Here is a 57,131-nt window from a genome sequence, read left to right as displayed (position 1 = left end):
AAGCTGAGCCAGGCGGCTTCGGCGATCTCGCGTGACGGCGTCGGCTCTCCGCTGTGGTCGGCGGTGTAGCAGGTCATGCGGACGAGCCTGCCGTCGGCGAACCCGTCGGCCTGTTCTTCGAGGACGGCGAAGAAGCGGAAGCTCAGCGGGTCGAGTTCGACGCCGAGTTCCTCGCGGATCTCCCGGCACAGGCCGCCGACGTCGCCTTCGCCGGGCTCGCGCTTGCCGCCGGGCAGGTAGAACTTCGCCTTGCCGGCGGTGCGGACGGAGAGCAGGCGCCGGTCGCGGACGTGGATCCAGGCGAGCGAGTCGATGGTTCCGTCGGAGATTTTGTCGGACCCCGGGTGCATGATCGGAGTATGTACGAGGAGGCGCCACCGCCGGGGCCGCTGGCGGGAGTGGCGCGCTGCGTGTGGCGATCGGCGACGGCGGGACCGAAGCGGATCGTCCCGGACGGCTGCCTGGACCTGGTCGTGGGCGACGGCGCGGTGTTCGTGGCGGGCCCGGACACGTCGGCGTGGTCATCGGTGACCAGGCCGGAGGCGGAGCTGCGCGGGGTCCGGTTCACGCCGGGCCGGGCCGCGGCGGTGCTCGGAGTGGCGGCGGACGAGCTGCGCGACCGGCGGGTGCCGTTGGCGGAGTTGTGGGGAAGGTCCGGGGAGGAGCTGGCGGAGCGGCTGCTGGCGGGTGAGATTTCCCCGGCGCGAGCGGTTGCGACGAGGTTGGGCGAGGTCCCGGAGCCGGACCCGGCGGTGGCGGCGTTGATCGAGCAACTCGACGCGGGAGCGGCGCGGGTATCGGACGCGGTGGCGATGCTGGCGGCCCCCGAGCGCCCCAAGGCCACATTGGTTGCGTCAGACGCACCGAAGGCCGCCTTGGTTGCGTCTGACGCACCGAAGGCCACATTGGGGCGCTCGGGGCGACGCGACGCTCGTGAGGTCGATCTGGCTGCCGCTCGCGTCGAAGATCCCTTCGCCATCAGCGAGCGGCGGCTGCGGCGGCGGTTCGTCCAAGCCGTCGGGTACGGGCCCGCCACCTACCTCCGCGTCACCCGCTTCCAACGGGCCGTCGCCCTCGCTCCCCACTCCCCCGGCCTCGCCGCGCTGGCCGCCGCCGCGGGGTATGCCGATCAAGCTCACCTCAGCCGGGACTGCCGGGCCCTCACCGGGCTCACTCCTCGTGCCTACTTCGCTCGTCCCTCCACTGTGGACTCCACGGAGGGTGATCGGCTCCGTTCGGCGTAACCCGTGCGGGCAACCGGAAGTGGCAGGAAAGCCCGGAAAGGTAAGCGGACGGTAAACGACCACCGGGAGCGCTATTCTCCCCTCGAAGCGTGATCAGGCGGGAGGGCGTGTGGCCACCATCAGCGACGTCGCCGCGCGGGCCGGCGTCTCCACGGCGACCGTGTCGCGCGCGCTCAACGGCAAGTCCACTGTGGACCCGACGCTCGCCGCGCGGGTCCAGGAAGCCGCCGCCGAGCTCGGGTACCACCCGAACGGCCTGGCCCGGAACCTGCGCCGGCAGGAAACCGCCGTCCTCGCGCTGATCATCTCCGACGTCGAGAACCCGTTCTTCACCGCCATCGCGCGCGGCGTCGAAGACCTCGCCCAGCGCTCCGGCTACTCCGTCGTGCTCTGCAACTCCGACGAAAACGAAGACAAAGAGCGCCGCTACATCGAAGTCGCCCTGCAGGAGCGCGTCGCCGGAGTGGTGTTGTCGCCCACCGGCCGGTCGACGAACGTCGAAGGCCTGCGCCGCCAGGGGACGCCGCTGGTGGCCGTCGACCGGCCGCTGCCCGCCGACGCGGGTGACCAGGTCCTCGTCGACACCCGGCACGCCGCCGCCGAGGCGACGCGTCACCTCCTGAAGGGCGGCTACCGCCGCATCGGCTGCCTGACCGGCCCGAGCGGCGTCCGTACCGCCGACGACCGCCTGGCCGGCTACCGCGACGTCGTCGGCGAGGAGAACGCCCTCTTCCGGCGCGCGGAGTACCGCGCCGAAGGGGCCCGGCTGGCCGCGCTGGAGCTGCTGGACGAGCCGTCGCCGCCGGACGCGCTCCTCGTCGCGAACAGCACGATGGCCATCGGGGTGCTCGAAGCCCTGTCGGCGCGCGGCCTGCGCTCGGGCCGCGACGTCGGCATCGTCTCGTTCGACGACGCCCCCTGGACGACGCTGATCGATCCGCCGCTCACCGTGGTCGCCCAGCCCGCCTACGAAGTCGGCCGAGTGGCGGCTCAGCTGCTCCTGGCCCGCATCGCCGACAGCAGCCGCGACGCGACCACCACGACACTCGAAGCCCGCCTGATCGAGCGGAAGAGCTCCCGCCGCTGACCCCTGCGGCGCCGGAAGCGGAGATCGCCGCGTGACCCACCGGGAGCGACGTGCCTGAGGGGTCCGGCTCGTGCCAGGCCCCCCAGGCACGCCCCACCCCCTGTGTCCCCCATGCCCGGCGCCAACCCGCCGGATCCTGTGAGCACGGAGCGGAAATCGTTTACTCACACGGAACGTAAGGCCGAAGACGCACACTGTCAAGCCTGGACAACCTCGCCTGTTCCGGGGAGACTAGCCGGAAGTTGCCTACTCAACGTGTTGGATGATGTGCCCTCGGTGTCGATCTCTGGTGAATTCGACCACAGACAGGGCAAGAAACCGCACGAACCCGCACACCCGCGCTGTTTCGGGTTAGTCTGAACCCCATGTCTGTAGCGCTGGAGAACATCCTCGCCAAGGCGGGCCTGAAGGTCGACGCGAACGAGTTCCTCACGCTCGTCGAAGACGCGGCGCGCAGACTGTCCCCACCGAACCCCGATCCGTCGCACTACTTCTCCGCCGATCAGCGGGCCGCGCTCACCGACGTCGGCCTCGATCTGTCCCCGCGGCGCGAAGACGAACCCGACTTCCGCGCCCGGACCGTCGCCGCCCACGCCGTGCTCGCCGAAGGCGCCCTCAGCGTCAACGAAGCCGCGAAGACCCTCGGGGTCGACGACAGCCGGATCCGGCACCGCCTCAAGGAAGGCAGGCTGACCGGGTGGAAGGACGGCGGCTGGCGGCTCCCCGCGTGGCAGTTCGCCGGCTCGGGCGTGCTGCCCGGCCTGGAGGTCGTGCTCAGGGCCCTGCCCGCGGACCTGCCCGCGCTCGTCGTCGCCGCCTTCATGAGCACCCCGCAGTCCGACCTCGTGATCAACGAGCACCCGGCGACACCCCGCCAGTGGCTGCTCTCCGGGGGTGACCCGGACCACGTCGCCCGCCTCATCGCCACGCTCGGCACGCCGTTCTAGGCTGGACCTCCCCGAGCAAGATCACCGACAAGGACGGACCACCCCCGACCCATGGCCCGGCTCCCGCTGCCGCCCGCCCGATCCGTCCTGGTCCGGCAGCTGAACCGCGCGCACGACGTCGTGACGGTCCAGCCCGCGACCAGGCTGGTGCGGATCTTCACCGCGCACGGCAACCACCCCCAGCAGTGGAACTCGTTCCGCTACACCGGCCCGCTCCCGCACGGCCGGTTCGACCAGCAGTCGCCCGGCCGCGGCGGCGCGCCGGTCACCGACCCCGCGAACGGGGTGCTCTACTTCGGCCTCACCGTGCGCACCTCGGTCGCCGAGGTGTTCCAGACCAGCTCGACCGTCGACCGCCGGACGCGCGGGCCGCGGCTGGTCGTCGTCCGGCCCACCCGCGGCCTGCGCCTGCTCGACCTCACCGGCCTGTGGCCGACGCGGGTGGGTGCGTCGCAGGAGATCTCCAGCGGGCCGAAGAAGCTCACGCAGGCCTGGGCCCGCGCGATCCGCGGCGCGTTCAGCGACCTCGACGGCCTCTGGTACCGCTCGTCGATGGACTCCGGCGACCCCGCGATCTGCCTGTGGGACCCGCCGGCGGGCGCGGCCCTGCCGATCGCGCCGGACGTGCTGCTGCCGCTGGACCACCCGGGCCTGGACGTCCCGCTGGGCCGTGTCTGCGAAGAGCTGAACTACACGCTGCTGAACTGAGCTTCGAGCAGCGGGACGACCGCCCGCAGATCACCGGAGTCGACGACGTGCGTGGCGGCCGCGCGGGCCGCGGCGTCGGCGTTGAACGCGATGCTCGTGCCGACCTCGGCGAACAGGGGCAGGTCCGACCGGCTGTCCCCGATCGCGGCGCACCGCGACACCACGACCCCGTGTTCGCGCGCCTGCGCCAGGGCGAAGTCCCGCTTGCCGTACTCGTCGAGGTGCCCCGCGACGACGCCGGTGTAGCGGCCGCCCTCGAGCCCGGGCACCGTGCCGCAGTAGGCGGCGAACCCGAACCGGGCGGCGAGCATCCGGCCGACCGGCGCCCACGCGAGCGTGGACAGCACCGGACGCAGGCCGCGGGCGACGCACCACGCCACCGTCTCGGCGATCCCGCCGACCAGCGGCAGCGCGTCGAGGTGCGCCTGGATCTCCGCTTCGGTGCGCCCGGCCCAGCCGCGCGCGTCGATCGTCGCCACCTCTTCGTTGCTGCTGCGCCCTTCGGCGTAGGCCACCTCGGCGGCGAGCAGCTCGTCCGCGCACCCGAGCCGCTCCGCGACCCACGCCGACGAGCTCGTGCCGGGCACGAGCGTGCCGTCGACGTCGAAGCAGACCAGGCCCCGCGGGGCGGTCACAGGTGCCGCGCCCACCAGTCGAGGATCGCCTCGAAGCGCTGGACCCGGTGCCGCGGGCGGCCGGAGCGGCTCAGCTCGTGGCCTTCGCCGGGGAACAGCAGGAACTCCGCCGGAGCGCCCGCGCGCCGCAACGCCACGAACATCCGCTGCGCCTGCTCCAGCGGGCAGCGCCAGTCCTGCTCCGAATGTACCACCGCGAACGGGATCTCGATCTTCGCCGCGTAGGTGAGCGGCGAACGGTCGCGCTGCACCTCCGGGTCGGCCCCGATGTAGGCGTCGACGAAGAAGTAGCCGATGTCGGAGCTGCCGACCATGGAGTCCCACGCGTTGACCGCGCGCTCGCTCCACGCCGCCTTGAACCGGTCGCCGTGGTGGGCGGCCAGCCAGCTCGTCATGAACCCGCCGTACGAGCCGCCCATGATGCCGACGCGCGAGGCGTCGAGGTCCGGCCGCTCCAGCGCCTTGTCCAGCAGCGCCAGGACGTCGTCGACGTCGACCGTGCCGAAGCCGAACGTGATCGAGTGGCCGTGGGTCTGCCCGTAGCCCGCGGAGCCGCGCGGGTTGCCGAGCACCACCGCGTACCCGGCGGCCGCGTAGACCTGCGCCTCGTCGAACACCGCCCAGTCCTGCTGGGTGAACGGGCCGCCGTGGACGACGCGCAGCACCGGGTGCGGACCCTCGCCCTCGGGCAGCACCAGCCAGCCGTGCACCGGGTAACCGTCCGGCGCGGTCGTCTCCAGCTCGATCATCGGGCGGATGCCCTTGTCCCGCAACGGCTTCGAGTAGTCGGTCAGCACCCGCGGCTCGCCGTCGCCGAGCAGCACGACCTCACCGGAGGTCTCCGGGGTGGCGATCACGGCCGCCAGGACCGAACCGTCGAGGGTGAACGACCGGAGCGCGGTGCGGTCGGCGTAGACCACCGGCAAGTCGGCCAGCGGAGCGTCCGCCGCCTCGACGGGAACCGCGCGCAGCTCGACCGCGCCGCGGTTGCGGACGGCCACCAGGACGTCACCCTCGCGCGGTGCGGGCGGGCCCGCCGAGGCCTCGCAGTCCACCGTCTCGATGTCGGTGAGGCGACGCGGTTTGACCGGCCCGGCGCCGAATTCGGGCGTCGCCGCGTAGAGCCCGGTCATCGCGGCCTCGCGGTGCTCCGCGAAGGACTGTCCGAAGTAGAACAACGTGCCGTCGGCGCCGAACGCCGGGCGCTCGGAGTAGCCGGGGCAGCGCACCAGGACCTCGGGTTCGCCGCCGTCGGCGGAGATCGCGCAGATGTCGCGGGAGTCGCTCTCGGCCGCGCCCCAGTCCGGCGGGGCGGTGAAGACCACGCGGGTGCCGTCCGGCGTCCACACCGGGTGGGCCGCGTCGAACCCGTCGCCGGTCAGCGGCTCGGGCTCACCCGGCTCGTCCTCGAGCGCGTCGACGACGAACAGCCGCTGCATCCGGTCGCGCAGGAACCCGACGTCGTCGATGCGGTAGTCCATGCGCGTGATCCGGCGCGGGGCCTCGGCGGCGGGCTCCGGCGTCTCGTCGCCGTCGTCCGGCGTGCCGTAGCGGCCGGGCTCGGGCACGCGGGCGGTGAACGCGATCCGCCGCGAGTCCGGTGCCCACACCGGCTCGCCGGCCCCGAGGTGCAGCGACGTCACCCGCCGCGCCTCGCCGCCGTCCGTCGGCATGACGTGCAGCTGCGGGCTGCCGTCGGCGCCCTTGCCCTCCCCCGCGCGGAGGAACGCCACCCAGCGCCCGTCCGGGGAGATCGCGGGCGCCGAGTCGCGGGGACCCTGGGTCCACGCGACGTCGCCGCCGTCGAGCGCCACCCGCCGCAGCGCGCTGTGGGCGGCGTTCGTCTTGAGGTCCGGGTTCTTGACCGCCGTCAGCAGCAGGTTCCCGCGCAGCGCGGGACGACCGGGGACGACGAGGGCTTCGATGTCGGCAGGGCGCACGTCCCCGACCGTACCCGAAATCCTTAGCGGTGCGAACGACTTTCGTCGGGACTCACGCGGCGACCTGCTTGCGCTCGTCGCTGCGGGCCTTCGCCAGGCTGGTCACCGTGGTCACGGTCAGCACGACGACGATCACCCCGAGGGAGACCCAGTTGTTGATGTCCAGCCAGTCCGGCACCACGTGGTACTCGTGCAGCGCGTGCAGGAACAGCTTCGCGCCGATGAAGGCGAGGATGACCGCGAGGCCGTAGCTGAGGTAGACGAGCTTGGTCACCAGCCCGCCGAGCAGGAAGTACAGCTGGCGCAGGCCCATCAGCGCGAACGCGTTGGCGGTGAAGACGAGGAACGCCTCCTGCGTGATGCCGAAGATCGCCGGGATCGAGTCGACCGCGAAGAGCAGGTCCGCCGAGCCGATGGCCACGATCACCAGCAGCATCGGCGTGATCATCCGCTTGCCGCCGAGCTTCACCGTGTACTTGTGGCCGTGGTAGTCCTCGGTCACCGGGGCGAACTTGCGGACCTGCCGGGTGACGGCGTTCTCGTGGTACTCCTCTTCCTCGCCCTTGTTGCGCAGCATGCTGATCGCCGTCCAGATCAGCACCGCGCCGAACAGGAAGAACACCCAGACGAACTGCGCGATCAGCGCGGCGCCGATGGCGATGAAGACGCTCCGCATGGCCAGCGCGAGCAGGATGCCGACCAGCAGCACGCGGTGCTGGTGGATGGCGGGCACCTTGAACGACGCCATGATGATCATGAAGATGAACAGGTTGTCGACGCTCAGCGAGTACTCGGTGATGTACCCGGTGAAGAACTCGACGCCCGGGTCGTGCCCGGCGAACAACCACACACCGGCGCCGAAGAGGATCGCGCACGAGACGTAGAAGATCACCCAGCGAGCGGCTTCCCCCGTGGTCACTTCGTGCGGCTTGCGATCGACGATGACCAGGTCCAGCGCGATCAGCGCGAGCAGGCCACCGATCGTGGCGATCCACAGCCACAGGGGGACAGTCATGGAACCAGAACCTCCGGATAGTGCGCAGCAGCAACTAACCGGAGGTCTCTCCCGCCGGTGAAAACACCGGCCGACGGTGCCGGGGGCGCAGGGCCACCGTGCTGACGACACCGCCGCGAAGGAATACTCCCCTCACAGCCGTTCCAGTCTGCCGGTTACCCCCGCCCGAACGCCAGCCGGGATAACCCACGTCACCGGGTTGGTCCTGTAATTTCGGTCACTTCGGTCCACCAGGTGGTCCCAGGCGTGTGATCGACGTGAGCCGGTGAGGACACTCTCAGGAAAGTTCACATACGGTCACTCCGTGCCCCGACTCCCGCTCCCGCGCACCCGCGGAGCCCGCCTCACCGCGCTCGCCGCCGTCGTCGTGGTCCTGGCCGCCGGCGCGGTTTTCTGGATCACGCGGCCCGCCGCGCCCGCGCCGGTGCCCACGCAGGACGCCCTGATCGACCTGCCCGCCGCGCCCGGCTCGGCGGAGCAGGTGAAGATCGACACGACCACCTACCTGCCCGCCGCCGTGCCCGCGCCCGCGGTGCTGCTGGCGCACGGCTTCGGCGGGGACAAGAACAGCGTCGCCGACAACGCGCGGGAGCTCGCGCGGAAGGGCTTCGTCGTGATGACGTGGTCCGCGCGCGGGTTCGGCAAGAGCACCGGCAAGATCGGGCTCAACGACCCGGACGGCGAGGTCGCCGACGCGAGCCGCCTGATCGACCGGCTCGTCGCGCAGCACCAGGTGACGCTCGACGCGAAGGGCGACCCGAAGGTCGCCGTCACCGGTGCCTCCTACGGCGGTGCGCTCTCGCTCCTGCTGGCCGGCACGGACAAGCGCGTCGACGCGATCGCCCCGGTGATCACCTACAACGACCTCGCGCAGGGCCTGGTCCCGAACGCCGCCGCGCCGAAGGCCCCGGCCGCGGGCACCCCGGCCGCCGGCGCCTTCGCGACCGACGGCGTGTTCAAGAAGAGCTGGGCCGGGATCTTCTTCTCGGCGGGCTCCGGCGCCGCCGCGAGCGGTTCGCCGTCGGCCGAAGCGCCGGAAGCCGGGCAGGAGACCGACACCGGTTCCACCGGCGCCGCGGGGACCGCCGCCGGTGCGGCGGCCGCCGTCCCCGCCGCGCCTCCGGGCGGGAACGGGCCACGCGGCGGCCCCGCCGACCCGTGCGGCCGGTTCACCGCCGCGGTCTGCCGCGCCTACACCGAACTCGGCACCACCGGGCAGGCGAGCCAGGCGAGCGTGCAGTTGCTGCGCCGCGTCTCCCCCGCGTCCGTGACGGACAAGATCACCGTGCCGACGCTGCTCGTGCAGGGTGAGAGCGACACGCTCTTCGGCCTCGACCAGTCCGACGCCACCGCCCGGCAGATCACCGCGGCGGGCGGCAAGGTCAAGACGATCTGGTACACCGGCGGCCACGACGGCGGCAAGCCCGGACCGCAGCTGCGCGCGAAGATCGCCGACTTCTTGTGGACCACGGTCGAGGGCGGCGACCCGGGCACCGGGTTCAGCTACGACGTCCAGGGCACGTTGCGCGCCAACGGAACGCCGTCCGTGCGCACCGTCAACGCCGATGCCTACCCCGGGCTGACCGGCCCGGCCACCGAGCGGCGGCTGCTGCCGATGAGCGGCCCGGCCCAGTCCGTGGTGCGGCCCGCCGGGGCGAACCCCTCGGCGGTGAGCGGGATCCCCGGCCTCAACGGCGTCGCGAGCAGCTCGTCGCGGCTGGGCGCGCTGTTCAGCAACGACCCGCCCGGCCAGGCCGCGCAGTTCACCACGGCCCCGGTCGACAGCCAGGTCGTCCTCAGCGGCTCCTCGACCGTGCGGCTGCAGGTCGCCGCGGACCCGGCGCATCCGCAGCCGGACGCGGTCCTCTTCGCGAAGCTCTACGACGTCGGCCAGGACGGCTCGCGGGTGCTGCCCGCGAACGCGATCGCGCCGTTCCGGGTGAGCGGGCTGCCCGCCGACGGGACGCCGGTCGAGGTCACGGTGACGCTGCCCGGCGTCGTCCGGCCGATCGAGGGCGGGCACTCGCTGCGGCTCGTCGTCGGCACCACCGACCAGGCGTTCGCCGCCCCGGCCGCGCCCGCGGTGTTCCGCGTCGCGCTGGCCGGCGGCACCGCGTTGGCCGTGCCGGTCGTGCCCGGGACGTCGGTCGGTTCGCCGGCGCCGGTCGGGCAGCTGGTCGGCATCGGCGTGACGCTGGCGATCGGAATCGCCGCGGTGCTCTTCGCCGCGCTGCGCCGCCGTCGCGCCACCGACGTCGACCCCGAGCTCGCCACCACCCCGCTGGTCATCGAGGGCCTGCGCAAGCAGTACGCGGGTGGGTTCGTCGCGGTGAAGGACCTGTCGTTCCGCGTCGAGCCGGGCCAGGTGCTCGGCCTGCTCGGGCCGAACGGCGCGGGCAAGACGACGACGCTGCGGATGCTGATGGGCCTGATCACGCCGACCGCGGGCAGCATCCGCGTGTTCGGTCACAAGATCACCCCGGGCGCGCCGGTGCTCTCGCGGATCGGCTCGTTCGTCGAGGGGTCCGGGTTCCTGCCGCACCTGTCCGGCCGGGCCAACCTCGAGCTGTACTGGGCGTCGACCGGGCGTCCGGCCGAGAAGGCGCACTTCGCGGAGGCCCTGGAGATCGCCGGGCTCGGCTCGGCCGTCGAACGCCGCGTCCGGACCTACAGCCAGGGCATGCGGCAGCGGCTGGCGATCGCCCAGGCGATGCTCGGCCTGCCGGAGCTGATGGTGCTCGACGAGCCGACCAACGGGCTCGACCCGCCCCAGATCCACCAGATGCGCGAAGTGCTGAAGCGGTACGCCGCGACCGGCCGCACGGTGGTGGTGTCGAGCCACCTGCTGGCCGAGGTCGAGCAGACCTGCACGCACGTCGTGGTGATGCACCGCGGTTCGCTGGTCGCCGCGGGCGAGGTCGGCGAGCTGGCCGCGGCCGGCGGCGAAGCGACGTTCCGGGTCGACGACCCGGCAGCGGCCGCGGCGGCGTTGAAGGCGGACGGCGTCACTTCGGTCGACGTCGAGGGTGACCTCGTGCACGCCAACCTCGACGGGCTGCCGCGCGCCGAGGCCGTGGCGGCGCTGGTCCGCGCCGGGGTGGCGGTCGAGCAGGCCGGACCGCGGCGCCGGTTGGAAGACGCGTTCCTGCAACTGGTCGGAGACGAATCATGAGCGAGGGTGTGCACACCGATCCGCACGCGCTCGACGAGCTGAGCGACGTCGCTTCGGCCGAACACGCGGGTGTCGGAGCGGACGGCGCGGTCGAGGGCTACAGCGCCCGGCGGACGCTCCGGCTCGGCGTCGAGCTGAGGCGCCAGCTCAAGCGGCGGCGGACGCAGTTCCTGCTGGGGTTCGTCGCGATCCTGCCGTTCATCCTGGTGATCGCGTTCGAGCTCGGGCAGTCGAACCCGAACCGGCGCAGCGGCGGGTTCGTCGACCTGGCCACGGCGTCCGCGCCGAACTTCGTCGTGCTGGCGCTGTTCGTGTCCGGGACGTTCCTGCTGCCGATGATCGTGGCGCTGTTCTTCGGCGACACGATCGCGAGCGAAGCGTCGTGGTCGAGCCTGAAGTACCTCTTGGCCGTGCCGGTGCCGAGGCAGCGCGTGCTGCGGCAGAAGGCGATCGTGTCCGGGCTGCTGTCGGCGTTCGCGCTCGTGCTGCTGCCCTTGGTGTCGCTCGGCGTCGGGGTGCTCTGGTACGGGGCGGGCGACGCGATCAGCCCGACCGGCGACGCGGTGTCCTTCGGCGACAGCATCCTGGCCATCGGGCTGTCCACTGTGTACATCATCCTGCAGCTGGCCTGGGTGGCCGGGCTCGCGCTCGCGCTGAGCGTGTCGACCGACGCCCCGCTGGGCGCGGTCGGCGGCGCGGTGCTGGTGGCGATCCTGTCGCAGATCCTCGACCAGATCACGGCGCTGGAGGGGCTCCGGAACTACCTGCCGACGCACTACGCGTTCGCGTGGATGGACCTGATCTCGACCGATGTGGACTGGACGGACCTGGCGAGCGGCCTGCTGTCGGCGGTGATCTACGGGACGGTGTTCTTCCTCTACGCCGGGCGCCGGTTCGCTCAAAAAGACGTCACCAGCTGAGGCGGCCGGCGGGCGTACGCTCCATCGATGACGTCCGTTGTGGAGTGGCACCAGCCGCCCGCGCCGCTGGTGAAGACGTTGAGCGCGGTCTTGCGCCGGGTTCTGCCGAGCCCGCTCGGCCGCGGCGTCGGCGAGTTCATGCTGCTCGCCTTCGCCGGACGCCGGACCGGCCGCCGCTACCGCCTGCCGGTGACCGCCCACCGCGACGCCGACGGGCTGTTCGCCCTGACGCCCGCGGGCTGGAAGGCGAACTTCCGGGGCGGCGCGGACGTCGACGTGACGTTCGCGGGCCGCACGTCGCCGATGCGCGGTGTCCTGGTCGAGGACGACGCCGTGACCGCGCGGACCTACCTGGACCGGATCACCGAGCTGGGCATGCGCCGCGCCGGGCGGCTGATCGGCCTGAAGTTCCCCCTCGGACGGCTGCCGACCCTCGACGAAATCGCCGAGCTGGCGCGCCGGGAACACTTCGGCGTCGTCCGGTTGAGCGGTAAAACCTGAACCTCCGGCCGCGCCGGGGTACGGTCTGGCCGTGCCGATCACCGTGGACAGCCGCACCGACGTCGCCGTGCTCCGGATCGACCACGGCGGGGGCAACACCCTCGACACCGACTCCTGCCGCGAGCTCGTGCTCCGGATGGAAGAGGCCGAACAGGCCCGCGCCGTCGTGCTCACCGGCACCGGCGGGATCTTCTCCGCGGGCGTCGACCTCAAGCGGATCGACGACGGCGGCACGGCGTACGTGTCGGAGTTCCTGCCGCTGCTGTCGGACGCGCTGCTGGCGGTGTTCGGCTGCCCGCGCCCGGTCGTCGCGGCGCTGAACGGGCACGCCATCGCCGGCGGCGCGGTGCTCGCCGCGGCCTGCGACCACCGCGTGCTCACCACCGGGCCCGGCCAGGTCGGCGTCACCGAGCTGCTGGTCGGGGTGCCGTTCCCGCTCGCCGCGCTGGAGATCCTGCGCTGCGCGTACGGCACGGCACCGCTGCCGTCGCTGACTTACTCGGGCTGGACCTGGGGCGGTGAAGACGCCGTCGTCCGCGGGCTCGTCGACGAGCTGGCACCGCCGGATGAGGTGCTCGAGCGGGCCGTCGCCGTCGCGGCCCGGCTCGGCGACCTGCCCGCCGAGCCGTTCGCGCACACCAAGGCCCAGATCCGCCAGCCGTTCCACGAACGGATCGCCGAGTACCGCCACTCGGACGACCCCGAAGTGGAGCGGATGTGGCGCTCGCCCGAGGCGCTCGCCGCCGTCAAGTCCTATGTGGACCGGACGCTGCGTCGTTAGCGAGCATGCACACCGCTTTCGGCGAGGGCCTTGATGCCCTCGACCGTCTTGCGCATGTTGTCCTGGAGCTCGCCCAGCCGCATCGCGACGATCTCCTCCTCGTGCTCGGGCATCGAGCCGATGATCGTCGTCAGGTTGGACGGGCCGGGACCGATCTGGGCCCACTGGCGCAGGATCGTGCCCTCGCCGTCCGGGACCAGCTCGAACCGCCACGACGCCGCCGGGTTCGTCACGTCCATGACGGCCCACGCGAACAGCCGCTCGGGCTCGTAACCGGTGACGGTCGAGACCGTCTCCCACTCCCCGGCGACCGGGTGCGAGTTGCGGCCGCGGAACTGCGCGCCGAGCCCGGGCTCGGCGCCGTCGACCCAGCCGCCGCCCTGGAACTCGTTCGAGAAGCGGGCGGGCAGGTCGACGTCCAGCAGCCAAGACCAGACGTCGGCCGGCCGCGCCTCGATGCGCACCTCGACCTGGGTGGTGGGACAGTCGGAAACCTTCATGGCGGACCCCTCGCTCGATGACGGTACCTACGGCTTGGGACCGTAACGTGGCGCTGATCACGCTCACAACTCGCACAATGCGCGGGGTGGCGCACGCGAGAGGACGCCACCCGGCGGCGCGCCACCCGCCGAAAGTCGGCTACCGGCCGGTTCCGCCCCCGGTCAGCCGATTGCCGACCGCGGCCGGTTCTGTGAAGGTCCCACATGGGTTCCGGAGCCGGGGAGGGTGCTCGATGCGCAGACTGGTCACCGCGTGCGCGGTCTTGCTCGCACTGGTGGGCCTCGCGCCCGCGGCGTCGGCCGAGCCGGACATCAAGGCCGCGCTGCAGCGAATCCCCGGGCTGACGGTCGTGTCGGAGGACCCGGCACCGGCCGGGTTCCGGTTCTTCAAGCTGACCTACACCCAGCCCGCCGACCACCGGCACCCGGAAGCGGGCACGTTCCAGCAGCGGTTCACCCTGCTGCACCGCGACTTCGCGGCGCCGACGGTCGCGTTCACGAGCGGCTACAACGTCAGCGGGTCACCGAACCGTTCGGAGCCGACGCAGATCGTCGACGGCAACCAGCTTTCGATGGAGTACCGCTACTTCACGCCGTCCCGGCCCCAGCCGGAGAACTGGGCGAAGCAGCTGACGATCTGGCAGGCGGCGGCCGACGAGCACCGCGCGGTCCAGGCGTTCAAGGCGATCTACCCGGGCAAGTGGCTGGCGACGGGCGGCAGCAAGGGCGGCATGACGGCGACGTACTTCCGCCGCTTCTTCCCCGAGGACGTCGACGCGACGATCCCGTACGTGGCGCCGAACGACGTCATCGACCCGGCGGACGTGTACAACCGGTTCCTCTCGCGAGTGGGCGACGACCCGGCGTGCCGCGACGCGTTGAAGGCGATCCAGCGGGACGCGCTGAAGAGGCGTGCCGAGCTGGGCGCGATCGCCTCGGCCGACGCGGCCCAGCGCGGGCTGACGTTCTCGATCGTCGGCTCGCTCGACAAGTCTCTGGAAATTTCGGTGATCGACTCGTACTTCGCGTTCTGGCAGTACCAAACGCAGGCGGACTGCGCGAAGGTGCCACCGCCGGGCGCGCCCGCGGCGGACGTCTACGCGTGGTATGAGCAGGTCGAGAGCCTGAACACGTACTCGGACCAGGACCTGGCGCCGTACATCCCGTACTACTACCAGGCGGCGGTCCAGCTGGGTTCGCCCGAGGCGTACGACGGCTACCTGCGCGACCTGCTGCGCTACCCGGGCGCGGACCAGCCGAAGACGTTCGTCCCCAGCACGATTCGCCTGCCGAGGTTCGACTACCTGGCAATGCCGGACATCGACTTCTGGGTGAAGTCCCACGGCACGCGGTTGTTGTTCGTGTACGGGTCGAACGACCCGTGGGGCGCGGAGCCGTTCGAGCTTGGCTTCGGAAGCCGCGATTCGTACCGGTATTACGTCCAGGGCGGCAACCACGGGTCGAAGATCGCCCAGCTGGCCCCGGCGGAGGCCGCAGCGGCGACGGCGACGATCCGGCGTTGGGCGGGGCTTGCTGGATCGTCGGCGTTGACGGCTCGCAGCGCCCCGGCGGGTTTCCCGGACTTCGACGCGGACCTGACGCTTTCGGAGCGGCCGAGGCTGTGAGTTTCGTCGGGCCGGGCGTACTCTCACGGCACCCGACGGTCCGGCCCGAGGAGGCGCCATGCCGCGTCCCGTCCACTTCGAGATCCACGCGGGCGCCCCGGACCGCGCGGTGAAGTTCTACACGACGGTGTTCGGCTGGAAGTTCGAGCGCTGGGGCGAAGAGCCGTACTGGGTGATATCGACGGGCGAAGGCAACGGAATAGACGGCGGCCTGCTCCCCCGCGTCGGCCCGGCACCGGCGGCTTCGACGCCGGTTTGTGGGTATGTGAACACGATCGCGGTGACGGATCTGGACGGGGCGCTGGCGTCGGTGAGTGATGCGGGCGGTTCGTTGACGCTGCCGAAGAATTCGGTCCCGGGCGTCGGGTGGCTGGCTTATTGCACGGACACCGAGGGGAACATCTTCGGCCTGCTCCAGCCGGACTCAGACGCGGCGCCGGAATAGAAAGCGCCGCAGGGCCGAGACGCGACACGGCTCGCGGCCGCGCGGCGGGGCCGAGCCATGGGGCTGTGGCCGGGGCGGGCAGCCCGGGCCACCCGCCCGCGGCCACGCGGGCGCCACTGGGCGACACGGTTGCCGCCGAGCCGGGGCAGCCCACCCGAGCGGCCCGCGGCCACGCCCGCGGGGAGCGAGCGGGCCAGGCGGCTGCGGCCGCGGCAGGGCGGCACGACTCGCGCGCGACCCGGGGCCACCTCGGCATGCCCGGCGAAACGGCTGCCGAGCCGGGGCAGCCCAACCGAGCGGCCCGCGGCCACGCCGGGCGAACCGGCAGCCGCCGAGCTGCGGCAGCCCGACCGGGCCACCCGCCCCGCGACTTCCGGGCCCGCGCCCTGCCGCCACGTCGCCGGACCGGCCCGCCTACTTGATGCCCGCCGCGTCCATCCCCCTCAGCTCCTTCTTCAGGTCCGAGATCTCGTCGCGCAGCCGGGCCGCCAGCTCGAACTGCAGGTCGCGGGCCGCCTGCATCATCTGGTCCGTCATCTGCTGGATCAGGTCCGCGAGCTGCGCGCGCGGCATCGCCGACACGTCCTTGTCCACCAGCATTCCCGAGCTGCGCACCCGGTCGCCCTGCTCCGGCTTCTTGCCTCGCGAGGAGTTGCGGCCCGAGCCGCCCACCGAGACCTGCTCCGTGTCCTCCGCCTCGCTGTACACGCGGTCGAGGATGTCGGCGATCTTCTTCCGCAGCGGCTGCGGGTCGACGCCGCGTTCCTTGTTGTAGGCGACCTGCTTCTCGCGGCGGCGGTCCGTCTCGTCGATCGCGTGCTGCATCGACTCGGTGATCTTGTCCGCGTACATGTGCACTTCGCCCGACACGTTTCGCGCCGCGCGGCCGATCGTCTGGATCAGCGACGTCCCGCTCCGCAGGAAGCCTTCCTTGTCCGCGTCGAGGATCGCCACCAGCGACACCTCCGGCAGGTCGAGGCCCTCGCGGAGCAGGTTGATGCCGACCAGCACGTCGAAGTCGCCCGCCCGCAGCTGCCGCAGCAGCTCGACCCGGCGCAGCGTGTCGACCTCCGAGTGCAGGTAGCGCACCCGGATGCCCAGCTCCAGCAGGTAGTCCGTCAGGTCCTCGGCCATCTTCTTCGTCAGCGTGGTCACCAGGACGCGCTCGTCCTTGTCCGCGCGCTCGCGGATCTCGTGGACCAGGTCGTCGATCTGGCCCTCGGTGGGCTTCACGACCACCTTCGGGTCGACCAGGCCGGTCGGCCGGATGACCTGCTCGACGAACTCGCCGCCCGCCTGGCCCATCTCGTACGGCCCCGGTGTCGCCGACAGGTAGACCGTCTGGCCGATCCGGTCGGAGAACTCCTCCCAGGTCAGCGGCCGGTTGTCGACCGCGCTCGGCAGGCGGAAGCCGTACTCCACCAGGTTGCGCTTCCGCGACATGTCGCCTTCGTACATGCCGCCGATCTGCGGGACCGTCTGGTGCGACTCGTCGATCACCAGCAGGAAGTCGTCCGGGAAGTAGTCGATCAGCGTCGCCGGCGCCGAGCCCGGCCCGCGGCCGTCGATGTGCCGCGAGTAGTTCTCGATGCCGGAGCAGAACCCGACCTGGCGCATCATCTCGATGTCGTAGGCCGTGCGCATCCGCAGCCGCTGCGCCTCCAGCAGCTTGCCCTGCTTCTCCAGCTCCGCCAGGCGTTCTTCGAGCTCCCTTTCGATGCCCTGGATCGCCTTTTCCATCCGCTCCGGGCCCGCGACGTAGTGCGTCGCCGGGAAGATCCGGACCTCGTCGACCTCCTTGACGATGTCCCCGGTCAGCGGGTGCAGGTAGTAGAGCTTCTCGACTTCGTCGCCGAAGAACTCGACGCGGATCGCCAGCTCCTCGTACGCCGGGATGATCTCGACCGTGTCGCCGCGCGCCCGGAACGTGCCGCGCGCGAACGCGATGTCGTTGCGCGTGTACTGCACGTCCACCAGGGCCCGCAGGAAGACGTCCCGGTCGAGCTGCATGCCGACCGAAAGCTTCGACGACCGGTCGAGGTAGGACTGCGGCGTGCCCAGGCCGTAGATGCACGACACACTGGCGACCACGATGACGTCCCGCCGCGACAGCAGGTTCATCGTCGCCGAGTGCCGCAGCCGCTCGACGTCGTCGTTGATCGAGGAGTCCTTCTCGATGTACGTGTCCGTCTGCGCGATGTACGCCTCGGGCTGGTAGTAGTCGTAGTAGCTGACGAAGTACTCGACAGCGTTGTGCGGGAACAGTTCGCGCAGCTCGTTCGCCAGCTGCGCGGCCAGTGTCTTGTTGGGCGCCATCACCAGCGTCGGGCGCTGGACGCGCTCGATCAGCCAGGCGGTGGTCGCCGACTTGCCGGTGCCGGTGGCGCCGAGCAGCACGACGTCCTTCTCGCCCGCCTTGATCCGGCGTTCGAGCTCGTCGATGGCCGCCGGCTGGTCGCCGGCGGGCTGGTACTCACTGACCACCTCGAACCGGCCGCCGGTCCGCGGGATCTCCGAGACGGGCCGGAAGTCGGACTGGGCGAGCACGGGGTGTTCGGTTGCGAAAGCCACGTCAACCAGAGTAGGCCCCACCACCGACAATTTCCGTCGGGCCTGGTCAGCGCGGTCGGAACACCGTCACGGACGTCACTTCGGCACCGTCGACGCAGTAGTGCAGGACGGCGCCGGGAGCGGGGTCGTCGTCCGCGAAGCAGGAGACCAGCACCCGGTCGGGCCCGGCCGCCTGGACCTCGGTGCGCGGGAACTCGGCGAGCACCTCGTGCCCGTGCTCGGCGAGGTGGGCGAGGACGACCTCCCGCGCGGACGGCGGCGGCGGGATCGGCAGCCCGTGGCCTTCGAAGAGGCGGTTCAGCTGGTCGGCGGCCGAGACGGCGCGCGGAAAACCGGCGAAGGCGGCGGCCTGGACAACGATTTCGCCGACCTCGGCGGGCGACAGGCCGGAGGCGAGCCCGGTGCGGAGGTGCACGCTCAGCGGCGGCCCGACCATCCCGGCGGCGACGATCGCGGCGAGCGTCGCGGCCTCCCGCAGCCGGCTGTCGAGCGCCGGGCGTTCGTGGAGGTGGCCGTAGACGGTGCCGACGGCCAGCTCACCCAGCGCCGGGACGGTCGCGAAGAGGGCATCGAGCCGCTTCGCGCCGTCGTCGACCAGCTCGGCGAAGTTCTCCCGGCCGCGCCGGTGCAGTTCGGCCATCGGGTCCGTCATGTCCGCTCCCCTCAGCAACTGCAGTCGCAGCAGGAACAGCAGTCGCAGCAGTCACAGTCGCAGCCGCAGCTCGAGTGGGGTTTCCCGCTCCACGGCCCAGGATAGGGATCGCGGCAGCAGAACTGGCAGGTGCAGCACATGTACGGCGCGATCGCGCAGCCGAGGAAGAAGTTGCGCTTCTTCGGCGGGACGGCGATTTTCGGGTACCAGAGGCCGCCGCCCTTGCCGTTGAGGGGTTCCGGGGCGCCGGAATCGCCGGGACCACCTGGTCCACCTGGGCCTCCAGGACCACCCGGACCGCCAGGACCACCCGGACCACCGGGACCACCTGGCCCGCCGGGACCGCGACCGCCCGGGCCACCGGGACCTCCAGGTCCGGCCGGGCCACGACCGCCGGGGCCGCCAGACCAGCCACCGGGGCCACTCGGACCCCCAGGGTTCCCCGGCCACCCGGGCGCGCCGCCGGGCGGCATTTGGCCGGGCGGCGGAAAGCCCTGCGGCCCCGGCACGTGGTGCGGATTCTGCTGCGGCCGGGGCCCAGGCCCGATCCACCCAGGAGGCGGCTGCTGCCCGGCAAGCCCGCCATGGGACGGACGGCCGTGGCCGAAGGCTCGCCGCACGGCCTGCCGCAGCTCATGGACCAACAACGCATGCACCAGCCCCGACTCCGCGAACTCCACCTCCCGCAAAGCCAGCTCAACCCCGAGCACAGCGTCATCACACAACCGCCGCGCCTCGGCGAACGAAGTCCCGGTGGCCACCAACGGATTCCAGGCCCCCGCAGCCACATCGGAACCAAAATCCTCGACGGCATCCAGCAGATGCGCGACCCGCCCGAACAACCGCCCAGCCTCACCCAACGGAGCCACATTCCCGGGCCGCCCAGCCAACTCCGCGGTCCGAGCAAAGGCCGCTGCCGTAGCCCGTTCCGCCGGTTCGGTCACCACCAGAGCCGAGTCACCGAGCCGAACCGACCCCTCCAACTCCGCCTGCCCCGCAACGGCATCCGTGAGCACGGACGTGTCGAACCCGACCCGCCCGCCGGTCCGCCCGCCCTGCGCCGCCCACCGGGACGCGACCCGCCGCGCCGCCGCGGCCACCGGCCGGCGGCCGAACGCCCCGTCGCCGTCCGCGACGTGATCGTCGACCTTCGCGGAAGCCAGTACCAGCGACACCGCCGCCGCGAGCTGGGCTCCCTCGCCTCGGGCCACCGACGTCGAACGCATCCCGCGCAACGGGCACGGTCCCGCGTCACGGCGCAGGTCCGCACGCGGTGTCTGCGCCTCCACCAGCGCCGAAATGATCAGCCCGTCGTAGTTCGTGACGACCCGCGCAAGCTGGCCGTGCTCGTCGCGCAACGTGAGGCACAGCCCGCACAAGTGCGCCAGCCAGTCCGCGTGCAACCCCGCGGACAGCCGGTGCCGGCACGGCCTGATGATCCCGAACATCCCCGCTCCCCTCGGACAGTCGGCGCACTTTAGCCCGAACGTGCGGCACGGGTGCGGATTTCGCGGTGTCCCGGGCAGGATGAGCGCCATGGCCGCACTGCACCCGCCGAAGGTCGAGATCTTCGACCCTGCCGCGCGCGCGAACATCGACCCGAAGGGCATCCTCCGCGAGGTCGAGGAGTACCGCGAAGAACCGTTCGGCCTGTACCTCGCCCGCCCGACGCCGGGGCGCGCCCAGTTCCACTACCTCGAGTCGTGGCTGCTGCCCGGGCTCGGCCTGCGGCTCACCGACTTCTGGTTCTCCCCCGGCCACGAACGCGACCAGGACTTCTACCTCGACGTCGTCCGCGTCCGCCGCGAAGGCACCCGCTGGGTCGCCACCGACCTCTACGTCGACCTCGTGCTCAAGGACAAGCTCTCGCTGAAGGTCATCGACACCGACGAGCTGCTCGAAGCCCACGCCGCCGGGCTCGTCAGTACCGAAGACGCCACCTTCGCCCTCGAAACCACCTACGCCGCCGTCGACGGGCTCGCCGCGCAGGGTTACGACCTCGCCGCGTGGCTGTCCGCGAAGGACATCACGCTGACCTGGCGGCGACATCCGTAGCCGGTGTCCGTACATCCCCGGACGCGCTCGCGGCCGATCCGCGCGACCGTTCCGGGCATGACGAACCCGACTGTCACCGAGCGGACGCGGCTCACCGCGATCCGCGCCGCATGGCTGTTCGACGGCGCCGGCTCGCGGCTGGTCGCCGATCCCGTCGTGGTGCTCGACGGGCCGGTGATCCGCTCGGTCGACACCGGCGTGGCCCCGCCACCGGACGCGCACGTCGTCGACCTCGGCGCCGCGACCCTGCTGCCCGGGCTGATCGACACCCACGTCCACCTGGCCTTCGACGCGAGCATCGACGCCGTCGGCAACCTCCAGGCGCGTACGGACGACGAAGTGCTGGCCGCGATGGCCGACGCGGGCCGGGCGCAGGTGCGGGCCGGTGTCACGACCGTCCGGGACCTCGGCGACCGCGGCTACCTCTCGCTGGAACTGCGCGACCGGCCCGGCCTGCCGACGATCGTCGCGGCCGGGCCGCCGGTCACCAGCCCGCTCGGGCACTGCCATTTCCTCGGCGGGGAGGCCGAACCGACCGAGGCGGGCGTGCGCCGGGCCGTGCGCGAGCACGTCGACCGCGGGGTCGACGTCGTCAAGATCATGGCCAGCGGCGGCACGATGACGCCGGGCACCCTGCAGGAGCTTCGCCCAGTTCGACGTCGCGGTGCTGCGGGCCGCGGTCGACGAGGCGCACCGGCACGGCCTGCCGGTCACCGCGCATGCGCACGGCACGCAGGCGATCGCCGACGCGCTGGCCGCGGGCGTCGACGGCATGGAGCACGTGTCGTTCTGGTCGGCCGACGGCGTCGACGTGCGGGAGGACCTGATGGCCGCGATCGCCGAGCGGCGGGTCACCGTCGGGGCGACGCTCGGCATGGTGCCGGTTCCGGGCCTCACCCCGCCCGAGGCGATCGTCAGCAGGCTGCCCGCGATGATGGGCAACCTGCGCCGCCTGCACGAGCTGGGGGCGCCGTTCGTGGCGGGCACCGACGCGGGCATCGCCCCGGTGAAGCCGCACGGCGTCCTCACGACCGCCCCGGCGATGCTGCGGGACCTCGGGCTCGGCCCGGCCGAGGCGCTGCGGGCGGTCACGTCGGTGGCCGCCGGGGTGTGCGGGCTCGGGCACCGCAAGGGCCGGCTCGCCCAGGGCTTCGACGCGGACGTCATCGCGGTCGACGGCGACCCGCTGGCCGATCCGGCCGTGCTCCGGCGGGTGGTTTCGGTGTACGCGCGGGGCGTGAAGGTGGCGTGAGCAGGGGCACCGGGACCTATTCTGCTCGGCATGAGCGGTGAGCTGGTCGGACGCGAACGCGAGTCCGGCCTGCTCGCCGCCCGGCTCGACCAGGCCCGCGCCGGCCGGGGCGGGCTGGTCCTGGTCGCCGGGGAGCCGGGCATCGGCAAGACCCGGCTCGTGCAGGAAGCCGCGGCGGGCGCCGAGGCGCTCGGGGTTCCGGTCGCCTGGGGACGGGCCAGCGACGAAGAGGGCAGCCCGCCGTACTGGATCTTCCGCCAGATCGCCAGGGACCTGGGCCGGGCGCTGCCGCCCGCGCTCGCCGAGGGCGGCACGGCGACCGACCGGTTCGAGGCGTTCGAAGCCTTCGCCGCGCAGCTGCTGGCCGCGGCCGAGCCGGACGGGCTGCTGGTGGCGCTCGACGACCTGCAGTGGGCCGACGCGGCGTCGTTGGCTCTCCTGGTCCACACGGTCCGGAGCGCGGCCCGGTCGCGGCTGTTGCTCGTGGCGACCTACCGGGACACCGAAACCGTCGGCCGCGAGGCGCTGACCTCGGCGCTCGCCGCCTTGGCCCACGAAGCGGGACAGACGCGCCTGCGCCTCGTCGGGCTGCCGACGGCGGACGTGCGGCGGCAGCTCGAGCTGGTCACCGGCGAGACCGTGCGGCCGGAGGTCGCCGCCGTGGTCAGCCGCCGGACCGGCGGCAACCCGTTCTTCGTCGGCGAGCTGGCCGGGTTGCTCGACAGCGGCGTGGACGCCCTGCCGGACGGCGTGCTCGACACCGTCCGGGCGCGGCTGGCCCGGCTCACCGCCCGCACCCGCGAGCTGGTCGCCACCGCCGCCGAGCTCGGCAGCGAACCGGACCCGTGCGGGCTGGCCGCGGTGACCGGGCACGCGCTCGACGTCGTCCTGGGTGCCCTCGACGAAGCCGCCGCCGCGGGCCTGGTGGTGTCCCGGCCCGGCTGGCGCTTTCGCCACGACCTCATCCGGGAGGCGGCGCGGGCGGACCTGCCGACGGCGGCCCGCGCCGACGCGCACGCGCGGCTCGCCGGCTGGCTGGCGGGACGGCCCGGCGCGGCCGAGCGGGCCACCGAGATCGCCCACCACCTGCTCGCCTCCGCGCCCGTCGGCGATCGCCGCGAGGCGGCCGAGTGGGCCGAGCGCGCGGGTGACCAGTCGTTCGAACGCCTGGCCTGGGAGCAGGCCGCGGACCTCTACCGGCGGGCGCTCGACGTCGGCGCGCCGCCGGATCCCGGCGACCGCGGACGCCTGCTCCGCCGCCACGCCACCGCGCTGACCCGCGACGGCGACATCCAGTCGGCCAAGGCGATCCTCGCCAAGGCGGCCGAAGCCGCGCGCGAAGCCGGTGACCCGGCGGCGCTCGGCGAAGTCGCCCTCGCGATGGAAGGCCTGTCCGATCCGTGGGGCGACTTCAGCGGCGACCGGCTGGCCGCCGAGGCCCTCGCCCAGCTGCCCGCCGAAGACAGCCCGCTGCGCGCCCGGCTGCTGGCGCTGCGGGCGGGTGAGGCCGGGTTCGCCGGTGGCGAAGACCCCGACCGCGCGTCGGCCGAGGCGCTCGCGATGGCGGAGCGGCTGGGTGACACGCAGGTACTGCGCTCGGCACTGCGTGCCCGGCAGATGGCCCGGTCGGGACCGGACGGGGTGCGCGAACGGCTCGAACTGGCCGGGCGGATGGCCGCGCTCGGACGGTCCGAAGTGGACGACGACACCCTGCTCTGGGGCCTGTTGTGGCGCTTCGACGCGCTCATGATGCTCGGCAGGCTCGACGAGGCCGAAGCGTTGCTGGGCCCGATGCGCCGCCTTTCCGACCGGCTGCGGCGGCCCCTCGCCCGCTGGCACTACCTGCGCGGCGTCGCCGCGGTCGAAGCCACGCGGGGCCGGTTCGACGCGGCGATCGCGACCGTGCGCGACTGCCTCGGCCTGGTCGAGGGGCGCGCCCACGAGTCGGTGGTGGGGGTCTCGGTCTTCGTGCTGCTGACGATCGACGGGCTCACCGGCCGCGAGGACCTCGTCACCGCCGAGCAGTTCGAGGCCTTCGACCGGAACTCACCGGGGTTCGTCCGGCCGGTGTACGGGCTCTACTGGGCCCAGCGCGGCGACATCGAGCGCGCCCGCCGGATCCTCCACCCCGCCAACGGCGAGGCCTTGGCGCAGCCCGCGCTCCTGCCGACACTCGCGACGAGGGCCGAACTGGCGGCGCTGATGGACGAACCGGCCGTCGCGGCGGACATGGCGGCCCGGCTCCGGCCCCACGCCGACCTGTTCGTCACCGGCGGCGCGGGCACCGTCACGAACTTCGGCTCGGTGCGTACCTACCTCGGCCTCGCCCTCGCGACCGGCGGGCACCTCGACGAAGCTGTTCGCGAACTCCGGCTCGGCGTCGCCGCGAACGACACCGCGGGCGCACCGCCGTTCGCCGCGCTCGCCCGCTTCGAGCTGGCCAAGGCGCTGGCCCGGCGCCGCCGCCCCGGCGACCTCGCCGAAGCCGCGGCGCTGGCCGCGACCGCCATCGCGGCCGCCGAGCGGCTCGGCATGGCGCCCCTGCGCCGCCGGGCCACCGAGCTCGCGGCCGGCCTCCGAGGGGACGCGCCCGCCGGGCTCACCCCGCGGGAGACCGAGGTCGCCGCGCACGTCGCCGAAGGGCTGACCAACAAGCAGATCGCGGCCTTGATGCACATTTCCGAACGCACGGCTGAAAGCCACGTCCAGCACATCCTCACCAAGCTCGGGCTGGCCAACCGCACCGGGATCGCGGCGTGGGCCGCCCGGCGCGGTTGATGCCCGGCATCCTCCGGACGGTGGATGCGGGGTCGTCCGCCGGAGGATCGGAGTCCGGACCGTCCTGACGATTCGCCGACCCCCGGCGACGCGGGATTCTCGATGCGTCGGAAACGGATCGGACATAGGGGGACGGCGAAATGCCGGTCATCGAGGTCGAGCACCTCCACAAGCGGTACGGGGAGAAGGTGGCGGTCGACGACGTTTCGTTCACCGTCGAACGCGGGGAGATCTTCGGCATCCTCGGGCCCAACGGCGCGGGCAAGACCACGACCGTCGAATGCCTGGAGGGACTCCGGAACCCTGATGGGGGAAGGCTTTCCGTGCTGGGCCTCGACCCGCGCCACGACCGGGCCGAGCTGCGCCAGCGCGTCGGCGTCCAGCTGCAGGAAGGCCGGCTGCAGGACAAGCTGCGCGTCGGCGAGCTGCTGGACCTCTACGCCGCGTTCTACCGGAAACCCGCAGACACCGGGCGGCTGCTCGAGACGCTCGGGCTGACCGAACACCGGAACACCGCGTACAAGAAGCTCTCCGGCGGGCAGCAGCAGCGGCTGTCGATCGCGCTCGCGCTGGTCGGCAGCCCCGAGGTCGCCGTGCTCGACGAGCTCACCACCGGCCTCGACCCGCAGGCCCGACGCGACACGTGGGACCTGATCGAGGCCGTGCGCGCCCAGGGCGTGACGATCCTGCTGGTCACGCACTTCATGGCCGAAGCCGAACGGCTCTGCGACCGGATCGCGGTGATCGACGCCGGGCGCGTCGTGGCCGTCGACACGCCGTCGGGGCTGGTCGCCAGGGTCACCGACGAGCAGGTCGTGCGGTTCCGGCCGTCGGCGCCGCTCGACCCCGGCGTGCTCGAAGCCCTGCCCGAGGTCCGCCGGGCCGAGCGGCGGGGCGGGCAGCTCGTCGTCAGCGGCCGCGGCAACGTGCTGCACGCGGTGACGTCGCTGCTCGCCCGCCACGGCGTGGTCGCCGGCGACCTGCGCGTCGAGCAGGCCGGCCTCGACGACGCCTTCGTCGCACTGACCGGCCACCGGCCGGACTGAGGGGGAAACCATGGCCGTCCTGACCAAATTGACCGCCGCCGAGGCGAAGGTCTTCCTGCGCGACCCCGGGGCGCCCGCCATCGTGGCCGGCATCCCGCTCGCGCTGCTGCTGGTGTTCGGGCTGATGCCCGACGCGAACCAGCCGGACCCGAAGTACGGCGGGCACAGCCCGCTGGCCACGGTGATCGCGCCGATGGCCGTCACCATCCTGCTGGCGATGCTCGCGCTGACCCAGTTCCCGAACGCGATGGGCACCTACCGCGAAAAGGGCCTGCTGAAACGGCTTTCCGCCAGCCCGGTGCCGCCGAGCCGGCTGCTCGCCGCGCAGCTGCTGGTCAACCTGGCCGCCGCGGTCGTCGTCGTGCTGCTCGTCGCGGTCGTGGGCAAGCTCGCGCTCGGCATCGCGCTGCCGGGCAACCCGGCCGGGTTCCTGGTGTCGATCGTGCTCGGCGCGCTGGCGTTGTTCTCGGTCGGCCTGCTGGTGGCCGCGCTCGCGCCGACCGGCCGCGCGGCGAGCGGCATCGGGGCCGCGCTGCTGTTCCCGATGCTGGCGCTCGGCGGGGTCTGGGTGCCGAAGGAGCAGCTGCCGCCGGTCCTGCAGCACGTCGCCGACGTCCTGCCGCTCGGGGCGACGCTCAACGCGCTGCGGGCCACCTGGGCCGGGGACGCCCCGGAAGCCCTGCAGCTGGGCGCGATGGCGGCGTTCGCCGTCGTGTGCACCGCCGTCGCGGCGCGGGTGTTCCGATGGGAGTGACGACCGCGCCCGCCCCGGCCCGGGTCCGGCCGGTCGCGCCGTTCGCCACCGTGCCGGTGGCGATCGTGACCGCGTTGATGGCGATCCCGTTGCTGCTGACCGCGAACCGCTACGGCTACTTCGGCGACGAGCTGTACTTCCTGGCCGCGGGGCGGCACCTGGCCTGGGGGTACGTCGACCAGCCGCCGCTGCTCCCGCTGCTGGCCCGGCTGATGGACGAGCTCGGCCATTCGCCGTTCGTGCTGCGGATCCCGGCGATGCTGGCGATGCTCGGCGGGGTGGTGCTCACCGCGGCGATCGCCCGCGAGCTGGGCGGCGGCGCCAAGGCGCAGACACTGGCCGCGGCGACCTTCGCCGTCTCGACCAACTTCCTGGCGGGCGGGCACTACCTCGCGACGTCCACAGTGGACCCGTTCCTGTGGACCCTGCTGCTGTGGACGCTGGTCCGGTGGCTGCGCACCCGCGCGGACGGCTTGTTGGTGTGGGCCGGGGTGATCACCGCGGCGGCGCTGTACACCAAGTTCCTCATCGGCGGCTTCTGGCTCGCCGCCGGGATCGCGGTCCTGGCCTGCGGCCCGCGCGAGCTGCTGCGGCGGCCCGCGTTGTGGATCGGCGCCGGCATCGCCGTGGTGGCACTGGTGCCGACACTCCTCTGGCAGGCCACGCACGGCTGGCCGCAGCTGGGCATGGGCGCGGCGATCTCCCAGGAGGTCGGCGGCACCTGGGGCGGCAGGCTGACGTTCCTGCCGACGGCTCTGCTCACCGCCGGGCTCCCGGTCGGCGTCGCCCTGCTCTGCTACGGCTTGTGGCGGCTCCTGCGCGACCGCGAGCTCCCGGTTCCTCGGCTGGACCGTGGTCCTGCTGACCGTGGCGTTCCTGGCCGTCAACGGCCGGTTCTACTACGTCGCCGGGATGTACCCCGTGTGCTGGGCGGTGGCGGCCGTCGCGCTGGAGCGGCGGGAGCCCTCCAGGTGGTGGCGGTGGATCGCGACCTGGCCGGCGTACGTCGTCGCGGCGGTGCTGGTGGTGCCCCTGGCGCTGCCGGTCTGGCCGCGGGCCTGGCTGACCGAGCACCCGTCGCTGCCGACGCCGCTGTTCTCGTTCGCGGAGATCGGCTGGCCCGAAGCCGCCGGGTCCGTCGCCGAGACCTACGCGCGGCTGCCCGGCCGGGCGCACACGGCGGTGGTGACCCAGACGTACTGGCAGGCCGGTGCGCTCGACCGGTTCGGCCGCGACCTCGGCCTGCCCGAACCCGCCAGCGGCAACCGCGGGTACGCGACACTGGTCGTGCCGCCCGCGGAGGCGACCGACGTGCTGTACGTCGGCGAGGACCCGCGGCCGCTGCTCGCGCACTTCGCCGACGTGCGGCCGATCGGCGAGGTGAGCACGGGCGACGCGAAGCCGAGCTACTTCGACCACGTGCCGCTGTGGCTGGCGACCGGCCGGGCCGAACCGTGGCCCACGCTGTGGCCGAAGCTGGTGAACACCCACGCGTGACCAGCGTGCCCGGCGTCACCATCCGCGCGGTGGCGCCGGGGCGGGGGCCGTAAGGTGCGGAAAGGACCGGGCCGGACGAGGAACAGGAGCACGATGGACGCCGTAGCCACGGCCCCCGACCAGGCGAAAGCCGAGCTTCGCGCCGTTCGCCCGGCTGCCGGTCGCCCTGCTCGCCGCCGGCACGGCCGCCGCGCTGCTGCTCACCGCCGGCCGCTACGGCTACTTCGGCGACGAGCTGTACTTCCTCGCCGCCGGCAAGCACCTGGCCTGGGGTTACGCCGACCAGCCGCCGCTCGTGCCCGCGCTGGCCTGGGCGATGAACACCCTCGCGCCCGGCTCGCTGGTGGTGTTCCGGCTGCCCGCGATCGCCGCGACCGCCGCCGGGGTCGTCGTCACCGCGCTCATCGCGCGGGAAGCTCGGCGGGCAGCGCAAGGCGCAGGCCCGCGCCGCCGGCGCGTACGCGATCTGCGGCCAGTTCGTCGGCAGCGGCCACTACCTGGCGACGTCGACGATCGACCCGCTGCTGTGGACGCTGGTGCTGTGGCTGCTCGTGCGCTGGGTCCGCACGCGCGCGGACTCCCTGCTGGTGTGGCTGGGCGTGGTGACGGCCGTGGCGCTCAACGACAAGCTCCTCATCGGCGCGTTCTGGGTGGTGGCCGGGCTCGCGATCCTGGTGTTCGGGCCGCAGGAGCTGTTCGGCCGCCCGAGGCTCTGGCTCGGCGCGCTGATCGCCGCCCTGTCGCTGGTCCCGACGCTGCTGTGGCAGCGCGCGAACGGCTGGCCGCAGCTCGGCATGGGCGAGGCCGTCGGCGCCGAGGTCGACGCCGCGGGCGGCCGCGAGAGCTTCGTCCCGAACCTGCTGGCCGGAGCCGGCTGGGTGATCGGGGCGCTCGGCGTGCTCTACGGCGTCGCCGTGCTGCTGGGCAGCAAGTCATTGCGGCCGTACCGGTTCCTGGGCTGGACGGCGCTGGGCGTCGTCGCGGTCTTCCTCGTCGCGAACGGCCGCTACTACTACGCGGCCGGGATGTTCGGCGTGCTGTGGGCCGCGGCCGCGGTGCACCTCGAGGCGCGGCCGCCCGCGCGGTGGTGGCGGTGGGTGCCGACCTGGCCGGTGTTCGTGGTCTCGGCGGTGTTCAGCCTGCCGTTCACGCTGCCGGTCTGGCCGGTGCACTGGCTCGTCGACCACCCGGGCGCCCCGCGGCCCGCCTACGCGGCCGAGGAGGTCGGCTGGCCGGACGTCGCGGGCGACGTCGCCGCGCTGTACCGCACCGCGCCGCCGGACACGGTCGTCGTCACCGGCGGCTACTGGCAGGCGGGCGCGCTCGACCGGTACGGGCCCGAGCGCGGGCTGCCCGAGGCGTACAGCCCCAGCCGGGGTTTCTGGTACTTCGGCCGTCCTGACGACACCACCGGCGACAACGTGCTCTTCGTCGGCTACGACCCGTCGAAACTGGCGAAGTACTTCGGAAACGCGCGGATCGTCGGGCAGGTCGGCAACCGGCTCGGCGTCCGCAACGCGAGCGCGCACATGCCGGTCTGGCAGCTCACCGGCCGGACGGCGAGCTGGACCGAGATCTGGCCGCGGCTCAAGGACATGAGAGCGTGAGCCTCAAGGTCGACTGGCAGCGGCCGCTGTGGCCACCGGCGTCCGCGACGGCCGACACCGGCTGGCACCCGTGGCTGAACCGGGTCGACCGGTACCTGCCCGGGTCGCTGCTCGTGATCGCGACGCTGGTCACCCTCGGCTTCGGCCACCATGACGGCCGCTGGTGGGTGCACACCGGCATGCTGGTCGGCGGCACCGCGGTCTGGCTGCTCGCGACGGTCAGCCTCCCGAACCCGCGGGTGCGGGAGTACCCCCCGTTCGCCGCCATGAGCTTCGTCGGCGTCCTCACGCTGGCGAGCTTCCTCGAAGCCAGAGACGTCACGTTCCTGATCTTCATGATCTACGCGTTCTTCTCGGCCATGCGGCTGCAACCGACGTGGCTCTCCTTCACCGCGCTCGCCGCGACGTCGCTGCTGATCAACACGCTCGGCAACGGCGGGCCGGTCCACGCCCTGCAGGACAAGCCCGGCATCTGGATCACGATCATCGTCGTGCAGACCGCGGCCATCGGCGGTGGCGGGCTGCTGTCGGCGGCCGTCGCCCGGCAGAACGAGGACCGGCGGCGCATGCTCGACCGCCTCGCCGCGATGTACGAGGAAAACGAAGGCCTGCAGGAGCAACTGCTCCGCCAGGCCCGCGAAGCCGGGGTGCTCGACGAGCGGCAGCGGCTCGCCCAGGAGATCCACGACACCCTGGCCCAGGGCTACACCGGCATCATCCGGCAGCTGGAGGCCGCCGCGCTGGCCAAGGACGAGCCCGCGGAGTGGCAGCGGCACCTGGATTCGGCGACCGCGCTCGCCCGGGAGAACCTCACCGCCGCCCGGCGTTCGGTCCGCGCCTTGCACCCGGAAAACCTCGACACCGCAACGCTTCCCGAGGCGCTCGCCGACGTCGCCGAGCGGTGGAGCGAGCGGACCGGCGTGCCCGCCACGTTCCTCACCACCGGCGAGCCGCGGGCACTGCACCCGGAGGTCGAGGCGACCTTGCTGCGCGTCACCCAGGAAGCGCTGTCCAATGTGGACAAGCACGCGGCCGCGAAGCGGGTCGGGCTGACGCTGTCCTACATGGACGACGAGCTCACCCTGGACGTCCGGGACGACGGCACCGGGTTCGTCCCGGGACCGGGACCCGGCTTCGGCCTGCCCGGGATGCGGCGCCGCGTCCTGCGGCTCGCCGGTACGCTGCACGTCGAGTCCGAGCCCGGCGGCGGCACCGCGATCTCGGCCGTCCTGCCCGCCGTCCCGCCCCCGTCGGAGGCCACCCCGTGACGATCACCGTGCTCATCGCCGACGACCACCCGATCGTCCGCGACGGCCTGCGCGGCATCTTCACCGGCCGCGGCTTCGAGGTCGTCGGCGAGGCCGCGAATGGCACCGAAGCCGTGACGCTGGCCGAGAAACTGCGCCCCGACGTCGTGCTGATGGACCTGCGGATGCCGGGCACCGACGGCGTCGCGGCGATCACCGAGCTGGCCCGGCTGGGCAACCCGGCGCGGGTCCTGGTGCTCACGACGTACGACACGGACTCCGACGTGCTGCCGGCCATCGAGGCGGGCGCGACCGGCTACCTGCTCAAGGACGCCCCGCGCGAGGACCTGTTCCGCGCCGTCGAGGCCGCCGCCCGCGGCGAGGCCGTGCTCTCCCCCGCCGTCGCGAGCCGCTTGATGGGCCGGATGCGGGAGCCCGCGCCGGAGTCGCTGTCCCAGCGCGAGCTCGAGGTGCTGACGCTGGTCGCCCGCGGGTCGACGAACAAGGAAGCCGCGAAGAAGCTGTTCATCAGCGAAGCGACGGTCAAGACGCACCTGATCCACGCGTACGCGAAGCTCGGCGTGAACGACCGCGCGGCCGCCGTCGCGGTGGCGTTCGAACGCGGGCTGCTAGGGTCCTAGGGCGTCCAGCCGGTGGCCGCGGCCCACTTCTCCGCGCGGGCGAACACGCCGTTCACGAACTCCTGCTTCTCGTCCGCGTACGCCGCGACGTTGCCGTCGCCGGCGTGCGCGTCGGCCAGCCGCAGCTTCACGTCGCGGTAGTCGTCGCGCTCCTCGGCGTCGGCGCGCAGGTAGTCGCGGAAGAGCAGGGCGAGCCGCCACGCGGGCGTCTCCGTCGACCGGACGTGCAGGTTCACCGCGCGCTTCGGGTCGGCGCCGACGTGCAGGCGCTTCGGCCACGTCCCGGACCCGTCCTGGGCGTCGTCGCACCAGTCGCCCTCGAGCCGCGGGAACCCGGCGTCGCACAGCAGTTCCTTCAGCGTGTCGGCGTCCTCCAGGGTCGCCACGGTCAGCTGCAGGTCGAGGACGTCCTTGGCGGGCAGGCCGGGAACGGCGGTCGAGCCGATGTGGTCGGCGCGGACGGCGAGCTCCCCGGCGGCGGCCCGGAGGCGGGAAAGCACGCGTTCGGCCTGGGCGGGCCAGGTCAGGTCGTAGTCGGCGATCTTCGGCGACACCGGCGGCCGCGGCTTCCGCAGCCGGACGTTCGCCTCGAACGGCACCAGCCGGTCGGCCCACAGCGCGTCGACGTCGAGGAGCACGGCGTCTTCGGGACCACCGTTGTCGAGCCAGACGTCGGCGACGGCGCGGCGCTGCTCGGTGCTGGCCTGCGCCCGGATCCGCGCCCGCGCGTCCTCCTCGGCCATCCCGCGCGCGGTGACCAGCCGCCGGACGCGGACCTCGACCGGCGCGTCGACGACGACGACCAGGTGGTAGGCGGTGGCGAGACCGTTTTCGACGAGCAGCGGAATGTCGTGCACGATGACGGCGTCCGCCGCGGCGGCGGCCATCAGCTCCCCGGTCCGGGCCCCGACCAGGGGGTGCACGATCGCGTTGAGCCGGCGCCGGGACTCGTCGTCGGCGAAGGCCTTCGCGGCGAGCACGGGCCGATCGAGCGAGCCGTCGGCGGCGAGGATTTCGGCGCCGAACTCCTCGACCAGCCGGGAAAGGCCCTCGGTACCGGGCGCGACGACCTCGCGGGCGATCCGGTCGGAGTCGATCAGCACGGCACCGTGTTCGGCGAGCCGGTTCGCCACGGTCGACTTGCCTGCCCCGATTCCACCCGTCAACCCCACACGCAACATGGCGATCACCCTAGTCAGGCCGGCCGGGAAGCGACGCCCGAGGTCGCGGCGGCCACGACACCCGCCGACCGTCGTAGTCCGGGCACACGAACGGGCGAACCACAAGCCGAACGTGACGCGTGACTCAACCGATATCCGGACACGCCGCGTTGGTTACCCACCTCCGTCGGCCCGGTTGCGTACGGTGCGCGCGAAAGGGTCGCCCACACGGAGGAACGATGGCGGACAGCAAGCACGTCGGGAGGCACCGGCTCGGCACGCCGGGGCTGGTGCACTGCGTTCTCCATCGCCCGGTGGCCGACGCGCTGGCGGACTACCGCCGGACGTGGCTGAGCGCCCTGCTGGTCCCGGCCAAGCACAGTTTCGCGGGGCTGAGGCGCAAGGCCCGCGCGGCGGCCCTCGAGCGCATCTGGGTCCCGGCGGTCACGACAACGGCCCGCCCGGCCACGGCCCGCGCGGCCTGACCCGCCCGGCCCGCGAGCCGCGAGGGCTCCGCCGCCTGCAGCGGGGTGGGCTGGCTTGTTCGCCTGATCAACTTCCGCCCTGCGCTGCCCGCAGCAAAGTCGCTGGGCCCGGCTCGCCCAGCCAGCCCGGCCCACCTGACCGGCCCGGCCGATCGGCCACCCGGCCCGCGAGGGCTCCGCTGCCCGCAGCGGGGTGGGCTGGCTTGTTCGCCTGACCAGCTACCGGCCCTGCGCTGCCCGCGGCAAGTCGCCCGGCCCGGCCCGCCCAGCCAGCCTGGCCCCCTGACCGGCCTGCCCAACAGCCCGGCCCGCCTAGTCGCCCGAGCAGCCTCGCCACCGGCCCGCCCGACTCACCTGGCCCGCGCGCCGCGCAGGCCACGCGACCGCTCGTGAGTGTTCAGGGCGGTTCTAACCGCCCTAAACACTCACGAGGGCTGAGTCGCGCGGCCCGTCTCCACGGTGTCGACCACCAGCTCCGAGGTCAGCGTCCGGTGCACCGGGCACTTGTCCGCGATCAGCATCAGCTTCGCCCGCTGCTCCTCGTCCAGCTCACCCTCGAGCTCGATCTCGCGCGTGATCCGGCTGAGCATCCCCCGCTCGGTCTCGCAGCTGGCGCAGTCCTCCGCGTGGATGCGGTCGTGGCGCAGGCGGATCGTCGCCTTCCGCAGCGGGATTCCCTTGCGGTCCGCGTACATCCGCAGGGTGATCGCCGTGCACGAACCCAGGGCGGCCAGCAGCAGCTCGTACGGGTTCGGGCCCGTGTCGTCGCCGCCCACCGACGCCGGCTCGTCGACCCTCAGCGTGTGCGCCGCCGTGGTCACCTGCTGCGTGTACTTGCCGTCGCCGCTTTCGGTGACGATGACCGTGCCGGGCTCGGGGTGGTCCATCCGCTTCAGTCCTCCCAGGGGGATTCCTCGATCGTGGTGACGAAGTCCTGCCGGACGAAGCCTGGCACGAACCGGGCCAGGACATCGGCTTTGACGTTCCCGAATGTCGTGTCGGGACGGTCACGGATGCCTTCGGTGAACGCCGCCAGGATGCGCCGCTTGAAGTCCGGGCGCGGGTGCGCCGCGACGATCGCCGCGCGGGCCTCGGCGGGCAGGTCGTGGTAGCCGATGCCCAGCACGTCGTACTCCACTCCCGCGGTGACCAGTGCGACCTCGGGTTCCATGTGCTCGGGGATGCCCGGTGTCGTGTGGAGTGCGATGGCCGTCCAGGCGATCCGGGCCTTCTCCGGGTCGACGTCGTGGCCGAGCAGGAACGCGCGGGCCTCGTCCGCGCCGTCGAGCTCGAACCGGCGGTCCGTGCGGTGGCCCTCGACGAGCCCGAGGTCGTGGAACAACGCCGCCACGTAGAGCAGCTCGGCGTCGAACTCGAGGCCGCGGCGACGGCCCTGGAGCGCGCCGAAGAGGTAGACGCGGGACGAGTGGTCGTACAGCAGCGGGCCGACGGTGTCGCGCACGAGCTCGGCGGCTTCGCGGGCGAGCGCGGTGTCGGGAACGGCGATGTCGGCGATGGAGGTGGTCATCGGAAAGCCCTTTCGTTCGTCGGTGCTTCCGACGATGCCCGCACTCGCGGTGCTCGGACCTGCGCCCACGGGACGGGAATGCCGCACATCCGGACATCCGGCGCATTCCCAAGAGCCGCCGGATATCGTATCTTCTGCTGCGAAGGGGGGTGCGCCGTGGCCACCAGGCACCTGTCGGTCCGCCCCGCCGAACAGGGAAACCGCGAGCGGTTCCTCGACGCGGCCTTGACCGTGCTGCTCGACCGCGGGGTCCCGGGCCTGACCGTGCGCGGGGTGGCGGAGGCCGCCGGCGCGTCCACGATCTCGGTGTACGCCCGCTTCGGCGGCCGCGCGGGCCTGCTCGACGCGCTGTACGAGCGGACGTTCGACTCCCTGCGCGAGATGCTGGAGAGCCTGCCGCCGTCGACTTCGGACGGTGTCGGCGACCTGCTGCACCTGGCACTCCAGTACCGGGAGTTCGCCCGCGAGAGCCCGACCCGCTACGCGCTGATGTTCGAACGCCCGGTGCCGGGCTTCGACCCCGACCCGGCGCTGCGCTCGGCCGTGCTGCGGACGGTGTTCCGCCTGTTCATCGACCGGGTCGCCCGGGTCTGCCCGCCGGAGACGGACGCCCGCGCCGCGGCGTACCAGCTGTGGACGACCATGCACGGCCTGATCGGCGCGGAGCTGATGCTCGCGTCGCGGACGCCGCTGCCGGACTGGTTCATCCCGCCCACCGACGAGGCCAACGAAGAGATGTACCGCCAGGGCGTCGGCGCGATGATGACCGGCCTCGGCCTGCGCAACCCCTGAGCCCGGGTGGGCTGAAGGGGACGTTCATCGCATCTGACGCGGTGAAGGGTCCTTTCCTCGCATCACATGCGACGAAAGGACCCTTCAGCCCACCCGGCCGGACCCCGGAAAGCCGGGAGCCCCCGGTCCACTGGGGACCGGGGGCTCCTGGTTCAGCTTCAGAGCGCTAAAGCTCACGCACCGCCGGAGAGCTTCTCGCGGAGCGCCGCGAGCTGCTCGTCGGAGGCGAGGGTGCCGCCGCTGCTCTTCGTGTCGGCCGGGGCCGAACCCGAGGTGTAGCTCTCCGCGCCGCCTTCGATGCCGGTCGCCGCGTCGGCCGCGGCCTCCGCGTCGGCCTCGACGGCCTTCTGGACCTGCTTCATGTGGGCCTCGTAACGAGTGTGCGCCTCGGCGTACTGGCGCTCCCACTCCTCACGCTGCTTGTCGAAGCCTTCCTGCCACTCCTGCGTGTCCGGGTCGAAGCCTTCGGGGTAGATGTAGTTGCCCTCGGCGTCGTACTCGGCGGCCATGCCGTACTGGGTCGGGTCGAACTCGGTGTCCGGCGTGACACCCTCGTTCGCCTGCTTCAGCGACAGCGAGATGCGACGGCGCTCGAGGTCGATGTCGATGACCTTGACCATGACGTCGCCGTTGACCTGGACGACCTGCTCCGGGATCTCCACGTGGCGCTCGGCCAGCTCGGAGATGTGGACCAGGCCCTCGATGCCCTCTTCGACGCGCACGAACGCACCGAACGGGACGAGCTTGGTGACCTTGCCCGGCACGATCTGGCCGATCGCGTGGGTGCGGGCGAACTGGCGCCACGGGTCTTCCTGGGTCGCCTTCAGCGACAGCGAGACGCGCTCGCGGTCCATGTCGACGTCCAGGACCTCGACCGTGACCTCCTGGCCGACCTCGACGACCTCGGACGGGTGGTCGATGTGCTTCCAGGACAGCTCCGAGACGTGCACCAGGCCGTCGACGCCACCCAGGTCCACGAAGGCACCGAAGTTGACGATGGACGACACGACGCCCTTGCGGACCTGACCCTTGGCGAGCGCGTTGAGGAACTCGCTGCGCACCTCGGACTGGGTCTGCTCGAGGTAGGCGCGGCGGGACAGGACCACGTTGTTGCGGTTCTTGTCCAGCTCGATGATCTTCGCCTCGAGCTCGCGGCCGACGTACGGCTGCAGGTCGCGCACGCGGCGCATCTCGACCAGGGACGCGGGGAGGAAGCCGCGCAGGCCGATGTCCAGGATGAGGCCGCCCTTGACGACCTCGATGACGGTGCCCTTGACGGGCTCGTCCTTCTCCTTGAGCTCCTCGATCGTGCCCCAGGCGCGCTCGTACTGCGCGCGCTTCTTGGACAGGATCAGACGGCCTTCCTTGTCCTCCTTCTGGAGAACCAGGGCTTCGACCTCATCGCCGACGGTGACAACCTCAGCCGGGTCGACATCGTGCTTGATGGAGAGCTCACGCGAGGGGATGACACCCTCGGTCTTGTAGCCGATGTCGAGCAGGACCTCGTCGCGGTCGACCTTGACGATGGTGCCTTCGACGATGTCGCCATCGTTGAAGTACTTGATCGTCTTGTCGATCGCCGCGAGGAAGTCTTCCTCCGACCCGATGTCGTTGATGGCGACCTGCTGGGGCCCGGTGGGGGCGGTCGGGGCGGTGGCGGTGTCGGTGGTCATTAGGCGGGTTGCTCCGGTGGATGGGAATCGAGGGTTGGCAGTTGTCGGCGCGATGGGCGGCATACGACGACCCTGCGAGCAAACGTCCATCCAGTGAACGACCGCGGCATGACCCCGCATACGGTGCGCGACCCGAGTCCCAACCAGAAGCTGAGCGGAAGGCAGCGCGAACCCACTGCGCTAACACTTATCGTACGCGGCGGCCGCTAGGGGGCACAATCAGGGTCCCCCTCGATCGCTAAGGTCCTCGCGGAAGCAAACACGCAGCGGACCGGAGACCACCATCATGCCACCGGAGGAGCCGCCCGCGCCGGGGCGCCACGACGCGGCCGAGCACCGGCTGGGCACCGCGGCCGTCGCCTACCGCGAGGTCGGGGGCGCCGAAGCGGCCGCCGCGAACCTCGCCTGGTGGGACGCCGACGCCGACGACTACCAGGCCGAACACGGCGGGTTCCTCGGCGACGCCGACTTCGTCTGGTGCCCGGAGGGCGTCCGGGAGGCCGACGCGCGGCTGCTCGGCGACGTGCGCGGCAAGCGCGTGCTGGAGGTCGGCTGCGGGCAGGCCGCGTGTTCGCGCTGGCTGGCGGCCGAGGGAGCCGACGCCGTCGCAACCGACCTGTCGGCCGGGATGCTGCGCCACGCCCGCGACGGCAACGCGCGCACCGGCCTCGACGTGCCGCTCGTCCAGGCGAACGCCGAGCACCTGCCGCTGGCGACGGGCAGCTTCGACGCGGCCTGCTCGGCCTTCGGCGCGATCCCGTTCGTAGCGTCGGTCGACGCGGTCTTCGCCGAGGTGCACCGGGTGCTGCGGCCGGGCGCGCCGTGGGTGTTCTCGGTGACCCACCCGATGCGGTGGATCTTCCCGGACGACCCCGGCCCGCTCGGGCTCACCGTCACCCAGCCCTACTTCGACCGGACCCCGTACGTCGAGGTCGACGACGAGGGCACCGCGACCTACGTCGAGTACCACCACACCCTCGGCGACTACGTGCGCGCGCTGGCCGCGGCCGGGTTCACCCTCACCGACCTGGTCGAGCCGGAGTGGCCGGCGGGGCACACGCGGGTCTGGGGCCAGTGGAGCCCGCTGCGCGGCAAGCTCTTCCCCGGCACCGCGATCTTCCGCACGCACCGCTCGTGAACCCCCTCGAAGCCCAGCAGAACGCGCGGTTCGCCGCGCTCGACCCGCAACTCCCGCCGATCGCGCCGCCGCCGTCGGCGAGCGAGCCGCTGGTCGTGACGGCCGGTGGCCGGAAGGCGGGCGGGCTGCTGACCCGTGTCGTGCACGCGCCGGGGTCGTGGCCGGCGCTGTGGGGGCCGCTGGAGATGTGGGACCTGACCGCGGTGCCCGGCGACAGCGGCCCGGCGGGTCTCGCGGCGCTGCTCGACGCGTGGCGCGAGCGAATGCGCGGGACGCCGTCGGGCGCGGACTCCGGCTGCTCGCTGGCCTGGCCGAGCCGCGACGCCGAGGCGTCCGCGGTGCTGCTGGCGCACGGGTTCGCGCCGCTGACCTGCCTGGCCGTGCGGTCACCGGAGCCGCCGGAGAACGCGGGTCCGGCCCGCGTGAGCGTCCGCCGCGCCGAAGAAAGCGACCTCGAGGCCCTGACCGAGCTGCGGCTGGCGGAGTGGCGGTACACGTCGCTGGTCGGCACGGCGGTGGCGCGGCCGGGCGCCCGGGCGCTGCTGCGCGCGGAGGTCACCCGCTCCCTGCGGTTCAGCGGCCTGATCTGGCTGGCCGAGGACGACGGCGTGCCCGCCGGCCTGGCCTCCTGCGCGCTGGTCTCGCCCGCGCCCGGCGACAGCCTCCACGGCAGGCTGCACCCGGGCCGCTGGGGCTACGTCGACACGCTGTCGGTCGCGCCCGAAGCCCGCGGCGGCGGCGTGGGCCGGGCCCTGATGGCCGTGGCCCATCGCGAGCTGGTCCGGCCGGGCGTGCGCGGTACGTTCCTCTTCTACCACCCGGCGAACCCGCTTTCGCCGGTGTTCTGGCACCGGCAGGGCTATCGTCCACTGTGGACCATGTGGATCCGGCGCCCCGCCTGGTCCTGACCGCACTCACCAGGGGAACGCATGGACATCGCCGAGCCGCTGCTCGCCGCCCACCGGGCGCGCTTCGCCGAGGTCGACGCGCTGCTGCCGCCCGCCGCGCCGCCCGCCGAGGGCGAGCGGCTGGACGCGGCGACCGCGGACGGCACCCGCGTCACCGGGGTAGTGCAGCGGCACCGGTTCGCCCCGGACGACGTCCCGCTGCTGTGGTCGGCCGCCGACACGTGGCAGCTCTTCCCGTACTTCGGCGACACCGGCACCGAGGGCGTCGACCTGCTGCTGCGCGCGCTCAAGGGCCGCCTGGAGACCGAGCCGACGGGCGAGGACTCGGCGTGCGTGGTCTTCTGGCCCAGCCGCGACGCCGAGGCGATCCGCGCGTTCCTCGACCACGGCCTGGTCCCGCTGGGCGCGCTCGGGATCCGGACCGCTCCCCCGCCCGCCGCCGGGCCCGCGGCCGCCGTCCGCCGCGCCGGGCCCGCCGACTTCGCCGCGGCGCTGGAGCTGGCCACCGCGACGTTCGACTACACCGGCCTGGTCGCCGCGCCCCGCCGGGCGAACACCGCCGACCTGCTCGCCCCGTCCCTGCGCGCGGCGCTGGCCGAGGACGAGCCACCGGTCTGGCTGGCCGAGGAGGACGGCGAGATCCGCGCACTCGCGCACTGCGCGTGGGTCGACGCGACGCCGGGCAGCGAGGCGGCCGAGCTGCTCCCGCCGGGGCGCTGGGGGTACGTGAACAACGTCGTGACGGCGCCGGGCGAGCGCGGCGGCGGGTTCGGCCGGGCGCTGATGGCCCACGTGCACCGGGAGCTGCAGCGGGGCGGCGCCACCGGCAGCTACCTCTACTACAACCCGACCAACCCGCTGTCCTCGGTGTTCTGGCACCGGCAGGGCTATCGTCCACTGTGGACGAGCTGGGAGGTGCGCCCGGCCGCGGCGCTCCGGTGAGTCACCCACGGGTGTGACGTGCGTCCGGTGATCTTGCCGCGCGGGCCCGTGGGGGCTAGTTTTTGAACTGACTGGTCAGTTCAAAAATGGCAGGAGCAGACGTGCAGGTCCGAGCCGATCGGGTGTCCCTCGAAGGACACCACGGCACCTTGTTACCGCCCACTTCGCTGACCGTCGGCGAGGGCGACCTGGCGATCGTGCACGGCGAACCCGGCGTCGGCGTCACGGCCTTCGGGCTGGCGCTGGCCGGGCGCCTGAAGCCGACCACCGGCACCGTGCACGCCGAGGGCGTCGACGCCGGGCTGCCCGAGCTCGTCGCGGTCGTCGACGCGCCCGGGGTCAGCGAGCCGGACGAAGCACTCGCCCTGCGCGTGGTCGTCGGCGAAGAGCTGGCCTTGGCGCACCGGCCGGCGGGCAAGGAGGACGTCGCCCGCTGGCTCGCCGAGCACGACGCCGCGCCCTTCGCGGGCACCCGCTTCGAAAACCTCGCCCCCGCGATGCGCACGCGGCTGCTCACCGAGCTGGCCGCGGAACGCAAGGGGGTGCGCCTGCTCGTCCTCGACACCCCCGACCGGCACACCAGCGACGTCGACAGCTGGGCCGGCCTGGCGCGCGAACAGGCCGAACGCGGCCTCGCCGTCGTCGTGCTGACCGCGACGACACCCGTTTCGGCACTGCCCTTCACCCCGGCGCGCCTCGGCGCGGCCGAGCAGCCGGAGCCGCGGCACCACGCCCCCGAACCCACCGAAGAGCTCCCCGCGAGCACTGACGGAGTCCCCGAATGAACGCCTTCCGGATCGCCCGCAACGAGCTGCGGCGCCTCTCCACCGGCACGATGCCGAAGCTCGCGCTGGCCGCGCTCGTGCTGGTGCCGCTGCTCTACGCGTCCTTCTACCTCTACGCGAACTACGACCCGTACGGCCGCCTCGACAAGCTGCCCGCCGCCGTCTACACCGCCGACACCGGCGCGAAGGACTCCGGCGGCCAGCAGCGCAACGTCGGCCGCGAGGTGACCGACGAGCTCGTCAAGTCCGGTACCTTCCAGTGGCACGAGGTGTCCGAGCAGGAGGCGCGCGAGGGCGTCCGCAACGCCAAGTACTCGTTCGCGATCGGCATCCCGAGCGGGTTCTCGCAGGCGCTGCTGTCGGTCGGCAACTTCCAGCCGCAGCAGGCGACGATCACGCTGACCACCAACGACGCCAACAACTACCTGTCCGGCACCATCGCCAAGCAGGTCGCCGAGCAGGTGCGCAAGACGATCGCGGAGAAGGTCGGCAGCGAGGCCGCGGACCGGTTCCTGGTCGGGTTCTCGACGATCTACGCCAAGATCCAGGAGGCCTCGACGGGCGCGTCGCAGCTCGCCGACGGCGCCACGCAGCTCAAGTCGGGCCAGCAGCAGCTCGCCGACGGCGCCGCGAAGCTCGCGGACGGCTCGTCGACGCTGGCGACCGGTCTCGGCACGCTCAAGAGCGCCACGGCTTCGCTGCCGTCGCAGACGCAGCAGCTCGCGGACGGCGCATCGCAGGTGGCGGCCGGGAACCAGAAGGTCGCCGACGCGGCCTCGCTCGCCGCGACGGCGTCGTCCGACATCCAGGGCAAGCTCGACGGCTACCGCACCCAGCTCGTCACGGACCTGCGCGACGCGGGCGTGCCGGAGGCCCAGGTCCAGGCGATCGTCGCCAAGGCCGACCAGCTCCGCTCCCCCGTCGACCAGGCCAACGGCAAGATCCAGCAGGCCAACGGCGACCTCGCGAAGCTGGCCGACGGCGCGCGCCAGGTGTCCGGCGGCGCGGCCAAGCTCGCGGCGGCGTCCCCGCAGCTGGCGAGCGGCATCGCGCAGGCGTCTGACGGTGCCTCGCAGCTACGCGACGGAGCGGCCCAGCTCAGCGACGGCGAGAAGACCGCGGTCAACGGGACGAACCAGCTCGCGGACGGCGCGGTGAAGCTGCGCGACGGGCTTTCGGCCGGGCTCAAGGAGATCCCGAACCCGGACGACCCGACGCGTTCGGCCACGGCCAACACGATCGCGGACCCGGTGGCGGTGAACGCCAACGGCGAGGCGTCGGCGGGGACGTACGGCGCCGGGCTCGCGCCGTTCTTCATCTCGCTGGCGACGTGGATCGGCGCGTTCGTGCTGTTCCTGCTGCTGCGGCCGTTGTCGACGCGCGCGCTGACCGCGGGCGCGGCCCCGTTCCGCGTCGCGGTGGGCGGCTGGCTGTCGTCGGCGCTGCTGGGCATCGCGCAGGTGATCGTGCTGTTCGGCGCGGTGACGTGGCTGGTCGGCATCCACATCGCGCACCCGCTGGGCGCGATCGGGTTCGCGGTGCTGGTGTCGCTGACGTTCACGGCGGTGGTGCACGCGCTCAACGCGTTCTTCGGCGCGGTCGGCAAGTTCCTCGGGCTGGTGCTGCTGGTGCTGCAGCTGGTCAGCGCGGGCGGCACTTTCCCGTGGCAGACGATCCCGGACGCGCTGTACCCGCTGCACGTGGTGCTGCCGATGGGCTACGCGATCGACGGCTTCCGCCACCTGTTCTACAGCGGGGCCACGGTCCAGATCCTCGGCGACATCGGCGTGCTGCTGGCCTACCTGGTGGGCGGGATCCTGGTGTCGACGCTGGCGGCCCGGAAGCGTCGCGTGTGGACGGTGTCCGCCCTCAAGCCCGAGCTGAGCCTGTGAGCGGCGCGACGAAGCAGAAGCTCTTCGAGGCGACACTGGAGCTTCTCGAAGAGCCGCGGCTTGGTGGGGCTGACGGTCGACGACATCGCGGCGGCGGCGGGCGTGGCCAAGGGCACGGTGTACTACAACTTCGGCTCGAAGGACGGCCTGGTCGACGCGTTGCTGCGGTACGGCGTGGACCTGCTGGCGGTCCGATTACGGTCCGCGGTCTCCGAGGCGGACCCGCTCGAGGTGATCGAGGCCCAGGTCGACACGACGCTCGAGTTCATCGCCCGGTACCCGGGGTTTTCGCAGATCCTGGTGAGCGAGCTGTGGCGGACGCCCGGCCAGTGGCACGGCACGCTTTCCTTGCTGCGCGAGGAGATCATCTCGATCGTGAAGGCCCAGCTGACGCGGCTCGACGAGGCGGGGCGGCTGCCGGAGGGGGTCGAGATCCCGACCGCGGCGGCCGGGTTGTTCGGGACGATGTTGGTGGTGGCGCTGGACTGGCAGGTGTTCGGGCCGCAGCGCACGCGGGCCGAGGTGCGGGAAGCGGTGATGGTGCTCATCCGCGGCCTCGGGCGCCGCTGACTTCCGGCTGACCGCGGGGGCGCCCCGATTCAGGCGCGGTATTCGAGCCTTGCCCGGACCGCGGCCGCGTACGTGTCGACCGCCGTGGCCGCCGCCGTCAGCTCGCACGGGCCGTCGATCAGCAACCTCTTCGCCGGTACGTACGCCTGCTCCAGCTCCGGGTCGCCCACCAAGCCGTGCTCGCGGGCCAGCTGGTTGTCCGCCGCCAGGCGGGCTCGCAGCTCCTCGCGGCGGGCCACCAGACCGTCGAGGACCGCTCGCTGGCGGCGGCCGTCCTCCACCGCCGGGGCCACCGCGTGCTCGTGACTGTCGATGTGGCGCTCCACCCACTCCGCGTCTCCGTCGACCTCCGCCGACCGGAGCTGCTTCAACGCGCCACGCAGGCGGTGCGCCCGGGCCGGGAGCATCGCGACGCCGGTGAACCGCGTCGCCACGCGCAGCTGGTACGCCTCGATCTCGGCCAGCTCCTCCACGGCCTGGGTGAGCACCTCGAGGCGGCCCGCCAGGTCGTCCGGTGCCGGGCGGGCGCCGACCGTGCTCGCCCGCACCGCCGCCACTCCCGGCGACGACTCCTCGCGGAACCCGAGCAGCAGCCGGATGCCGAGCTCGGCCGCGCGGCCCGCCAGCGGGGCCAGGACCTCGCCGACGAGCCGGTCGGGTTCGGCGGAGTCGTCGATCGCGTCGACCACCAGGGTGCGGCCCGCGACGCCGGTCGTGAGCCGGTCGGCGATGCGGTGACGGACCGCGTCCGCCGTGCGGCCCGTCGCGTCGACCGCCAAGTCGACACTGCCCGCCGGCGGCATCGGACCCAGCGTGGGCGGCAGGCCCGCCACGCCGAGGGAACGTTCGCGGTCGGCGAGGACGATGCCGAGCCGCAGCGCCGCCGCGACCGGCGAGCCCGCCTCGCCCGTGTCGACCACCCAGACCGTGCCCGGCTCGGCTTTCGCGAACCAGTCGGCGACGCGCTGCACGAACGAGACGTCGACGGCTTCGCCGACGGGGCGGGAGAAACTCGCGTCGACCGCGGGGCTGCCCGACGTCCAGATGCTCAGCTGGGGCAGGTGGCCGAGCATCGTCTCGACCGGCACCATCCACGTGCCGGTGTCCTTGCCGACGACCACGCCGACGACGTGCCCGGTCGCCTCGTCGAGCACGGCCGTGCCGCCGAAGCCGGGGCCCAGCGGCTCGGCTTCGGCCGTGCGGAACAACCGGACCCACTCGCCACCCAGCCCGCCGGGCTGCTCGGGGCCGCCGAGGCGCGCGTGCGTCCAGCGGCCGACCGAGCCGGGCGGGAAGCCGAAGGCGCGCACGAGCTGGTGCTCCCCCAACGGCATGCGGTGCAGCGGCGCGCGGAAAACGCGGGATTCGGGGCGCTCCAGGCGCAGCAGGGCGAGATCGCCGCGGCCGCCGCCGTCCGACGGAACCCAGCACCCCTCGACGACGGTCGCCGAGCCGGGCAACGCCTCGGCCAATCCGACGAAGTCGACGCTCAGCGCGGACCGCGGTCCCCCGGCGGCTTCGACGACGTGCGCGCTGGTGAGGACGTGGTACTCGTCCAGCACCGTGCCCGCGCCGCACACCCGGCCGAGTTCGTCGTGCAGCCGGACTCGCCAGCGTCGTCGCTCACGCTCGAACCCCATTCGGCGGACCCTACGCCGTGATCGCTCCCGCCGGGGCGGCGACCTCCCTACCCAGCGGTAATACCTCACCCGAACGGAGTCCTCCGTTCGTCGCAATGCCACGGGATCGGTGTCCGCGTGAGTGTTTTCAGACCCGGCCGAAGACCCAGCTGCCGGGCGCCGCCGGGTCGTCGCCCGCCCAGAACTCGAACCAGTGGCGGGCGAACTCCTCGCGGGACAGGCTTCCGTCGCCGTCGAGGTCCAGGTGCGCGAACACCTCGTCCGTCGAGGTTCCCGTGCCGCTCCAGGCTTCGATCATCTGGTGGTACTCGGCCGCGGAGATGGCGCCGTCGCCGTTTTCGTCCACCGCCTCGAACATCGCGTCGGCCGTCCCCGTGACGGCGCCGGGCATCTTCGGCAGCTCGTCGACAACGCGCAGGACCTCGTCGAGGCTGACCCGGCCGCCGTTTCCGGCGGCGTCGTCGAGGGTGCCCCACCAGCCCATCATGATGGCGGCGAGCCGTTCGCCCTCCGGTGTGCTGGTGTCCGTGCCGCGCAGGGCGAGCCATCTCGACGTGAGCGCCCGGAAATCGGACTCCGTCAACAGCCCGTCGCGGTCGGCGTCCATCGCCCCGAAGATGCCGGAGATCTTGCGTCGCTGGAAGTCAGTGGCCATGGACGCCAGCCTCGTCCCGGCGACCGGTACCCCACGACGGCCGCCCGGGTGCTCCCGCGCCACGACCCGGTGATCCGGGCCGTGGCGCAGCGTGAACTCAGTGCGCGGCTTCGTTCCAGGACCGGCCGTAGCCGACCGAAACCTCCAGCGGCACCGCCAGGTCGTAGGCCGAGCCCATGCCGTGGCGCACCAGCTTCTCCAGCTGCTCCCGCTCGCCGTCGGCGACCTCGAGCACGAGCTCGTCGTGGACCTGCAGCAGGATCCGGCTCTTCAGCTTCGCCGCGACCAGCTCGCGGTGGACGTTCAGCATCGCCACCTTGATGATGTCGGCCGCGCTGCCCTGGATCGGGGCGTTGAGCGCCATCCGCTCGGCCATCTCGCGGCGCTGGCGGTTGTCGCTGTTGAGGTCCGGCAGGTACCGGCGGCGGCCGAAGATCGTCTCCGTGTACCCGCACTTCGCCGCTTCGCCGACCACGGAGTGGAGGTAGTCGCGTACGCCGCCGAAGCGGGCGAAGTACGCCTCCATCTGCGACTTGGCGTCCTCGGTCGAAATCCGCAGCTGCTGCGAAAGCCCGTACGCCGACAACCCGTACGCGAGGCCGTACGACATCGCCTTGACGCGGTAGCGCAGCTCCGGCGTGATCTCCTCCGGCGGCAGCGAGAACGCGCGCGACGCGACGAACGTGTGCAGGTCCTCGCCGCTGTTGAACGCCTCGATGAGGCCCTCGTCCTGCGACAGGTGCGCCATGATCCGCATCTCGATCTGGCTGTAGTCCGCGGTCATCAGCTCGCTGTAGCCCTCGCCGACGACGAAGGCGTCGCGGATGCGGCGGCCTTCCTCGGTGCGGACCGGGATGTTCTGCAGGTTCGGCTCGGTCGACGACAGCCGCCCGGTGGCCGCGATCGTCTGCAGCAGCGTCGTGTGGATGCGGCCGTCGTCGGCGACGGACTTGATCAGCCCCTCGACCGTGGTGCGCAGCTTCGTCGCGTCCCGGTGCTCCAGCATGTGCTGCAGGAACGGGTGCTCGGTCTTCTCGAACAGGCCCTGCAGCGCTTCGGCGTCAGTGGTGTAGCCCGTCTTGGTGCGCTTGGTCTTCGGCATGCCGAGCTCGTCGAACAGCACGACCTGCAGCTGCTTCGGCGAGCCGAGGTTGATCTGCTTGCCGATCACCGCGTACGCCTCTTCGGCGGCCTGCGTGACGCGCGAAAGGTAGTGCGCCTCCAGCGAAGTCAGCTGCTCGAGGTCGACGGCGACGCCGGCGATCTCCACCTCGGTGATGACCTCCAGGAGCGGCAGTTCCAGCTCGGCGAGCAGCTTCGCGCCGCCGATCTGCTCCAGCTCCTTCTCGAGCGCGCCGGCCAGCTCGAAGATCGCGCGGGCCTTGACCAGCTCCTCCTGGATCTCCTTCTGCTCCAGGCCTTCGGCGCCGCCGTCGAGCAGGGACAGCTGGCCGTCGCCGCCGTCGGTCTCGGACCGCAGCTCGCGGTGCAGGTAGCGCAGCGCGAGGTCGTCCAGCTCGAAGGTGCGCTGCCCGGGGCGGACCAGGTACGCGGCCAGCGCGGTGTCCATGGCCAGCCCGGACAGCACCCAGCCGCGGGAGCGGATCGCGTGCAGCGGGACCTTGAGGTCGTGGCCGGTCTTGCGGATCTCCGGGTCGGCGAGCCACGCGGCGAGCGCGGCGTCGTCCGCCTCGTCCATCGCCGTCACGTCGACATACGCGCCTTCGCCGTCCGCCGTCGCGAAGGCGACCGCGCGCAGGTCGGACCGGACCGACGCGCCGACCGTGCGGAAGGCCAGCGCCACCGGCGCGCCCTTCCCCGCGTGCGCCGAGAGCCACGCCCCGAGCGCGCCGGGCGCGACCGCGGACCCCGAGACCTCGAAGCCTTCGTCGGCCTCCGGCTCGGCGCTCTGCAGCGTCGCGAACAGGCGATCACGCAGGACGCGGAACTCCAGCTCGTCGAACAGCGCGTGCACCGCCTCGCGGTCCCACGGGCGCAGCTCGAGCCCCGACGGCGCGACGTCCAGCTCGACGTCGCGGATCAGCTCGGTGAGCTGCCGGTTCAGGGTGACGGCGCTCAGGTGGGCCCGCAGCGCGTCGCCGACCTTGCCCTTCACCTCGTCGACCCGGTCGATCAGGTCGTCGAGCGAGCCGAACTGCCGGATCCACTTCGCGGCCGTCTTCTCGCCGACGCCGGGGATGCTCGGCAGGTTGTCGGACGGGTCGCCACGCAGCGCCGCGAAGTCCGGGTACTGGCGCGGGGTGAGGCCGTACTTCTCCTCGACGGCGTCCGGGGTGAACCGGGTCATCTCCGAGACGCCGCGCTTCGGGTAGAGCACCGTGACCTGCTCGGTGACCAGCTGCAGCGCGTCGCGGTCGCCCGTACAGATGAGGACGTCGAAGCCGTCGGCCGTCGCCTGGGTCGTGAGCGTGGCGATGATGTCGTCGGCTTCGAAGTTCTCCTTCGTCAGCGACGGGATGCCGAGCACGTTCAGCACGTCCTTGACCAGGTCGACCTGGCCGCGGAACTCGTCGGGCGTCGTGCTGCGGTTGGCCTTGTAGTCCGCGTACGTCTCCGAGCGGAACGTCTTGCGCGAGAGGTCGAACGCCACCGCCAGGTGGGTCGGCGCTTCGTCGCGCAGGAGGTTGATGAGCATCGAGGTGAACCCGAAGACGGCGTTGGTGACCTGCCCGGTCTTCGTCTTGAAGTTCTCGGCGGGCAAGGCGAAGAACGCGCGGTAGGCCATCGAATGGCCGTCGATCAGCAGCAGCTTCGGCCGCTCCGCGGTGGCGGTGGTTCCTGTGGCGTTGGCAACGGTCGTCTTCTCACTCGGGCTCACGGGGCCGAGTCTAGGCTGAGGGTCCGACACTCTTACGTGTCGCATAGGAAGAGGAGCGTTGCGTGACCGAAGGTGCCGTCCCCATCGACGTGGACCGGCTGTCCGGCATCGACCCGGCGGCCGCCGACCAGCAGCTGAACGACAAGGTCGGGATGCAGCTCATCGAAGCGACGGCCGAACGCGTGATCGGCACGATCCCGGTCGAGGGCAACCTCCAGCCGTACGGGCTGCTGCACGGCGGCGCGAACGCCGTGCTCGCCGAGGCGCTGGGCTCGACGGTCGCCGCGCTCAACGCCGGCCCCGGCCGCGCGGCGATGGGGCTGGAGCTGTCCTGCACCCACCACCGCGCCGTGCGCACGGGCAAGGTGACCGGGGTGGCGACCCCGCTGCACGTCGGCCGCGGCACCATCACCGCGGAGATCGTGCTGACCGACGACGAGGGCAGGCGCACCTGCACCGCCCGGCTCACCTGCGTGGTCCGGGACCGCCCGCCGGGCTCCTGAGCCGGTGGACCTCGACATCGCCCAGGTGCGGGCGTTCGTGGTGACCGCGCGGGAGCGCCACTTCGGGCGCGCCGCCCAGTCGCTGTTCCTCACCCAGCAGGCGCTGTCGAAACGGATCCGGAAGCTCGAAGACGCTCTCGCGACGCCGCTGTTCCTGCGCACGCCCCGTTCGGTCGAGCTGACCGCCGACGGCGAGCGCTTCCTCCCGCACGCGCGAGAGCTGCTGCGGGTGGCCGACGCCGCGGTGGCCGCGATGGGCGCCGACGACCGGCCGCTGCGCCTCGACGTCGTCGACTACCGGCTCGCCCCGATCTCGCTGCTGCGCCGCCTCGCCGCGCGGGAACCGGCGCTGAAGATCGACCGGGTCGCCGGCGGCGCGTTCGCCAACGCCGTCGGGCCGCTGCTGTCCGGGGAGCTCGACGCCGCCATCGGCAGGGTCAACGGGTCCGGCGCGCCGCTGCCGGACGAGCTGGAACACCGCGTCGTCCGGCTCGAACCGCTGGTCGCGTTGCTCGCCCCGGAACACCCGCTGGCCGCGGCGGACGTCATCCGGCTCGCCGACCTGCGCGCCGAGGGCATCTGGCTGCCCGGCCTGCGCGGCCCCGCCGAATGGCTGTCCTACCTGCGAGAACTGTGCGAGCGGTTCGACGTGCCGATCGACGACTCCGGCGTCAGCTACGACCTGCGGCACACGCTGGAGCAGACGCGGTACGGCACCCAGCGCGTCACGCTCGCGGGCGCCGACATGGAACTCGCGCCGGACCTGAACCTGAAGGTGCTGCCGTTCGAGCCGTCGCCGCTGTTCCCGTGGTCGCTGGTCTGGCGGCGCGGCAAGGCACATCCGGCGTTGCGGCGGCTGCTGGCGCTGGCCGGGCGCACCAGCCGCGAGGAGGACTGGTGCGCCTACGACCCGGCGCACGCCTGGCTGCCCGACGACGACCTCAGCCTCGCAGCCGTCGCGCGAACCACTCGCTGAACGCGGCGTCGACGCGGACCGCGTCCGGCGTCCCCGGGGGCAGTTCGTGCGCCATGCTCTCGACCGTCACCAGCTCGGCCCGGTCGCCGAGCCGCGCGGCCAGCGCCGCCGCCGGTTCCCGGATCGCGATGTCGTCGTCGGAGCCGACGACCAGCAGCAGCGGTGCCGTCAACTCCGCGGCCCGGGCCACGAAGTCCAGCCGCGCCGCCGCCGCGCGCGACCGCTCGCTCCACGAGTACGTGACAGCGAAGCGGCGCTCGTTGGCCGCGATCAGCGGGGCCAGCTGGACGACCGGGCTGACCACCGCGCCTGCCGCGATCGGGGCGTCGCCGCGAGCGAGCACCTCCAGCGCCACCGCCGCGCCCGCCGACCCGCCGAACACGCCGAGCGGGCCGTCCGCGCCCAGCCGCTCGCGCAGTTCGGCGACCGCCGCCGGGAACTCATCCGCCGCCTGCGCGGTGACCGGGGCGTAGATGTTGAGGACGGCGTCCTCGCTCGCGCGGCGGAAGACCTCGTCGTAACCGCCCTCGGGCAACCGTGTCCCGCTGAGCGGGAGCCCGAAATACACCCGCCACGCGGTCAGCTCGGCCATCGGCAGCGCGGCGGCCATCGCCCGCTCACTGGCCGGGGCGTCCATCAGGTGCCACCCGGCCACGACTCCCGCCGACGCCGCCTCTTCGCCGGGCGGCACCGCCACGAACGGCACGCCCGCCGCGACGCCCTCGACCACTTCGCGCTCCGCGATCCGCATCCTGCTCTCCCTGTCTCTCGGCTGCTCCCAGCCAACCGCCGGGGAGCCGGGCGGGTCCAACAGCCGTTCCGGCGGCCACGACAACCGATGGTTGTGGCACCGGTTCCCCGGGAGACGGACTTTCGGGCAGACCTGCGCGACCCGGCCGCGGACGAGCACGCACCGCGGGCACCGACACGCCGTACCCGGGGGTGGTCCGTCCGGCCGCCGAAACCGGACGTAAGGTGCATCCCTACGGCGGTGCCCCGCCCGCCGTGCGCGCGCCAGGGTGAACCCCGGAAACCGCCCACACACCCGCCGGTGAAATGGGCCATGACATACCGGGGAAACACACCTGTCACCCATTCGCAGAACGAGCGCCGATACTTAGCATCGCTGCGTGACCAGCGCGGCCGTCCGAGCGAAACGTCGTTCGCCTTTTCGTGCAATTCGTGTCGGTTGCGATCGTCACGATGTGGACACAGAGTAGTGAGGCCGCCTGTGCACATGACGGGCGAGAGGGATATCTTCCTGCCCTAACCTAGCCCCTGTGTCGGGGGCAACGCCTACCGGCGGCTGGTTGGTCATGGGAGGTAGTCGGTGTCAGGAGTGCGTTTTGGACGGGTTCTCGCCCTCGCAGCGGCGACGTCGCTCGCGCTGGCGGGCTGCGCCGGTGGCGGCTCGTCCAGCAACAGTGGTGACGGCAGCACGCTGAAGATCGGGTTCATGGGCGACCTGACCGGGGAGAACTCCGGGATCGTGATCCCGCCCAACAACGGCGCCAAGCTCGCCATCGACGAGTACAACGCCACGAACCCCAAGGTCAAGCTCGAGCTGAAGAACTACGACAGCCAGGGCAAGCCGGAGCAGGCCACCTCGCTGGTCCAGACCGCGATCGGGACGGACAAGATCACGGCCCTGATCGGCCCCGCGTTCTCCGGTGAGTCGAAGGCCGTCGGCGGTGTCCTCGAGCAGGGCAAGATCCCGAGCGTGTCGCCGTCGGCGACCAACCCGGGTCTGGCGAACAACGGCTGGAAGTACTGGCACCGCGTCGTCGCGAACGACAACGACCAGGGCCCGGCCATCGCGAACTTCCTCATCACGGCGAAGTCGCCGAAGAACGCGTACGTCATCTCGGACGACCAGGAGTACAGCGTCGGCCTGGCGGACGCCTTCGAGAAGACCTTCAAGGACAAGGGCATCACGACCGAGCGCGACAAGTTCGCCAAGGACGCGTCGGACTACTCGTCCACGGTCCAGAAGGTCAAGGCCGCGAACCCGGACGTCATCGCGTTCGGTGGCTACTACGCCCAGGGCGGCCGGCTGCTCAAGCAGCTCCGCGACGGTGGCGTGAAGGCGATCTTCGCGACCGGTGACGGTTCGCTCGACCCGCAGCTGGTCTCCGGTGCGGGTGCCGCGGCCGCCGAAGGCGCCGTCATCGGCTGCCCGTGCAACATCCCCGACGCGGGCGCGCAGAACGAGTTCGCCACGAAGTACAAGGCCAAGTTCAACGTCGACCCGGCGATCTACGCGACCGAGGGCTACGACGCCGCGACCGCCATCATCAACGCGGTCAAGGCCGGCAACACCACCGGCGAGAAGATCAACGAATTCCTCAAGACCGAGGACTTCAAGGGCGCGTCGAAGCAGGTCAAGTTCAAGGAGAACGGCGAGCCGCAGACCAACGCGATCTACGTGTACCAGGTCGTCGGCGGGGTCATCAAGAACCTCGGCGCGTCGACCGAGGCCAAGATCAACGGCTGACGGAGCTAGACACACCTAACGGGAGCGGGGGCGCTGTGGACGACCACAGCACCTCCGCTCCCCGCCAATGTGGCGACCATCCTCGCCCCGTCAGGTAAGGCAACTACGTCATGTTCCAAGATCTGCAGAGCCAGTTTCTGGGCAGCACCATCGGCGGCCTGGTAGCCGGCTCCATCTACGCCCTCATCGCCCTCGGCTACACGATGGTCTACGGCGTGCTGCGGCTGATCAACTTCGCTCACTCCGAAATCTTCATGATCGGGACGATGACGTCCCTGTTCATCCTCGTCACGATCGCGCCCTCGGCGCCGTTCACGATCTTCTCGATGATCGGCATCCTGCTCCTGCTGATCGTGGCGTCCGCGCTGGTCTCCGGCGGGTCGGCGATCGCGCTCGAACAGCTCGCCTACCGGCCGCTGCGCAAGAAGGGCGCGACCCGGCTCGCGGCCCTGATCTCGGCGATCGGCGCCTCGCTGTTCCTGCAGGAGGCCTTCGGCCTCAGGATCATCCCCTGGCTGTTCGACAAGCCGGGCCGCGTCCAGCAGTCCGCGCCGCGGTTCGTCCCGCACGAGGAGCTGTTCCGGATCGGCAACGGCGTCGTGCGCACCGACCACGTCTTCGTCATCGTCGGCGCGGTCATCGTGATGGTCGTGCTGGACCAGCTGGTCAGCCGGACCCGGATCGGCCGCGGTATCCGCGCCACGGCGCAGGACCCCGAAGCCGCCGTGCTGATGGGTGTCAGCATCGACCGGATCGTCCGCATCACGTTCCTGCTCGGCGGGGCCATGGCCGGTGTCGCGGCCGCCCTGTTCGTCATGGAGTACGAGAACACCGACTACCGCATCGGCTTCCTGCTCGGCATCAAGGCGTTCACCGCCGCGGTGCTCGGCGGCATCGGCAACCTGCGCGGCGCCCTGCTCGGCGGCATCGTGCTCGGCCTGGTCGAGAACTGGAAGCTCGATCTTCCTCGGCTCGGCCTGGAAGGACGTCACCGCGTTCGTCGTCCTGGTGCTGGTCCTGATGTTCCGGCCCACCGGCATCCTCGGTGAATCGCTGCAGCGGGCACGCGCATGAAGGGCGAAGAAGTGGCTACCAGCAACGGAAAGCCCGCACGCGGTGGGTTCCACCCCATCGACGGGATGCGGGACTGGTGGGCGGACGCCCCGCAGTGGCAGCGTTACGGCCTCTACCTCGCCCTGATCGTGTTCGCGCTGATCCTGCCCGCCCCGTGGATCGGGGCGTTCATGTCGCCGGACTCGGACTGGACGACGGTGCTGATCTTCCCGGTCGGCACGTACATCCTGCTCGCCGTCGGCCTCAACATCGTCGTCGGTCACGCCGGCCTGCTCGACCTCGGTTTCGTCGCGTTCTTCGCGATCGGCGCCTACACCTGGGCCTCGATCGGGACGACGTACGGCTGGTCGTTCTGGCCGACGGTGGTGCTCGGCATCTTCCTGGCCTCGGTGTCAGGCGTCATCCTCGGCGCCCCGACCCTGCGGCTCCGGGGTGACTACCTGGCGATCGTCACCCTGGGCTTCGGGGAGATCGTCCGGATCACCGCGAACAACACCGACGCCATCGGCGGGGCCCGCGGCATCACCAACGTGCCGCACCCGGAGCCGATCTTCGGGGTCGAGTTCTTCCTCGACCCGGCGCCGTACTACTACCTGATGCTGTTCGCGATCGTGCTGGTCATCACCTTCTCGGTGCGGCTGGCCAAGAGCCGCGTCGGACGGGCGTGGGCGGCGATCCGCGAGGACGAGGACGCGGCTGAGCTCATGGGCGTGCCGACGTTCAAGTTCAAGCTGCTCGCCTTCGCGATCGGCGCGATGATCGGTGGTTTCGCCGGCACGATCTACGCCAGCAAGGCCGTGTTCATCGAGCCGAACAACTTCCCGTTCATCCTGTCCGCGACCATCCTGGCCGCGGTCGTGCTCGGCGGCTCCGGCAACCTGCCCGGCGTCATCATCGGCGCGTTCGTGATCGCGTGGCTGCCCGAGCGGTTCCGGTTCCTGTCCGAGTACCGCATCCTCATCTTCGGCTTCGTGCTGGTCCTGATGATGGCCCTGCGGCCGGAAGGCCTGCTGCCGTCCCGGCAGCGCAAGGCCGAACTACGGGAAGGAACCGGCGGCATGGGCACCATGGGCGCCGAGGTGGCCGGTCCGGACTCCGAGGCATCGGCGGAGGTCGCCAAGTGAACACCATGCTCGAGATCGACAACGTGACCATGCGCTTCGGCGGCGTGACCGCCCTGCGCGAAGTCAACATCAGCATCAACCAGGGTGAGATCTTCGCCCTGATCGGGCCGAACGGCGCGGGCAAAACGACGGTGTTCAACGTGATCACCGGCGTCTACCACCCGACCGAGGGCCAGGTCCGCTTCGACGGCGACCGCATCGACGGGATGAAGCGCTTCAAGGTCACCAAGCGCGGCATCGCCCGGACGTTCCAGAACATCCGGCTGTTCCACAACATGACGGCGCTGGAGAACGTCATGGTCGGCGTCGACGCGCACCACAAGACGGGCGCGATCGGCGCGGTGCTCGGCCTGCCGTGGCACCGCAAGGAAGAGAAGCACGGCCGTGAGATGGCCCGTGAGCTGCTCGACTTCGTCGGCATCGGCCGGGTCGAGCACAACGTCGCGAAGAACCTCTCCTACGGCGACCAGCGCCGGCTGGAGATCGCGCGGGCGCTGGCCACGGACCCGAAGCTGCTGCTGCTCGACGAGCCGGCCGCGGGCATGAACCCGGCGGAGAAGAACGCCCTGCAGGCGCTGATCCGCAAGATCCGGGACGACGGCCGCACGGTGCTGCTCATCGAGCACGACATGGGCCTGGTCATGCACATCAGCGACCGGCTGGCGGTGCTCGACTTCGGGCAGAAGATCGCGGAAGGGCTCCCCCACGAGGTGCAGAACAACCAGAAGGTGATCGAGGCGTACCTGGGGGTGTCCGAAGATGCTTCTTGAGGTCGAGGACATCAACGTCCACTACGGCAAGATCGCGGCCCTGAAGGGCATGAGCATCCAGGTCGACGAGGGCGAGATCGTGTCGCTGATCGGGGCCAACGGCGCCGGCAAGACCACGACGCTCAAGACGATCTCCGGGCTGCGGCCGCTGACCAGCGGCCGGATCCTGTTCAACGGCCAGGACATCTCGAGGACCCCGGGGCACAAGCGCGTGCTGCTCGGGATCGGCCAGTCGCCGGAAGGCCGGGGCGTGTTCCCCGGCATGACGGTGCAGGAGAACCTCCTGATGGGTGCCTACACCCGCAAGGACGACCTCAAGGCCGACCTCGACGAGGTCTACGAACTGTTCCCCCGGCTCGCGGAGCGGAAGTCGCAGTTCGGCGGCACCATGTCCGGCGGTGAGCAGCAGATGATCGCCATCGGCCGCGCGCTGATGACGAAGCCGAAGGTGCTGCTGCTCGACGAGCCGTCGATGGGCCTGGCGCCGATGCTGATCGCGCAGATCTTCGACATCATCCGCGAGATCAACAAGCGCGGGACGACGGTGCTGCTGGTGGAGCAGAACGCCCAGCAGGCGCTGAAGCTGTCGGACCGGGCGTACGTGCTCGAAACGGGCCGCGTGGTGCAGAGTGCCCGCGGCGCCGACCTGCTGAACGACCCGAAGGTGCGGGCCGCCTACCTCGGTGGCGACCTCGGCGTCTGAGTTGCTGTGTTGGAAGGGGCCCGGCTGCTTTCGGCCGGGCCCCTTCTCATAGCTTGATGTCGGTGCCGGTCAGGTTCTTCATGTCGGTGATCGTGGGCCCGCCGAATGCCCGGAGCGTGACCGGCTTGCGGTCCTTGGGGATGTCCCAGTAGAGGTCGAACTCGACGCGCACGCCGTGGCCGAGGTCGAACTGGCCGGGCTGGCGCTTGATCAGCATGGCCTGCTCTTCGGGCGGGTGAGCCGCGCCCTGGTCGTCGACGAGCAGCTGGCGTTTGGTGTCGAACAGGACGCTCGAGGTGCCGGTGTTGGTGACGACCAGCCGCAGCCGCACGAACTGCCCCTTGGCGGGGAACTCGGTGTGGCTCCCGGTGATGCTGGGCAGCCCGGCGGCGAGGCCGATGAGGTCGAACTCGGTGTCGCCGTTCTTGGCGGGCGCGACCTTGAGGGCGGTCTCGTCGGGCCGCACCTGCCGCGGCGGCAGCTCGTAGGTGGTGGGCGCGGGGGTGCTCGGCTGCGCGGCATCGCAGCCGGTCAGCAGCATGACGGCGACGACGGCCGGAAGCAGTTTCACCCGGGTGATTCTGCCCGCCGGCCGCCGTGTCCGGCTAGCTCCCGATGCTCTCGACGACGGCCTCGGCGACGGCCTTCATGGTGGTCCGGCGGTCCATGGCGGTGCGCTGGATCCAGCGGAAGGCGTCGGGCTCGGTGAGGCCCTGACGGCTCATGAGCAGGCCTTTGGCGCGGTCGATGACCTTCCGGGTCTCGAGCCGATCGGTGAGCCCGGCGACCTCGGCCTCGAGGGCCTGCAGCTCGGAGAACCGGCTGACGGCGAGCTCGATGGCGGGCACCAGGTCCCGCTT

50 protein-coding genes and 5 pseudogenes (2 of these 55 running past the window's edge) are annotated in these 57,131 nt (G+C 72.1%); 36 read left to right on the top strand and 19 right to left on the bottom strand.

What is annotated here, in order from left to right; translation table 11 throughout:
- Positions 1-350, bottom strand: partial view of an NUDIX hydrolase gene (locus QP939_RS32260; protein ID WP_285449983.1) — the 5' portion only. It extends 76 nt beyond the left edge of the window; the window shows 350 of its 426 coding nt (coding positions 1-350); it begins with the start codon at positions 348-350; its stop codon lies beyond the left edge, outside the window.
- Positions 351-359: 9 nt separating this feature from the next.
- On the opposite strand from QP939_RS32260, the gene QP939_RS32255 reads away from it, so the two are divergent.
- From QP939_RS32255 to QP939_RS32240, 4 genes are all read left to right on the top strand, one after another.
- The gene (locus tag QP939_RS32255) at positions 360-1,244 is read left to right on the top strand and encodes a helix-turn-helix domain-containing protein (protein WP_285449982.1); all 885 of its coding nucleotides are present in this window, start codon (positions 360-362) and stop codon (positions 1,242-1,244) included.
- Positions 1,245-1,353: 109 nt separating this feature from the next.
- Entirely contained in the window at positions 1,354-2,331 is a 978-nt protein-coding gene (locus tag QP939_RS32250; RefSeq protein WP_285449981.1) for a LacI family DNA-binding transcriptional regulator, read from the top strand.
- A 365-nt stretch (positions 2,332-2,696) separates the two neighbouring features.
- Positions 2,697-3,278, top strand: coding sequence for a MerR family transcriptional regulator (locus QP939_RS32245; protein ID WP_285449980.1), 582 nt, complete (start codon positions 2,697-2,699; stop codon positions 3,276-3,278).
- Between the two features lie 51 nt (positions 3,279-3,329).
- On the top strand, positions 3,330-3,986 hold the full coding sequence (locus QP939_RS32240; RefSeq protein ID WP_285449979.1) for an RES family NAD+ phosphorylase: 657 nt from the start codon (positions 3,330-3,332) through the stop codon (positions 3,984-3,986).
- Here the strand turns inward: QP939_RS32240 and QP939_RS32235 are convergent.
- The 3 genes from QP939_RS32235 to QP939_RS32225 are packed head-to-tail and all read right to left on the bottom strand — an operon-like array spanning position 3,968 to position 7,576.
- A complete protein-coding gene (locus QP939_RS32235) occupies positions 3,968-4,636 on the bottom strand; it encodes an HAD family hydrolase (protein WP_285449978.1) in 669 nt (222 codons plus the stop codon). The genes QP939_RS32240 and QP939_RS32235 overlap by 19 nt on opposite strands.
- Positions 4,618-6,561 (bottom strand): S9 family peptidase, encoded by a 1,944-nt coding sequence (locus QP939_RS32230; protein ID WP_285449977.1) that lies wholly within the window; start codon positions 6,559-6,561, stop codon positions 4,618-4,620. Before QP939_RS32230 ends, QP939_RS32235 begins: the two co-directional genes overlap by 19 nt.
- A 52-nt stretch (positions 6,562-6,613) precedes the next feature.
- Positions 6,614-7,576, bottom strand: coding sequence for a TerC family protein (locus tag QP939_RS32225; RefSeq protein WP_285449975.1), 963 nt, complete (start codon positions 7,574-7,576; stop codon positions 6,614-6,616).
- Between the two features lie 304 nt (positions 7,577-7,880).
- On the opposite strand from QP939_RS32225, the gene QP939_RS32220 reads away from it, so the two are divergent.
- Genes QP939_RS32220 through QP939_RS32205 form a run of 4 tightly spaced genes read left to right on the top strand, consistent with a single transcriptional unit; the run spans position 7,881 to position 12,950 of the window.
- On the top strand, positions 7,881-10,748 hold the full coding sequence (locus QP939_RS32220) for an alpha/beta fold hydrolase (protein WP_285449974.1): 2,868 nt from the start codon (positions 7,881-7,883) through the stop codon (positions 10,746-10,748).
- A complete protein-coding gene (locus QP939_RS32215; RefSeq protein WP_285449973.1) occupies positions 10,745-11,668 on the top strand; it encodes an ABC transporter permease in 924 nt (307 codons plus the stop codon). Before QP939_RS32220 ends, QP939_RS32215 begins: the two co-directional genes overlap by 4 nt.
- A 27-nt stretch (positions 11,669-11,695) precedes the next feature.
- Positions 11,696-12,169, top strand: a complete 474-nt coding sequence (locus QP939_RS32210; RefSeq protein WP_285449972.1) for a hypothetical protein — start codon at positions 11,696-11,698, stop codon at positions 12,167-12,169.
- Between the two features lie 31 nt (positions 12,170-12,200).
- Complete coding sequence (locus tag QP939_RS32205) at positions 12,201-12,950, top strand: enoyl-CoA hydratase/isomerase family protein (RefSeq protein ID WP_285449971.1); 750 nt, start codon at positions 12,201-12,203, stop codon at positions 12,948-12,950.
- Here QP939_RS32205 and QP939_RS32200 read toward each other — a convergent pair.
- Entirely contained in the window at positions 12,947-13,450 is a 504-nt protein-coding gene (locus tag QP939_RS32200) for an SRPBCC family protein (protein ID WP_285449970.1), read from the bottom strand. The two genes, QP939_RS32205 and QP939_RS32200, sit on opposite strands and share 4 nt — an antisense overlap.
- 233 nt (positions 13,451-13,683) lie before the next feature.
- Between QP939_RS32200 and QP939_RS32195 the strand changes: the two genes are divergently transcribed.
- Positions 13,684-15,075: a S28 family serine protease gene (locus QP939_RS32195; RefSeq protein ID WP_285449969.1), complete on the top strand. Its 1,392-nt coding sequence runs from the start codon at positions 13,684-13,686 to the stop codon at positions 15,073-15,075.
- Positions 15,076-15,133: 58 nt separating this feature from the next.
- Positions 15,134-15,520: a VOC family protein gene (locus tag QP939_RS32190; protein ID WP_285449968.1), complete on the top strand. Its 387-nt coding sequence runs from the start codon at positions 15,134-15,136 to the stop codon at positions 15,518-15,520.
- Positions 15,521-15,934: 414 nt separating this feature from the next.
- On the opposite strand, the gene uvrB is transcribed toward QP939_RS32190, so the two are convergent.
- Genes uvrB through QP939_RS32175 form a run of 3 tightly spaced genes read right to left on the bottom strand, consistent with a single transcriptional unit; the run spans position 15,935 to position 20,191 of the window.
- Positions 15,935-18,091 (bottom strand): excinuclease ABC subunit UvrB, encoded by a 2,157-nt coding sequence (uvrB, locus tag QP939_RS32185; RefSeq protein WP_285449967.1) that lies wholly within the window; start codon positions 18,089-18,091, stop codon positions 15,935-15,937.
- 46 nt (positions 18,092-18,137) lie between these two features.
- Positions 18,138-18,743: a carboxymuconolactone decarboxylase family protein gene (locus QP939_RS32180; protein ID WP_285449966.1), complete on the bottom strand. Its 606-nt coding sequence runs from the start codon at positions 18,741-18,743 to the stop codon at positions 18,138-18,140.
- An 11-nt stretch (positions 18,744-18,754) separates the two neighbouring features.
- Positions 18,755-20,191 (bottom strand): DUF5685 family protein, encoded by a 1,437-nt coding sequence (locus tag QP939_RS32175; RefSeq protein ID WP_285449965.1) that lies wholly within the window; start codon positions 20,189-20,191, stop codon positions 18,755-18,757.
- A gap of 88 nt (positions 20,192-20,279) precedes the next feature.
- On the opposite strand from QP939_RS32175, the gene QP939_RS32170 reads away from it, so the two are divergent.
- The 8 genes and pseudogenes from QP939_RS32170 (at position 20,280) to QP939_RS51950 (ending at position 28,125) form a co-directional block, all read left to right on the top strand.
- Positions 20,280-20,798, top strand: a complete 519-nt coding sequence (locus tag QP939_RS32170; protein ID WP_285449964.1) for a ribonuclease FAU-1 family protein — start codon at positions 20,280-20,282, stop codon at positions 20,796-20,798.
- A 57-nt stretch (positions 20,799-20,855) separates the two neighbouring features.
- Positions 20,856-21,359 (top strand): annotated as a pseudogene (locus QP939_RS32165) (amidohydrolase family protein); the annotation flags it as partial.
- Positions 21,360-21,462: 103 nt separating this feature from the next.
- Positions 21,463-22,050, top strand: coding sequence for an amidohydrolase family protein (locus tag QP939_RS32160; protein WP_285449962.1), 588 nt, complete (start codon positions 21,463-21,465; stop codon positions 22,048-22,050).
- Positions 22,051-22,080: 30 nt separating this feature from the next.
- On the top strand, positions 22,081-24,828 hold the full coding sequence (locus QP939_RS32155) for an ATP-binding protein (RefSeq protein ID WP_285449961.1): 2,748 nt from the start codon (positions 22,081-22,083) through the stop codon (positions 24,826-24,828).
- A gap of 140 nt (positions 24,829-24,968) precedes the next feature.
- On the top strand, positions 24,969-25,874 hold the full coding sequence (locus QP939_RS32150; protein WP_285449960.1) for an ABC transporter ATP-binding protein: 906 nt from the start codon (positions 24,969-24,971) through the stop codon (positions 25,872-25,874).
- 10 nt (positions 25,875-25,884) lie between these two features.
- Positions 25,885-26,628: an ABC transporter permease gene (locus QP939_RS32145; protein WP_285449959.1), complete on the top strand. Its 744-nt coding sequence runs from the start codon at positions 25,885-25,887 to the stop codon at positions 26,626-26,628.
- Positions 26,619-27,224 (top strand): annotated as a pseudogene (locus QP939_RS51955) (glycosyltransferase family 39 protein); the annotation flags it as partial. The gene QP939_RS32145 and the pseudogene QP939_RS51955, both read left to right, overlap by 10 nt.
- A gap of 256 nt (positions 27,225-27,480) precedes the next feature.
- A complete protein-coding gene (locus QP939_RS51950) occupies positions 27,481-28,125 on the top strand; it encodes a hypothetical protein (protein ID WP_352252909.1) in 645 nt (214 codons plus the stop codon).
- Positions 28,126-28,398: 273 nt separating this feature from the next.
- Here QP939_RS51950 and QP939_RS32135 read toward each other — a convergent pair whose 3' ends face one another.
- The gene (locus QP939_RS32135; RefSeq protein WP_285460047.1) at positions 28,399-28,530 is read right to left on the bottom strand and encodes a hypothetical protein; all 132 of its coding nucleotides are present in this window, start codon (positions 28,528-28,530) and stop codon (positions 28,399-28,401) included.
- Here QP939_RS32135 and QP939_RS32130 point away from each other — a divergent pair.
- The 3 genes and pseudogenes from QP939_RS32130 to QP939_RS32120 all read left to right on the top strand — a co-directional run bounded on the left by QP939_RS32130 (position 28,469) and on the right by QP939_RS32120 (position 31,620).
- Positions 28,469-29,732: pseudogene (locus QP939_RS32130) on the top strand (glycosyltransferase family 39 protein). The gene QP939_RS32135 and the pseudogene QP939_RS32130 sit on opposite strands and share 62 nt — an antisense overlap.
- The gene (locus QP939_RS32125) at positions 29,729-31,000 is read left to right on the top strand and encodes a sensor histidine kinase (RefSeq protein WP_285449958.1); all 1,272 of its coding nucleotides are present in this window, start codon (positions 29,729-29,731) and stop codon (positions 30,998-31,000) included. Before QP939_RS32130 ends, QP939_RS32125 begins: the two are co-directional and overlap by 4 nt.
- On the top strand, positions 30,997-31,620 hold the full coding sequence (locus QP939_RS32120; protein WP_285449956.1) for a response regulator: 624 nt from the start codon (positions 30,997-30,999) through the stop codon (positions 31,618-31,620). Before QP939_RS32125 ends, QP939_RS32120 begins: the two co-directional genes overlap by 4 nt.
- Here QP939_RS32120 and coaE read toward each other — a convergent pair.
- Entirely contained in the window at positions 31,617-32,801 is a 1,185-nt protein-coding gene (coaE, locus tag QP939_RS32115) for a dephospho-CoA kinase (RefSeq protein ID WP_285449955.1), read from the bottom strand. The genes QP939_RS32120 and coaE overlap by 4 nt on opposite strands.
- Positions 32,802-33,019: 218 nt before the next feature.
- Between coaE and QP939_RS32110 the strand changes: the two genes are divergently transcribed.
- Complete coding sequence (locus QP939_RS32110) at positions 33,020-33,265, top strand: hypothetical protein (protein WP_285449954.1); 246 nt, start codon at positions 33,020-33,022, stop codon at positions 33,263-33,265.
- Between the two features lie 425 nt (positions 33,266-33,690).
- Here the strand turns inward: QP939_RS32110 and QP939_RS32105 are convergent, their stop codons facing one another.
- Together QP939_RS32105 and QP939_RS32100 are read right to left on the bottom strand one after the other, a co-directional pair.
- Complete coding sequence (locus QP939_RS32105; RefSeq protein ID WP_285449953.1) at positions 33,691-34,152, bottom strand: OsmC family protein; 462 nt, start codon at positions 34,150-34,152, stop codon at positions 33,691-33,693.
- 5 nt (positions 34,153-34,157) lie between these two features.
- Positions 34,158-34,793, bottom strand: a complete 636-nt coding sequence (locus QP939_RS32100; protein ID WP_285449952.1) for an HD domain-containing protein — start codon at positions 34,791-34,793, stop codon at positions 34,158-34,160.
- 156 nt (positions 34,794-34,949) lie between these two features.
- Here QP939_RS32100 and QP939_RS32095 point away from each other — a divergent pair, with 156 nt between their 5' ends.
- Positions 34,950-35,585, top strand: a complete 636-nt coding sequence (locus QP939_RS32095; RefSeq protein ID WP_285449951.1) for a TetR/AcrR family transcriptional regulator — start codon at positions 34,950-34,952, stop codon at positions 35,583-35,585.
- Positions 35,586-35,758: 173 nt separating this feature from the next.
- On the opposite strand, the gene rpsA is transcribed toward QP939_RS32095, so the two are convergent.
- Positions 35,759-37,258 (bottom strand): 30S ribosomal protein S1, encoded by a 1,500-nt coding sequence (gene rpsA / locus QP939_RS32090; protein ID WP_086860859.1) that lies wholly within the window; start codon positions 37,256-37,258, stop codon positions 35,759-35,761.
- A gap of 286 nt (positions 37,259-37,544) precedes the next feature.
- Between rpsA and QP939_RS32085 the strand changes: the two genes are divergently transcribed.
- The 6 genes and pseudogenes from QP939_RS32085 to QP939_RS32060 all read left to right on the top strand — a co-directional run bounded on the left by QP939_RS32085 (position 37,545) and on the right by QP939_RS32060 (position 43,493).
- Positions 37,545-38,396: a class I SAM-dependent methyltransferase gene (locus QP939_RS32085; protein ID WP_285449950.1), complete on the top strand. Its 852-nt coding sequence runs from the start codon at positions 37,545-37,547 to the stop codon at positions 38,394-38,396.
- On the top strand, positions 38,393-39,304 hold the full coding sequence (locus tag QP939_RS32080; protein WP_285449949.1) for a GNAT family N-acetyltransferase: 912 nt from the start codon (positions 38,393-38,395) through the stop codon (positions 39,302-39,304). The genes QP939_RS32085 and QP939_RS32080 overlap by 4 nt, the downstream gene beginning before the upstream one ends.
- Positions 39,305-39,325: 21 nt before the next feature.
- Positions 39,326-40,246, top strand: coding sequence for a GNAT family N-acetyltransferase (locus QP939_RS32075; protein WP_285449948.1), 921 nt, complete (start codon positions 39,326-39,328; stop codon positions 40,244-40,246).
- A 101-nt stretch (positions 40,247-40,347) separates the two neighbouring features.
- Positions 40,348-41,031: an ABC transporter ATP-binding protein gene (locus QP939_RS32070; RefSeq protein WP_285449947.1), complete on the top strand. Its 684-nt coding sequence runs from the start codon at positions 40,348-40,350 to the stop codon at positions 41,029-41,031.
- On the top strand, positions 41,028-42,923 hold the full coding sequence (locus QP939_RS32065) for a YhgE/Pip family protein (RefSeq protein WP_285449946.1): 1,896 nt from the start codon (positions 41,028-41,030) through the stop codon (positions 42,921-42,923). Before QP939_RS32070 ends, QP939_RS32065 begins: the two co-directional genes overlap by 4 nt.
- Positions 42,920-43,493: pseudogene (locus tag QP939_RS32060) on the top strand (TetR/AcrR family transcriptional regulator). The gene QP939_RS32065 and the pseudogene QP939_RS32060 overlap by 4 nt, the downstream one beginning before the upstream one ends.
- A 29-nt stretch (positions 43,494-43,522) precedes the next feature.
- On the opposite strand, the gene QP939_RS32055 reads toward QP939_RS32060, so the two are convergent.
- The 3 genes from QP939_RS32055 to polA all read right to left on the bottom strand — a co-directional run bounded on the left by QP939_RS32055 (position 43,523) and on the right by polA (position 48,627).
- A complete protein-coding gene (locus tag QP939_RS32055) occupies positions 43,523-45,133 on the bottom strand; it encodes a trypsin-like peptidase domain-containing protein (protein WP_285449945.1) in 1,611 nt (536 codons plus the stop codon).
- A gap of 127 nt (positions 45,134-45,260) precedes the next feature.
- Positions 45,261-45,788, bottom strand: a complete 528-nt coding sequence (locus QP939_RS32050; protein ID WP_285449943.1) for an EF-hand domain-containing protein — start codon at positions 45,786-45,788, stop codon at positions 45,261-45,263.
- A 97-nt stretch (positions 45,789-45,885) separates the two neighbouring features.
- Positions 45,886-48,627 (bottom strand): DNA polymerase I, encoded by a 2,742-nt coding sequence (polA, locus tag QP939_RS32045; RefSeq protein WP_285449942.1) that lies wholly within the window; start codon positions 48,625-48,627, stop codon positions 45,886-45,888.
- A gap of 62 nt (positions 48,628-48,689) precedes the next feature.
- On the opposite strand from polA, the gene QP939_RS32040 reads away from it, so the two are divergent.
- Entirely contained in the window at positions 48,690-49,130 is a 441-nt protein-coding gene (locus QP939_RS32040) for a hotdog fold thioesterase (protein ID WP_285449941.1), read from the top strand.
- 4 nt (positions 49,131-49,134) lie between these two features.
- Positions 49,135-50,106 carry a LysR family transcriptional regulator gene (locus QP939_RS32035; protein ID WP_285449940.1) on the top strand — a complete coding sequence of 324 codons (972 nt, stop codon included), beginning with the start codon at positions 49,135-49,137 and terminating at the stop codon, positions 50,104-50,106.
- Here QP939_RS32035 and QP939_RS32030 read toward each other — a convergent pair.
- Positions 50,072-50,857, bottom strand: a complete 786-nt coding sequence (locus QP939_RS32030) for an alpha/beta hydrolase family protein (protein ID WP_285449939.1) — start codon at positions 50,855-50,857, stop codon at positions 50,072-50,074. The two genes, QP939_RS32035 and QP939_RS32030, sit on opposite strands and share 35 nt — an antisense overlap.
- Positions 50,858-51,445: 588 nt before the next feature.
- Here QP939_RS32030 and QP939_RS32025 point away from each other — a divergent pair.
- From QP939_RS32025 to QP939_RS32005, 5 genes and pseudogenes are all read left to right on the top strand, one after another.
- A complete protein-coding gene (locus tag QP939_RS32025; RefSeq protein ID WP_285449938.1) occupies positions 51,446-52,600 on the top strand; it encodes a branched-chain amino acid ABC transporter substrate-binding protein in 1,155 nt (384 codons plus the stop codon).
- 110 nt (positions 52,601-52,710) lie between these two features.
- Positions 52,711-53,674 (top strand): annotated as a pseudogene (locus QP939_RS32020) (branched-chain amino acid ABC transporter permease).
- Positions 53,671-54,798: a branched-chain amino acid ABC transporter permease gene (locus QP939_RS32015; RefSeq protein ID WP_352247805.1), complete on the top strand. Its 1,128-nt coding sequence runs from the start codon at positions 53,671-53,673 to the stop codon at positions 54,796-54,798. Before QP939_RS32020 ends, QP939_RS32015 begins: the two are co-directional and overlap by 4 nt.
- A 5-nt stretch (positions 54,799-54,803) precedes the next feature.
- A complete protein-coding gene (locus tag QP939_RS32010; RefSeq protein WP_285459897.1) occupies positions 54,804-55,568 on the top strand; it encodes an ABC transporter ATP-binding protein in 765 nt (254 codons plus the stop codon).
- A complete protein-coding gene (locus QP939_RS32005) occupies positions 55,558-56,271 on the top strand; it encodes an ABC transporter ATP-binding protein (protein ID WP_285449936.1) in 714 nt (237 codons plus the stop codon). Before QP939_RS32010 ends, QP939_RS32005 begins: the two co-directional genes overlap by 11 nt.
- 46 nt (positions 56,272-56,317) lie before the next feature.
- On the opposite strand, the gene QP939_RS32000 is transcribed toward QP939_RS32005, so the two are convergent.
- Positions 56,318-56,842: a hypothetical protein gene (locus QP939_RS32000; RefSeq protein WP_414641740.1), complete on the bottom strand. Its 525-nt coding sequence runs from the start codon at positions 56,840-56,842 to the stop codon at positions 56,318-56,320.
- A 34-nt stretch (positions 56,843-56,876) separates the two neighbouring features.
- Positions 56,877-57,131, bottom strand: partial view of an ANTAR domain-containing response regulator gene (locus QP939_RS31995; RefSeq protein WP_020646628.1) — the end only. It continues 360 nt past the right edge of the window; 255 of the gene's 615 nt are visible here — the last part of the coding sequence; the start codon falls outside the window, past its right edge — the gene reads right to left on this strand; the stop codon is at positions 56,877-56,879.

The organism is Amycolatopsis nalaikhensis, from assembly GCF_030264295.1.
GTDB lineage: Bacteria > Actinomycetota > Actinomycetes > Mycobacteriales > Pseudonocardiaceae > Amycolatopsis > Amycolatopsis nalaikhensis.
The sequence above is the reverse complement of the archived record's forward strand: the minus strand, read 5'-3'. Positions and strand labels throughout refer to the sequence as shown.

Bases quoted from the DNA above. Each gene is read 5' to 3' on its own strand.
- QP939_RS32240 (WP_285449979.1), top strand. From the start codon at position 3,330: ATGGCCCGGCTCCCGCTGCCGCCCGCCCGATCCGTCCTGGTCCGGCAG.
- QP939_RS32195 (WP_285449969.1), top strand. From the start codon at position 13,684: ATGCGCAGACTGGTCACCGCGTGCGCGGTCTTGCTCGCACTGGTGGGC.
- QP939_RS32075 (WP_285449948.1), top strand. From the start codon at position 39,326: ATGGACATCGCCGAGCCGCTGCTCGCCGCCCACCGGGCGCGCTTCGCC.
- QP939_RS32005 (WP_285449936.1), top strand. From the start codon at position 55,558: ATGCTTCTTGAGGTCGAGGACATCAACGTCCACTACGGCAAGATCGCG.
- QP939_RS32110 (WP_285449954.1), top strand. From the start codon at position 33,020: ATGGCGGACAGCAAGCACGTCGGGAGGCACCGGCTCGGCACGCCGGGG.
- QP939_RS32135 (WP_285460047.1), bottom strand. From the start codon at position 28,530: ATGAGCGCGGTGACGACGACCCCGGCGGCGGTCGCGGCGATCGCGGGC.
- QP939_RS32085 (WP_285449950.1), top strand. From the start codon at position 37,545: ATGCCACCGGAGGAGCCGCCCGCGCCGGGGCGCCACGACGCGGCCGAG.
- QP939_RS32190 (WP_285449968.1), top strand. From the start codon at position 15,134: ATGCCGCGTCCCGTCCACTTCGAGATCCACGCGGGCGCCCCGGACCGC.
- QP939_RS32010 (WP_285459897.1), top strand. From the start codon at position 54,804: ATGCTCGAGATCGACAACGTGACCATGCGCTTCGGCGGCGTGACCGCC.
- QP939_RS32175 (WP_285449965.1), bottom strand. From the start codon at position 20,191: ATGTTCGGGATCATCAGGCCGTGCCGGCACCGGCTGTCCGCGGGGTTG.
- QP939_RS32155 (WP_285449961.1), top strand. From the start codon at position 22,081: ATGAGCGGTGAGCTGGTCGGACGCGAACGCGAGTCCGGCCTGCTCGCC.
- QP939_RS32200 (WP_285449970.1), bottom strand. From the start codon at position 13,450: ATGAAGGTTTCCGACTGTCCCACCACCCAGGTCGAGGTGCGCATCGAG.
- QP939_RS32225 (WP_285449975.1), bottom strand. From the start codon at position 7,576: ATGACTGTCCCCCTGTGGCTGTGGATCGCCACGATCGGTGGCCTGCTC.
- QP939_RS32210 (WP_285449972.1), top strand. From the start codon at position 11,696: ATGACGTCCGTTGTGGAGTGGCACCAGCCGCCCGCGCCGCTGGTGAAG.
- QP939_RS32170 (WP_285449964.1), top strand. From the start codon at position 20,280: ATGGCCGCACTGCACCCGCCGAAGGTCGAGATCTTCGACCCTGCCGCG.
- QP939_RS32030 (WP_285449939.1), bottom strand. From the start codon at position 50,857: ATGCGGATCGCGGAGCGCGAAGTGGTCGAGGGCGTCGCGGCGGGCGTG.
- QP939_RS32245 (WP_285449980.1), top strand. From the start codon at position 2,697: ATGTCTGTAGCGCTGGAGAACATCCTCGCCAAGGCGGGCCTGAAGGTC.
- QP939_RS32100 (WP_285449952.1), bottom strand. From the start codon at position 34,793: ATGACCACCTCCATCGCCGACATCGCCGTTCCCGACACCGCGCTCGCC.
- QP939_RS32015 (WP_352247805.1), top strand. From the start codon at position 53,671: ATGAAGGGCGAAGAAGTGGCTACCAGCAACGGAAAGCCCGCACGCGGT.
- coaE (WP_285449955.1), bottom strand. From the start codon at position 32,801: ATGTTGCGTGTGGGGTTGACGGGTGGAATCGGGGCAGGCAAGTCGACC.
- QP939_RS32050 (WP_285449943.1), bottom strand. From the start codon at position 45,788: ATGGCCACTGACTTCCAGCGACGCAAGATCTCCGGCATCTTCGGGGCG.
- QP939_RS32180 (WP_285449966.1), bottom strand. From the start codon at position 18,743: ATGACGGACCCGATGGCCGAACTGCACCGGCGCGGCCGGGAGAACTTC.
- QP939_RS32055 (WP_285449945.1), bottom strand. From the start codon at position 45,133: ATGGGGTTCGAGCGTGAGCGACGACGCTGGCGAGTCCGGCTGCACGAC.
- QP939_RS32145 (WP_285449959.1), top strand. From the start codon at position 25,885: ATGGCCGTCCTGACCAAATTGACCGCCGCCGAGGCGAAGGTCTTCCTG.
- QP939_RS32150 (WP_285449960.1), top strand. From the start codon at position 24,969: ATGCCGGTCATCGAGGTCGAGCACCTCCACAAGCGGTACGGGGAGAAG.
- QP939_RS32065 (WP_285449946.1), top strand. From the start codon at position 41,028: ATGAACGCCTTCCGGATCGCCCGCAACGAGCTGCGGCGCCTCTCCACC.
- QP939_RS32255 (WP_285449982.1), top strand. From the start codon at position 360: ATGTACGAGGAGGCGCCACCGCCGGGGCCGCTGGCGGGAGTGGCGCGC.
- rpsA (WP_086860859.1), bottom strand. From the start codon at position 37,258: ATGACCACCGACACCGCCACCGCCCCGACCGCCCCCACCGGGCCCCAG.
- QP939_RS32215 (WP_285449973.1), top strand. From the start codon at position 10,745: ATGAGCGAGGGTGTGCACACCGATCCGCACGCGCTCGACGAGCTGAGC.
- QP939_RS32105 (WP_285449953.1), bottom strand. From the start codon at position 34,152: ATGGACCACCCCGAGCCCGGCACGGTCATCGTCACCGAAAGCGGCGAC.